This is a genomic window from Phytopseudomonas daroniae (genome assembly GCF_004327275.1).
GTDB lineage: Bacteria > Pseudomonadota > Gammaproteobacteria > Pseudomonadales > Pseudomonadaceae > Aquipseudomonas > Aquipseudomonas daroniae.
Map to the genome: position 1 here is coordinate 1 of NZ_QJUJ01000007.1, position 57,091 is coordinate 57,091.

At 62.6% G+C, this 57,091-nt stretch carries 50 protein-coding genes, 2 pseudogenes and 1 riboswitch (1 of these 53 cut by a window edge); of the genes and pseudogenes, 23 read left to right on the forward strand and 29 right to left on the reverse strand.

The genetic code is table 11. The features are described from left to right. Nucleotides 1–125: aldehyde dehydrogenase family protein (locus DNK10_RS16485; protein WP_131192306.1), on the forward strand; the 125-nt coding region annotated here is incomplete at its 5' end. Nucleotides 126–234: 109 nt separating this feature from the next. On the opposite strand, the gene DNK10_RS16490 is transcribed toward DNK10_RS16485, so the two are convergent. Next, nucleotides 235–1,200 (reverse strand): LysR family transcriptional regulator, encoded by a 966-nt coding sequence (locus DNK10_RS16490; RefSeq protein ID WP_131192307.1) that lies wholly within the window; start codon nt 1,198–1,200, stop codon nt 235–237. Between the two features lie 109 nt (nt 1,201–1,309). Between DNK10_RS16490 and DNK10_RS16495 the strand changes: the two genes are divergently transcribed. From DNK10_RS16495 to queF, 4 genes are all read left to right on the forward strand, one after another. Beyond that, entirely contained in the window at nt 1,310–2,065 is a 756-nt protein-coding gene (locus DNK10_RS16495; RefSeq protein WP_131181522.1) for a sulfite exporter TauE/SafE family protein, read from the forward strand. Nucleotides 2,066–2,315: 250 nt separating this feature from the next. Continuing rightward, a complete protein-coding gene (locus tag DNK10_RS16500; protein WP_131192308.1) occupies nt 2,316–3,527 on the forward strand; it encodes a winged helix-turn-helix domain-containing protein in 1,212 nt (403 codons plus the stop codon). Nucleotides 3,528–3,597: 70 nt separating this feature from the next. Beyond that, on the forward strand, nt 3,598–4,296 hold the full coding sequence (gene pyrF / locus DNK10_RS16505; RefSeq protein ID WP_131192309.1) for an orotidine-5'-phosphate decarboxylase: 699 nt from the start codon (nt 3,598–3,600) through the stop codon (nt 4,294–4,296). Between the two features lie 67 nt (nt 4,297–4,363). After that, entirely contained in the window at nt 4,364–5,191 is an 828-nt protein-coding gene (queF, locus tag DNK10_RS16510) for an NADPH-dependent 7-cyano-7-deazaguanine reductase QueF (RefSeq protein WP_131192310.1), read from the forward strand. 58 nt (nt 5,192–5,249) lie between these two features. On the opposite strand, the gene DNK10_RS16515 is transcribed toward queF, so the two are convergent. Together DNK10_RS16515 and pcrP are read right to left on the reverse strand one after the other, a co-directional pair. Then, entirely contained in the window at nt 5,250–5,516 is a 267-nt protein-coding gene (locus tag DNK10_RS16515; protein ID WP_131181518.1) for a DUF4404 family protein, read from the reverse strand. 163 nt (nt 5,517–5,679) lie between these two features. After that, nucleotides 5,680–6,363 (reverse strand): HAD superfamily inactivated hydrolase PcrP, encoded by a 684-nt coding sequence (gene pcrP / locus DNK10_RS16520; RefSeq protein ID WP_131192311.1) that lies wholly within the window; start codon nt 6,361–6,363, stop codon nt 5,680–5,682. Between the two features lie 252 nt (nt 6,364–6,615). Between pcrP and DNK10_RS16525 the strand changes: the two genes are divergently transcribed. After that, complete coding sequence (locus DNK10_RS16525; protein ID WP_423228070.1) at nt 6,616–7,275, forward strand: MlaA family lipoprotein; 660 nt, start codon at nt 6,616–6,618, stop codon at nt 7,273–7,275. A gap of 95 nt (nt 7,276–7,370) precedes the next feature. On the opposite strand, the gene DNK10_RS16530 is transcribed toward DNK10_RS16525, so the two are convergent. After that, entirely contained in the window at nt 7,371–7,670 is a 300-nt protein-coding gene (locus DNK10_RS16530; protein ID WP_131181515.1) for a PilZ domain-containing protein, read from the reverse strand. A gap of 208 nt (nt 7,671–7,878) precedes the next feature. Between DNK10_RS16530 and rssB the strand changes: the two genes are divergently transcribed. Together rssB and rssC are read left to right on the forward strand one after the other, a co-directional pair. After that, entirely contained in the window at nt 7,879–9,063 is a 1,185-nt protein-coding gene (gene rssB, locus DNK10_RS16535; protein WP_131181514.1) for a two-component system response regulator RssB, read from the forward strand. 8 nt (nt 9,064–9,071) lie between these two features. Next, entirely contained in the window at nt 9,072–9,557 is a 486-nt protein-coding gene (gene rssC / locus DNK10_RS16540; RefSeq protein ID WP_131181587.1) for an anti-sigma factor antagonist RssC, read from the forward strand. Between the two features lie 60 nt (nt 9,558–9,617). Here the strand turns inward: rssC and tal are convergent, their stop codons facing one another. The 3 genes from tal to DNK10_RS16555 all read right to left on the reverse strand — a co-directional run bounded on the left by tal (nt 9,618) and on the right by DNK10_RS16555 (nt 13,539). Further along, a complete protein-coding gene (gene tal / locus DNK10_RS16545) occupies nt 9,618–10,544 on the reverse strand; it encodes a transaldolase (RefSeq protein WP_131192312.1) in 927 nt (308 codons plus the stop codon). Nucleotides 10,545–10,610: 66 nt separating this feature from the next. Then, nucleotides 10,611–11,621, reverse strand: coding sequence for a tRNA dihydrouridine(20/20a) synthase DusA (gene dusA, locus DNK10_RS16550; RefSeq protein ID WP_131192313.1), 1,011 nt, complete (start codon nt 11,619–11,621; stop codon nt 10,611–10,613). A 151-nt stretch (nt 11,622–11,772) separates the two neighbouring features. After that, nucleotides 11,773–13,539 (reverse strand): helix-turn-helix domain-containing protein, encoded by a 1,767-nt coding sequence (locus DNK10_RS16555; RefSeq protein WP_131192314.1) that lies wholly within the window; start codon nt 13,537–13,539, stop codon nt 11,773–11,775. Between the two features lie 203 nt (nt 13,540–13,742). Here DNK10_RS16555 and DNK10_RS16560 point away from each other — a divergent pair, with 203 nt between their 5' ends. The 14 genes and pseudogenes from DNK10_RS16560 to mntP all read left to right on the forward strand — a co-directional run bounded on the left by DNK10_RS16560 (nt 13,743) and on the right by mntP (nt 26,972). Then, on the forward strand, nt 13,743–14,324 hold the full coding sequence (locus DNK10_RS16560; RefSeq protein WP_131192315.1) for an amino acid synthesis family protein: 582 nt from the start codon (nt 13,743–13,745) through the stop codon (nt 14,322–14,324). A 31-nt stretch (nt 14,325–14,355) separates the two neighbouring features. Further along, on the forward strand, nt 14,356–15,558 hold the full coding sequence (locus DNK10_RS16565) for a flavin reductase family protein (RefSeq protein WP_244216274.1): 1,203 nt from the start codon (nt 14,356–14,358) through the stop codon (nt 15,556–15,558). Between the two features lie 14 nt (nt 15,559–15,572). Further along, complete coding sequence (locus tag DNK10_RS16570) at nt 15,573–17,084, forward strand: aldehyde dehydrogenase (protein ID WP_131192316.1); 1,512 nt, start codon at nt 15,573–15,575, stop codon at nt 17,082–17,084. Between the two features lie 33 nt (nt 17,085–17,117). Next, complete coding sequence (locus DNK10_RS16575; protein ID WP_131192317.1) at nt 17,118–18,194, forward strand: LLM class flavin-dependent oxidoreductase; 1,077 nt, start codon at nt 17,118–17,120, stop codon at nt 18,192–18,194. Next, nucleotides 18,191–19,021 carry an alpha/beta fold hydrolase gene (locus tag DNK10_RS16580; RefSeq protein WP_131181507.1) on the forward strand — a complete coding sequence of 277 codons (831 nt, stop codon included), beginning with the start codon at nt 18,191–18,193 and terminating at the stop codon, nt 19,019–19,021. The genes DNK10_RS16575 and DNK10_RS16580 overlap by 4 nt, the downstream gene beginning before the upstream one ends. Then, complete coding sequence (locus tag DNK10_RS16585) at nt 19,018–19,332, forward strand: NIPSNAP family protein (RefSeq protein ID WP_131181506.1); 315 nt, start codon at nt 19,018–19,020, stop codon at nt 19,330–19,332. Before DNK10_RS16580 ends, DNK10_RS16585 begins: the two co-directional genes overlap by 4 nt. Before the next feature lie 184 nt (nt 19,333–19,516). Continuing rightward, complete coding sequence (locus DNK10_RS16590) at nt 19,517–20,722, forward strand: quaternary amine ABC transporter ATP-binding protein (protein ID WP_242674720.1); 1,206 nt, start codon at nt 19,517–19,519, stop codon at nt 20,720–20,722. Continuing rightward, nucleotides 20,631–21,614 carry an ABC transporter permease gene (locus DNK10_RS16595; protein ID WP_244216275.1) on the forward strand — a complete coding sequence of 328 codons (984 nt, stop codon included), beginning with the start codon at nt 20,631–20,633 and terminating at the stop codon, nt 21,612–21,614. The genes DNK10_RS16590 and DNK10_RS16595 overlap by 92 nt, the downstream gene beginning before the upstream one ends. A 109-nt stretch (nt 21,615–21,723) precedes the next feature. Further along, nucleotides 21,724–22,758, forward strand: coding sequence for a glycine betaine/L-proline ABC transporter substrate-binding protein ProX (proX, locus tag DNK10_RS16600; protein WP_131192318.1), 1,035 nt, complete (start codon nt 21,724–21,726; stop codon nt 22,756–22,758). 521 nt (nt 22,759–23,279) lie between these two features. After that, nucleotides 23,280–24,647 carry a Na+/H+ antiporter NhaA gene (nhaA, locus tag DNK10_RS16605; RefSeq protein WP_131181503.1) on the forward strand — a complete coding sequence of 456 codons (1,368 nt, stop codon included), beginning with the start codon at nt 23,280–23,282 and terminating at the stop codon, nt 24,645–24,647. Between the two features lie 15 nt (nt 24,648–24,662). Then, a pseudogene (locus tag DNK10_RS16610) lies at nt 24,663–24,746 on the forward strand (fumarylacetoacetate hydrolase family protein); the annotation flags it as partial. A 409-nt stretch (nt 24,747–25,155) separates the two neighbouring features. Continuing rightward, nucleotides 25,156–25,920, forward strand: a complete 765-nt coding sequence (locus DNK10_RS16615; RefSeq protein ID WP_131181502.1) for an SDR family oxidoreductase — start codon at nt 25,156–25,158, stop codon at nt 25,918–25,920. Nucleotides 25,921–25,937: 17 nt separating this feature from the next. After that, a pseudogene (locus DNK10_RS16620) lies at nt 25,938–26,042 on the forward strand (NAD(P)-dependent oxidoreductase); the annotation flags it as partial. A gap of 192 nt (nt 26,043–26,234) precedes the next feature. Further along, nucleotides 26,235–26,407: riboswitch (yybP-ykoY riboswitch) on the forward strand. Next, the gene (mntP, locus tag DNK10_RS16625) at nt 26,406–26,972 is read left to right on the forward strand and encodes a manganese efflux pump MntP (RefSeq protein WP_131192319.1); all 567 of its coding nucleotides are present in this window, start codon (nt 26,406–26,408) and stop codon (nt 26,970–26,972) included. (Overlaps the previous riboswitch by 2 nt.) A 388-nt stretch (nt 26,973–27,360) precedes the next feature. On the opposite strand, the gene DNK10_RS16630 is transcribed toward mntP, so the two are convergent. From DNK10_RS16630 to DNK10_RS16725, 20 genes are all read right to left on the reverse strand, one after another. After that, a complete protein-coding gene (locus tag DNK10_RS16630) occupies nt 27,361–28,398 on the reverse strand; it encodes an NADP(H)-dependent aldo-keto reductase (protein ID WP_131192320.1) in 1,038 nt (345 codons plus the stop codon). Between the two features lie 21 nt (nt 28,399–28,419). Continuing rightward, nucleotides 28,420–29,421, reverse strand: a complete 1,002-nt coding sequence (locus DNK10_RS16635) for an aldo/keto reductase (protein WP_131192321.1) — start codon at nt 29,419–29,421, stop codon at nt 28,420–28,422. Nucleotides 29,422–29,448: 27 nt separating this feature from the next. Further along, complete coding sequence (locus DNK10_RS16640) at nt 29,449–30,801, reverse strand: LLM class flavin-dependent oxidoreductase (RefSeq protein ID WP_131192322.1); 1,353 nt, start codon at nt 30,799–30,801, stop codon at nt 29,449–29,451. Between the two features lie 185 nt (nt 30,802–30,986). Next, complete coding sequence (locus tag DNK10_RS16645; protein WP_131192459.1) at nt 30,987–32,345, reverse strand: MFS transporter; 1,359 nt, start codon at nt 32,343–32,345, stop codon at nt 30,987–30,989. Between the two features lie 104 nt (nt 32,346–32,449). After that, nucleotides 32,450–32,959 carry a flavin reductase family protein gene (locus DNK10_RS16650; protein ID WP_131181497.1) on the reverse strand — a complete coding sequence of 170 codons (510 nt, stop codon included), beginning with the start codon at nt 32,957–32,959 and terminating at the stop codon, nt 32,450–32,452. Nucleotides 32,960–33,166: 207 nt separating this feature from the next. Continuing rightward, the gene (locus tag DNK10_RS16655) at nt 33,167–33,997 is read right to left on the reverse strand and encodes an NADPH-dependent oxidoreductase (RefSeq protein WP_131181496.1); all 831 of its coding nucleotides are present in this window, start codon (nt 33,995–33,997) and stop codon (nt 33,167–33,169) included. Beyond that, complete coding sequence (locus DNK10_RS16660) at nt 33,994–35,340, reverse strand: LLM class flavin-dependent oxidoreductase (RefSeq protein WP_131181495.1); 1,347 nt, start codon at nt 35,338–35,340, stop codon at nt 33,994–33,996. Before DNK10_RS16660 ends, DNK10_RS16655 begins: the two co-directional genes overlap by 4 nt. Before the next feature lie 266 nt (nt 35,341–35,606). Then, nucleotides 35,607–36,713, reverse strand: a complete 1,107-nt coding sequence (locus DNK10_RS16665; protein ID WP_131192323.1) for an LLM class flavin-dependent oxidoreductase — start codon at nt 36,711–36,713, stop codon at nt 35,607–35,609. A 257-nt stretch (nt 36,714–36,970) separates the two neighbouring features. Continuing rightward, nucleotides 36,971–38,083 carry an ABC transporter substrate-binding protein gene (locus DNK10_RS16670; protein ID WP_131192324.1) on the reverse strand — a complete coding sequence of 371 codons (1,113 nt, stop codon included), beginning with the start codon at nt 38,081–38,083 and terminating at the stop codon, nt 36,971–36,973. A gap of 5 nt (nt 38,084–38,088) precedes the next feature. After that, nucleotides 38,089–39,438: an LLM class flavin-dependent oxidoreductase gene (locus tag DNK10_RS16675; protein ID WP_208738831.1), complete on the reverse strand. Its 1,350-nt coding sequence runs from the start codon at nt 39,436–39,438 to the stop codon at nt 38,089–38,091. A gap of 11 nt (nt 39,439–39,449) precedes the next feature. Beyond that, nucleotides 39,450–41,594 carry a TonB-dependent receptor family protein gene (locus DNK10_RS16680; RefSeq protein WP_242674719.1) on the reverse strand — a complete coding sequence of 715 codons (2,145 nt, stop codon included), beginning with the start codon at nt 41,592–41,594 and terminating at the stop codon, nt 39,450–39,452. A gap of 45 nt (nt 41,595–41,639) precedes the next feature. Next, a complete protein-coding gene (locus tag DNK10_RS16685) occupies nt 41,640–43,010 on the reverse strand; it encodes an NtaA/DmoA family FMN-dependent monooxygenase (protein WP_131192326.1) in 1,371 nt (456 codons plus the stop codon). Continuing rightward, a complete protein-coding gene (locus DNK10_RS16690) occupies nt 43,007–44,368 on the reverse strand; it encodes an LLM class flavin-dependent oxidoreductase (RefSeq protein WP_208738832.1) in 1,362 nt (453 codons plus the stop codon). Before DNK10_RS16690 ends, DNK10_RS16685 begins: the two co-directional genes overlap by 4 nt. Next, nucleotides 44,368–45,228: a TauD/TfdA dioxygenase family protein gene (locus DNK10_RS16695; protein ID WP_131192327.1), complete on the reverse strand. Its 861-nt coding sequence runs from the start codon at nt 45,226–45,228 to the stop codon at nt 44,368–44,370. Before DNK10_RS16695 ends, DNK10_RS16690 begins: the two co-directional genes overlap by 1 nt. Before the next feature lie 18 nt (nt 45,229–45,246). After that, nucleotides 45,247–47,799, reverse strand: a complete 2,553-nt coding sequence (locus DNK10_RS16700) for a TonB-dependent receptor plug domain-containing protein (RefSeq protein ID WP_131192328.1) — start codon at nt 47,797–47,799, stop codon at nt 45,247–45,249. A gap of 133 nt (nt 47,800–47,932) precedes the next feature. Next, nucleotides 47,933–48,619, reverse strand: a complete 687-nt coding sequence (locus DNK10_RS16705; RefSeq protein WP_131192329.1) for a peroxiredoxin-like family protein — start codon at nt 48,617–48,619, stop codon at nt 47,933–47,935. Beyond that, entirely contained in the window at nt 48,616–49,950 is a 1,335-nt protein-coding gene (locus DNK10_RS16710) for an LLM class flavin-dependent oxidoreductase (protein ID WP_131192330.1), read from the reverse strand. Before DNK10_RS16710 ends, DNK10_RS16705 begins: the two co-directional genes overlap by 4 nt. A gap of 19 nt (nt 49,951–49,969) precedes the next feature. Further along, entirely contained in the window at nt 49,970–50,953 is a 984-nt protein-coding gene (locus DNK10_RS16715; protein WP_131192331.1) for an ABC transporter substrate-binding protein, read from the reverse strand. Nucleotides 50,954–50,965: 12 nt separating this feature from the next. Further along, complete coding sequence (locus DNK10_RS16720) at nt 50,966–51,328, reverse strand: 4Fe-4S dicluster domain-containing protein (RefSeq protein WP_131181485.1); 363 nt, start codon at nt 51,326–51,328, stop codon at nt 50,966–50,968. Then, nucleotides 51,325–52,917: an FAD-dependent oxidoreductase gene (locus tag DNK10_RS16725; protein ID WP_131192332.1), complete on the reverse strand. Its 1,593-nt coding sequence runs from the start codon at nt 52,915–52,917 to the stop codon at nt 51,325–51,327. The genes DNK10_RS16720 and DNK10_RS16725 overlap by 4 nt, the downstream gene beginning before the upstream one ends. A gap of 207 nt (nt 52,918–53,124) precedes the next feature. Between DNK10_RS16725 and DNK10_RS16730 the strand changes: the two genes are divergently transcribed. Beyond that, nucleotides 53,125–54,447: an LLM class flavin-dependent oxidoreductase gene (locus DNK10_RS16730; RefSeq protein ID WP_131192333.1), complete on the forward strand. Its 1,323-nt coding sequence runs from the start codon at nt 53,125–53,127 to the stop codon at nt 54,445–54,447. A gap of 186 nt (nt 54,448–54,633) precedes the next feature. On the opposite strand, the gene DNK10_RS16735 is transcribed toward DNK10_RS16730, so the two are convergent. Both DNK10_RS16735 and DNK10_RS16740 read right to left on the reverse strand, forming a co-directional pair. After that, a complete protein-coding gene (locus DNK10_RS16735) occupies nt 54,634–56,265 on the reverse strand; it encodes a dipeptide ABC transporter ATP-binding protein (protein WP_131192334.1) in 1,632 nt (543 codons plus the stop codon). Further along, nucleotides 56,262–57,091 carry the 3' portion of an ABC transporter permease gene (locus DNK10_RS16740; RefSeq protein WP_131192335.1) on the reverse strand. It continues 85 nt past the right edge of the window, so 830 of the gene's 915 nt are visible here — the last part of the coding sequence; its start codon lies off the right edge, out of view; its stop codon occupies nt 56,262–56,264. The genes DNK10_RS16735 and DNK10_RS16740 overlap by 4 nt, the downstream gene beginning before the upstream one ends.

Here is a 57,091-nt window from a genome sequence, read left to right on the forward strand (position 1 = left end):
CGGCCTTTGGCGGCTACAAGAAGTCCGGGGTCGGGCGCGAAACCCACAAGATGATGCTCGACCACTATCAGCAGACCAAGAACCTGCTGATCAGCTACGACATCAACCCTTTGGGCTTCTTCTGATCGAGGCGTCGATCAGCCGGCACATGCACCGGTGTGCCGGCTGCCGAGGTGTTGCCAGGCAGAAGCAGAATAATCACGACGCGGCTTCGGCCGCGTTTTTATTGGTGTCTCAGTTGCCGGCACCACGCTGCAAGCCGCTTTGCAGGGGGATATCCCAGGGCGGAATCGGCCCGAAACGGTTCTTCAGAAACTCCAGGAGCAGGCGGCTGCGTGAATCGGCATCGCGCTCCAGGCGCAAGGCATAGATGCCGCTGGGCTCCGGAGCCGGCAAGCCGTTCTCGCAAAACAGCGCGACCAGTTCGCCACGGGCCAGGTATTCGCTGACCAGCCAGGTTGGCAGGTGGGCCACACCGAGTCCGGCAAGCAGGCTGAATACCAGCGTTTCGGCATTGTTGGCCGTCATGCGCAGGCGGCGGGGGCGATACATGGCAAGCTTTCCTTCGCTTTCGAAGCGCCAGGCATAGGCGGGCGCCAGGCCATCCCAGTCCAGGCCGTCATGTTCCAGCAGTTCTGCAGGCGTTCGCGGTACACCGTGGCGTTCCAGGTAGGCTGGGCTGGCACAGACCACGCGGATCAGCGGCGACAGCGGAGTGGCGACCAGACGCGTGTCAGCCAGCGGGCCGATACGCAGTACCAGATCCACCTCGCCTAAATGGGCGCCATGCAGGTCGATAAAGCTGTCGATCAGCCGCAACTGCACATCCAGCCCCGGATAGGCAGTCAGGAAATCGGCGATGGCGGGCGCCAGGTGGCGGCGACCGAAGGGGGCTGGAGCGTCAATACGGATCAGGCCCTCCGGGGCGCTGCTCAGCGACACCGCCTCGGCGCGCGCCAGATGCAGCTCGGCAAGAATCCGCCTGGCCCGTTCGGCAAAGGCCAGTCCGGCGGGTGTTGCACGCACCGCGTGGGTGCTGCGACTGAACAGGCTGCAATCGAGGGAGCGCTCCAGCGCGTCGATACGCCGCGATACCGCTGAGGGCGTGAGCGGGTGCAGTCTGGCCGCTGCGGAAAAGCTGCCGCTTTCCAGTACGTCGAGGAACAGGCTGAGTTGGTCGGTCAGGGCATCTGGATTCATGATGTGTCTATCTTTGCGTGATTCGCACAACCATTATGCCGGGCTGTGCGTTACCCCGCCAATCGGCAGCGGGTAGGATGCGCACACTTCGCTTTCCTCGGACTGCCTCATGGATCTGCTCGCATTCGCTCTCAATATCGTACTTGGCCTGCTGCTGGGTACCATCGGTGGTCTGTTCGGTATCGGTGGTGGTCTGATTGCGATTCCGGTACTCGGTGTGATGTTCGGGCTGGATCAGCAACTGGCTCAGGGTACGGCGCTGGTGATGGTGGTACCTAACGTGCTGCTGGCGCTGTGGCGCTACCATCAGCGCAACCGCATCGATCTGCGTCACGCCCTGGCGCTGGCCCTGAGCAGCTTCGTGTGTGCGCTGTTTGGCGCCGGCTGGGCGGTGAATCTCGATCCGGAATCCATGCGCCTGGCGTTCGTCGGTTTTCTGGTCGCGCTGGCTTTCTACAATCTGCTGCGCATGTGCCTGCGGCCGCCGGCAGCCTCGGGCGAACTGCGTCATCCCTGGCCTTGGCTGGCGGTGTTGGGCAGTGGTTCGGGGCTGCTTGGTGGGCTGTTCGGGGTTGGCGGCGCCGTCATCGCCACGCCGATTCTCACCAGTGTGTTCGGCACTTCTCAGGTGGTAGCGCAAGGTTTGTCGCTGGCATTGGCGGCGCCGAGTACCGGCGTGACCCTGGTGACCTATGCGCTGCATGGTCATGTCAATTGGGCGCTGGCCATTCCCCTGGCGATTGGCGGGCTACTGAGCATCAGTTGGGGCGTGCGTCTGGCCCATGCCTTGCCGGAGCGCTTGTTGCGGGTACTGTTCACCGTGTTTCTGCTGATCTGCGCGCTGATGCTCGGGATCAAAGTCTGAAGCCTTCGACGATTTGGTCGATCAGTGTTTCGCTGGCCTGCGAGCGGGTTCGTTGCGCAGTCGCATGAGGCTGGCATCGTTGAACGACGCGCCCTGAAGGATCCGCGGCTTAACCGCGCCAAGGCGTTTCAGGAAACCGAGAGCCCATTGCGGGACGACCGCTGTGCATATGAAAGACTGGGCTGCCGGCTTGGTCTGTGCGCGGTGATGATCTACTGTGTGGGAGCGTCGTCATATTCCAGGTAGCCCCATGCCCCTGATCGACTCCCTGTCATTGCCCCAGGCCCGTCGTGTTGCGCTCGCGGCTCAGGGCTTTGCCGGGCGCTCACGCACCGCGGCACCGGGTGCCCGGCAGGTGAACGCCCTGATCGAGCGCCTGGGTGTGCTGCAGATTGACTCGGTCAATGCCGTGGTGCGCTCGCACTACCTGCCCCTGTATTCGCGCCTCGGTCAGTACGATCCGCTATTGCTGCAACAGGCGGCCTGGAGCCAGGGACGTAGGCGTACGCTGTTCGAATACTGGGGCCACGAGGCTTCGCTGCTGCCATTGGAGTCCTTCCCGCTGATGCGCTGGCGTATGCAGCGTGCTCGGCAAGGGCGCGGTATCTACAAGGGGCTGGCATTGTTCGGCCGTGAGCAGCAGCCACTGATTCGTCAAGTATTGCAGGCCGTGCGTGAGCGCGGTGCATTGGGTGCGGGCAGTCTGGTGCAGGAGCGGCCACGCAACAGCCCCTGGTGGGGATGGAGTGCCGAGAAGCTGGCACTGGAATGGCTATTCGCCGCCGGTGACGTGACGGTGGCGGGGCGCCGTGGCTTCGAGCGCCTGTACGATCTACCGGAGCGCGTGCTGCCGGCTGCCTTGTTGCAGCGCCCGGAAGTGGATGTGGCAGACGCGCAGCGCCAGTTGGTTTTGCAGGCGGCGCGCGCACTGGGTATCGCCACGGAACGGGATCTGCGCGACTACTTCCGCCTGGAGCCCGCGGACAGTCGGGCGCGCATCCATGAACTGCTCGAGGAGGGCACCTTGAGCCGCGTCGAGGTGCGCGGTTGGACGCAGCCTGCATACTGTCAGCAATCCTTCAAGCTTCCTCGTAAGGTGATGGCCTGTGCGTTGCTGTCGCCGTTCGACTCGCTGATCTGGGAGCGGGCGCGTACCGAGCGTCTTTTCGATTTTCGCTATCGCCTGGAAATCTACACGCCGCAGCACAAACGGGTGTATGGCTATTATGTGTTGCCGTTCCTGTACGGCGAGCATATCGCCGCGCGCCTGGATATTCGTGCGGAGCGTAAGCTGGGGCGCCTGGCCGTGCATGCCGTGCACCTCGAACCGAAGGGGCTGGATGAGGAGGGCTTGGCGGCGCTGGCCCGGGCGTTGCGTGACATGGCGGCCTGGTTGGGCCTGGGCGAGGTGCAGCTCAACTGTGTCAGTGACGCGGCTCGGCGGCTGTGCCGCCATCTGTAAAGGGCGACGGCAATCGACAGTGGCTTAGGCTACAATGCGCGCCGAATTTGGCTCCTTCGAGAATTGTCCCATGTCCGTTTGTCAGACCCCGATCATCGTTGCCCTGGATTTCCCGACCCGGGAGGCTGCGCTTGCCCTGGCTGACCAGCTCGACCCCAGGCTGTGCCGGGTCAAGGTGGGCAAGGAGCTGTTCACCAGTTGTGCGTCGGATATCGTCGCCACGTTGCGTGAGCGCGGTTTCGAGGTGTTCCTCGACCTGAAATTCCACGATATCCCCAACACCACTGCCATGGCTGTCAAGGCCGCGGCCGAGATGGGGGTGTGGATGGTCAACGTACATTGCTCCGGCGGCCTGCGCATGATGAGTGCCTGCCGTGAGACGCTGGACAAGTTCAATGGCCCGGTGCCGCTGCTGATCGGTGTGACCGTGCTGACCAGCATGGAGCGTGAAGACCTGGCCGGTATCGGCCTGGATATCGAGCCTCAGGAGCAGGTGTTGCGCCTGGCTGCACTGGCCCAGAAAGCTGGTATGGACGGTCTGGTCTGTTCGGCTCTGGAGGCGCCAGCGCTGAAAGCCGCTCAACCTGCGCTGCAATTGGTCACGCCGGGCATCCGCCCGGCTGGCAGCGCGCAGGACGATCAACGGCGCATTCTCACGCCGCGTCAGGCGCTGGAAGCCGGTTCCGATTACCTGGTGATCGGCCGTCCGGTCAGCCAGGCCGCTGACCCAGCCGCCGCGCTGGCCAAACTGGTTGCCGAGCTGGACTGATCCGTCCATCCATTCTTGTACGGCGGCGATTCAGTCGCCGCATTCATTGCGTTGCAGGTAAACCGTCATGCATTCCGTGGAACATTCGCCGCTAGGCAAGAGCAGCGAGTACATCGCCACCTATTCGCCCGAACTGCTGTTTCCCATCCCGCGAGCGGCCAAGTGGGCCGAGCTGGGGTTGAGCGCGGAAAACCTGCCGTATCGGGGTGTGGATTTCTGGAACTGTTTCGAACTGTCCTGGTTGCTGCCGTCCGGCAAGCCGGTGGTGGCGATCGGTGAATTCACGATTGCCGCCGACTCGCCGAACATCATCGAGTCCAAGTCCTTCAAGCTTTATCTCAACTCGCTGAATCAGTCTGTATTCGCCACTGAGGCAGAGTTGGTGGCGGTGCTGGAGAAGGATCTCTCCGCGACTGCCGGCAAGCCCGTTGGTGTGCGTGTGCGCCGTTTGGACGAGGTAGAGCAGGAGGGCCTGGCCACACTGCCAGGTACCTGTATCGACGATCTGGACGTCAGCATCAGCAACTACACGGCTCCTCGGCCTGAGCTGCTGCATTGCGATACTTCACGCGTCGTCGAGGAAAGCCTGCACAGCCATCTGCTCAAATCCAATTGCCCGGTGACCGGCCAGCCGGACTGGGGCAGTGTGGTGGTCGAGTATCGTGGTGCGGCGCTTGAACCCGCGAGCCTGCTGGCGTACCTGGTCAGTTTCCGTCAGCACGCCGACTTCCATGAGCAATGCGTGGAGCGCATTTTCCTGGATCTGCAGCGGCTGCTGCATCCGGAGTACCTCACCGTCTACGCACGTTACGTACGGCGTGGTGGGCTGGATATCAATCCCTATCGGACGACACTGACTCAACTGCCGGAGAACCGGCGCCTGGTCAGGCAGTAAGCGTCTCACAAATAAAAAACCAGCCATTTCAGGCTGGTTTTTTATTGCGACGCTGTAATCAGATACCCATGTTTGCCAGGCTTTGCATGATATTGCGCAGGCTCCCGGCCAGGGTCGGATGGCTCACTTCGAAGCGCTCCACGGCCAGATTGACCCCGTCGATCAACGAGGCATCGGGCGTGGTGACTGGTTGAGCAGCCAGTTGCAGCTCGATGTCACGGGCCAACAGGATAAGTGACTCGCGATCTTCCTCGCTTATTGGCGGATTCTGCGCCAGTTGCTTGTGCAGCTCTTCCAGTTGCTGCTGCAGATGGTTCGCAGGCATGGGACTCTCCCTTTCTTGATAGGCAAAACAATTGACCGTGCAGGACGACGAAAGGTCATTACTTCATCTTCAAGATAATCCAGCCCAAAGCATTGCGCTTGACCTGAAGCAACGCAGTTATTGCACCGCATTGCAGCAGCTTGCGCTGAAACGCCAACAGGCCCTAGGGTTTTTCGCCCTTGCTGCGACGAATCTGCAGATCGTCCAGGCAGGCGGGCAGGTCGGTCAATTGATCGATTACCGAATGGGCGCCCAGCCGGTAGAGCGTCAGCGTTGCCTCGGCGCGCAGGCGGTCGCGTTGGATACTGTTCAGCATTTCCCAGTCGGCGAGAGCGTGACCGCCCAGGGAGCCGCAGGCGGCCAGGCCTACTGTCCACAATCCCGCATTCAGGCCCGCCTGCAGGAGGCGCGGTTCACCGCTGACCAGCACGCAGCCATCCAGGCGGTCGATCTGCAGGGTGCTCAACGCTTGCCAGCAGGCATCCGGCGCCGGCCAGTTGCGCTGTGAGCAGAGCGGGGAGGCCGCCAGCCATTCGGGCAGCTGGCTTGTCAGTTTCGTGGCGAGTGCTTCCGGCAACTCATCCAACCAGGCGCAGGGTACGCGCTGCTCGTGCAGGCTGCGCAGGGTCGCCAGCGCCCCTGGGGTCGGCTCGGCACAGATTTCTATATCATGCGGGCCGCTGGCATCGGGCTTGCGTGCCGGGCCGCCATCTTCGCGGATCAGGGTGAGATGGCGAGCGCCGGCCAGCGATGCACTGCGGGCCCCGAAATCCACCAGGCAACCGGAGAGGCCGAACAGGATGGCGGTGAAGGAGGGGGTGATTGCGGAGAGTGCTGGCTGGGGCATGCAATGTCGTTCCCTGGCGATGATCGCGTCTACCATGACAAGCCAATATGACGATGCCGTGACGCTGGTGATTGCTGATGCCGGTAATGTGAAGTGGCTCAGGCTCGCGTAGGGTGTCGGGCATCAGTGCTCTGCCTATTGCCCGCGTGCGGCTTTATACTACGCCGCTGCTGCCGGAGAGACCGTGCTCATTAGCCTAGGAGAACAGCAATGCGTTTGATTGGATCGGATTGGATCGGGAACTTCGGCCGGATGCTGGCCTGTGCCGGCTTGATGGTGCTGCCGTTGGCAGGCCAGGCGGCTACGGAAGATCCATGGGAGTCGGTCAACCGGCCCATCTTCCGCTTCAACGATACGGTGGATACCTACGCTCTCAAGCCATTGGCCCAGGGCTACCAGGCGGTGACGCCGCAGTTCCTCGAAACCGGTGTGCACAACGTGTTCCGCAACGTCGGTGATGTCGGCAACCTGGCCAACAACCTGCTGCAGGGCAAGGCGTATGACGCCGGTGTGGATACCAGCCGTCTGCTGTTGAACACCACCCTGGGCGTTCTTGGCTTCTTCGACGTGGCAAGCCGCATGGGCCTGCAGCGCAGCGATGAAGACTTCGGCCAGACCCTTGGCGTCTGGGGCGTGGGCAGTGGCCCTTATCTGGTGCTGCCGTTGCTCGGCCCGAGCTCGCTGCGCGATGCGCCGAGCAGGATTCCGGACAACTTCCTCACGCCTTATCCCTATATGGATCACGTGCCGAGTCGCAACGTCACCCGCGGCATCAACGTGGTGGACACGCGCGCCAGCCTGCTGGATGCCGAACGCATGATCAGTGGGGACAAGTACATCTTCATCCGTAACGCCTACCTGCAGAACCGTGAGTTCCGGGTGCGTGATGGTGAGGTCGAAGACGATTTCTGATGCCAAGGCATTACCGCTACGGTAATGCTCGAAGGCAAGGATAGATGCTGGGATGGCGACGCGATGGAGGGGCTACCATCGCGTTACAGCTCATTTCAGTTCATCGAGGTCACGGCCAGGCCGAGAATCTGTCGGCCACCTTCCAGATCCGTCACCCGCACCACTTCCGCTTCGGTTTCCAGCCCCTTCAACTCCTCGTGCCCGGAAGGGATCAGTACGCGCACCTTGTCTCCAACCTGCACCTGGCACTGTGCCTCGAGTTGCATACCGGTGCTCGACAGGTCGCGACACAGCGCCGGGATTGCCTGGCCGCCATGATGGAGCGTCGCCTGTGTTTCCAGGCGCATGCGAATGTAATCGCGCTTTTCCTCGTAATCACGATCACTTTGGCTCATCAAGCTATCCTCATTGTGGTGGGGCTTTGCTGCGGTTCTTATAACCCTCACTGATTTAAGGTGTAAAGTCGCCCGGCAGCGAGCGGCGCCTGTTGAATCGTGTTGAGGATGGGAGTACCGTCTGCGCCTTGACGCGAACCGTGTACCCGCGCAGGTTGTTGGCTGCGTTTACGCTAACCATCCCCGGCGCAGTTTGCCTGGACACCCCATGCACAAAACCAGTGCCACGTTGCTGCTGATCGATGACGATGAAGTCGTCCGCGCCAGCATTGCAGCCTACTTGGAAGACAGCGGCTTCAATATCCTGCTCGCCGGCAATGGCACGCAAGGTCTTGAAGTCTTCGAGCGCGAACGACCGGATCTGGTCATTTGCGACCTGCGCATGCCTCAGGTCGATGGTCTCGAGCTGATCCGCCGGATCAATGCCCTGGACATCGCCGCGCCGATCATCGTGGTCTCCGGTGCCGGGGTGATGGCCGACGTGGTCGAAGCCTTGCGCCTCGGTGCTGCCGATTACCTGATCAAGCCTCTGGAAGACCTCGCGGTGCTCGAGCATTCGGTACGTCGAGCCCTGGATCGCGTGCATCTGCGTCAGGAGAACGAGCGTTACCGGGAAAAGCTGGAAACCGCCAACCGCGAGTTGCAGGCCAGCCTGCACCTGCTGCAGGAAGACCAGAACGCCGGGCGCCAGGTGCAGATGAACATGCTGCCCGTCACGCCCTGGGAAAACGAAGGGTTGTCCTTCGCTCATCAGATCATTCCCTCGCTCTACCTTTCTGGTGATTTCGTCGACTATTTCCGTGTCGATGAGCGGCGAGTCGCCTTTTATCTGGCAGACGTTTCCGGTCACGGCGCTTCTTCGGCGTTCGTCACCGTGTTGCTCAAGTTCATGACCACGCGCCTGCTCTACGAGTCTCGACGCAATGGCATGCTTCCGGAGTTCAAACCGTCGGACGTGCTCGGCCATATCAACCGGGGGCTGATCAACTGCAAGCTGGGCAAGCACGTGACCATGCTTGGCGGAGTGATCGACGAAGAGAACAATCGCCTGACCTACAGCATTGGCGGCCATCTGCCGCTGCCGGTGATGTACAGCGGTGGCGAAGCGCATTATCTGGAAGGCCGCGGCTTGCCCGTCGGTCTGTTCAACGAAGCGGATTACACCGATCTGGAAATCGATCTTCCGGAGTCGTTCAGCCTGACCCTGTTGTCGGACGGCATTCTTGACCTGCTGCCCGGCGACACTCTGCAGGAAAAAGAAGCCTTGCTGCCGAAACTGGTGAGCGAAGCAGGTGGAACCCTGGACGGGTTGCGCAGCGTGTTTGGACTGGCCAATCTGGCGGAGATGCCGGATGATATCGCCTTGCTGGTGTTAAGCAGGAACCTTGCATGAATCCTGGGATAAGCCCCGGTAGAATCCAGTTCGCCGAGCAGGACGGTACCTTCGTCCTGAAGTTCGTCGGCGAAGTGCGCCTGACCTTGTGTTCGGCTCTGGATTCCACGATCGAAAAGATTTTCACCGCGCTGAATTTTTCCGCCATCGTCATCGACCTGACGGAAACGCGCAGCATCGACAGCACCACCCTGGGGCTGTTGGCCAAACTATCGATTCTGTCGCGGCAGAAGGTTGGCCTGCTGCCGACCGTGGTGACCACCCACGCCGATATCACCCGTCTGCTGCAATCGATGGGCTTCGATCAGGTTTTCAATATCATCGACCAGCCCTATGAGTGCCCGAACTGCCTGGCCGATCTGCCGTCGCAGGATCAGTCGGAAGAGGTGGTGCGGGCTCACGTGCTCGAAGCGCACCGCATTCTGATGGGGTTGAACGAGTCGAACCGCGCGGCCTTTCATGACCTGGTCAGCGCCCTCGAACAGCATCCCTGATGATCGACTGCTGCCGATAGCGGGGCGCCGATAGAGTCGGCGCCCCGCTTCCATTTCGGCTCAGGTGTTGGCTGCCAGCAGCTTTTCCAGTTTTTCCTGATCGCGGGCGAACTGACGGATGCCTTCCGCGAGTTTCTCGGTAGCCATGGCGTCTTCGTTCATCTCCCAGCGGAACTGGCTTTCGCCGATCTGCGTTTCGCCCTTGCCGGAAATCTCGGCACTCAGCTTGCGCTCCAGCGTTCCATTGTCGTCGGCCAACTGCTGCAGCAGTTCAGGGCTGATGGTCAGGCGGTCGCAGCCGGCCAGTTGTTCGATCTGGCTGACGTTGCGGAAGCTGGCGCCCATCACGACGGTCTTGTGACCATGAGCCTTGTAGTACTCGTAGATGCGGGCGACCGACTGCACGCCCGGGTCTTCGGCACCGACATAATCGCGGCCTTCGGCTTTCTTGTACCAGTCGTAGATGCGCCCCACGAATGGCGAGATCAGGAAGGCACCGGCATCGGCGCAGGCGCGGGCCTGGGCGAAGGAGAAGAGCAGGGTGAGGTTGGTCTGTACGCCAGCCTTTTCCAATTGCTCGGCGGCGCGGATGCCTTCCCAGGTGGAGGCGATCTTGATCAGGATGCGCTCGCGGGTGACGCCTGCCTGCTCGTACAGCTCGACCAGGCGCTGAGCGCGGCTCAGGGTCGCCTGAGTGTCGAAGGACAGACGGGCATCCACCTCGGTGGAGATACGCCCCGGAATCACCTGCAGAATTTCCCGCCCAACGGTCACGCCAAAACGGTCGCTGGCCAGGTCGACATCGCCCTTGCTGGCGCTGACCGCCTGCTTGAGCAGCTCGGCATAGCGCGGCAGTGCTGCAGCTTTGAGCAGCAGGGAAGGATTGGTGGTGGCGTCCACTGGCTTGAGGCGGGCGATAGCGTCGATGTCACCGGTGTCGGCGACCACGGTGGTGAACTGTTTGAGTTGATCCAGTTTGGAGGTCATGGCGCGGCCTTGTCGATTCGGGTGCCATGACCTTACCTGAGCCTCAGGTAGCGCTCAACTAATGGCTTAGCGCCCCAGCAGAAGTTCGGCAGCCTGATCGAAAATGGCCAGCGGCTGATCGCTCTTGTGGATGTCCGCCGAAAGCAGCTGGCGGAAGCGTCGAGCGCCGGGGAAACCCTGGGCCAGCCCGAGCATATGGCGGGTGACATGGTGCATCAAACCGCCTGCGGCCATGTGCCGTTCGATATAGGGGCGCATGGTGAGCATGGCGTCGTAACGGCTGATTGGCGGGCGTTCGCTGCCGAACAGCTGACGGTCGACTTCGGCCAGCAGGTAAGGGTTGTGATAGGCCTCGCGACCCAGCATCACGCCATCGAAGATTTCGAGGTGCTGCTGGCAGGCTTCCAGGGTCTTGATGCCGCCGTTGAGCACCAGTTCGAGCTCGGTGAAGTCCCGCTTCAACTGTGCGGCGATGTCGTAGCGCAGCGGCGGGATCTCGCGGTTTTCCTTGGGCGACAGGCCGGAAAGAATGGCGATGCGCGCGTGCACGGTGAAACTGCGGCAACCGGCGTCGCGCACCTGGCCGACGAAATCACGGAGCTGCTCATAGCTGTCGCGCCCATCGATGCCGATCCGGTGCTTGACCGTAACGGGAATGCTCACCGCATCGCGCATCGCCTTGACGCTCTCGGCGACCAGCGCCGGATGGGCCATCAGGCAGGCACCGATCATGTTGTTCTGCACCCGGTCGCTGGGGCAGCCGACGTTGAGGTTCACCTCGTCGTAACCTGCCTGTTCGGCAAGCCGCGCACACGCGGCCAGATCAGCCGGGTTGCTGCCACCCAGCTGCAGCGCAAGCGGGTGCTCCGTTTCGTGGTAATGCAGAAACCGCTGGGTATCGCCATGCAGCAACGCGCCGGTGGTGACCATTTCGGTATACAGCAGGGCATGCCGCGAGAGCTGGCGCAGAAAGTAGCGGCAATGGTGATCCGTCCAATCCATCATCGGCGCCACGGAGAAGCGGCGGGATGGTTCGGGATGCTGGGTTGCTAGTGTTGAGGTTGGGTTTGGCTGCATTTCGGTACGTCGGATATTCTCAGGCGGCTTCCGCATTTGGCGCTGCATTCTAGCACTCGACAAACTCGCTGTAGTATTGGGTGGTATATGGTGATGCGGCGTCGTGCAGCTCCGGCCTCATCCGGTTGAGCGAATACTGAACGTGGTTCTATCAGTTTTCCATGACCCTCTGCAGGCGAATTGCCAGTTCGATAGCAAATCTTCGTTCCGGCGTATCTACCTTGATGTCGAACAGTTCCTGAATACGGGCCAAGCGGTAGCGCAGAGTCGTGACATGCACGCCCATGGCGTCGGCACAGGCCTGGTTACGGCAGCATTGTTGCAAATAGGTCGACAAGGTTTCCAGGTAGGGCGTGCCGTGCTGGCGGTCGTGGGCGATCATCGCACCCACGCTGTCGACCACGTAAGCACGGATGTCCTCTCCGCCGGCAGCTGCGATGAGCAAGGGCATTGGGCCGAAGTCCTGGCCCGACTGAGGTCCGGTTCGTCCGAAGGAGCGGGCGATGTCGATCATTCGGCGGCAGCGTGTCCAGGCGGTGGGATAGTCGTTCAGCGTTGTGCAGCATGTGCTGATCACCATGATCGGTTCGACATCCAGATAGTGCATCAGGTCATCACTCATGCGCCGCATGACTTTGTTGATCCTGTCTGCGCCGCCCTCGAACGGCAGCAGGCAGACCAGGCCCTTGTCGATGGCGATCACGGTGGACGCAATTCCGGCCCGCTGCAGAATACGGGTGGCATTGTGGTGCAGGTTGTTGGACTGATTACCTGGCTTTTTGGCGCCATCGGAGAAGTCGACGACGATCATTTGCTGCGGCGCATTGAAGGTCATGTAGAGGCGCTGAGCCCGCTGCTGGACATCGTCGGCGTCACGCCAGCGGCGCTCGATGACCTCGAAGAACAGTTCGGTTTGCGTGCGCGTTTCGAAGCGGAAACGAATGAAACTGCGCATCATCTGCACGCTCAGCGCGAACTTCGCGCTGTCCAGCAGCGCCTGATCCAGCTCGCTCAATGACGGGGCCACCGAGAACAGTATCAGTGCACCGACCAGTTCGTGATCGACAGTCAATGGCTCGATCTGCACTTTGGACGTGAAGGTGCGCGTGCCGTCGTCGAGGAACAGATTCACCGAGCTGCGCAGTGAGCTGTTCAGGGCTTCGCGGCAGGCTTTCGATATCTGCGAATTGAGTACCCCGGCGGCGGCGTTCTGCCAGCCCGGATCATCGAACAGCAAGGCATCCGGCGAGCGCCCGGCGATGACCTGATTGGTGGTGAAGTCAACCGCGATCAACGGACTTGGCAGCAGGTCGCAGACCATCAACGACAGCGAAGAAACCGAGTCCTTCGCCAACACATGCTCCAGCAGGGTAGTGTGCACGCGCAGTGCCTGTTGCAGCTGTTCGGCAGCCAGGCGTTGAGCTTCGAATTGCCGTTCGCGCTCCACGGCGATGGCACCCAGATGGATGATCATCCCCAAAAATGCTTGGTCGTCATCATTGATATCCTTGATCTCGCGCGACACCACGCTCAGCACCATTGGCCGCCCTTCGAAATCCCGGCAGCTCATCGGCATGACCAGCACGGTGCGGTAATCCCGTTCGTAGGATTCCATGCGATATCCCGCGTACTCGCTTTCGCGGACGTCGCGGATATAGACCGGTTCGTTGCGTTGCAACGCGATGACGGAGGGGCTCGAAGTCAGTTCCCAGCGATCGCTGAGTGGACGATGCAGCAAGGTCGGATCGTGACGGGCGACCACGTAGGCGTAGCCCTGGCTCATATCGATCGACATGATGGAGCCCAGCGTCCAGTCGGTGTGCTGGCAACTGACTCGCACCAGCTGGCGCAGTGTGGCGCCCAGATCGCCCCCTGAGTTGATCTGACTGGCAACATCGCGCAGGGACTGCAATTGCATGGTTCTATTCAAGCGGGTTACCTCACCGGGCTGGCAGGAAATAAAGCTAGCGTGGCCGATAAGGTTAATGCTTGCATCTTTTCGTAGCAGCGTTAGTGCTATTTATGCGCCGAAACGCAGGAAGACGTCTCGTTTTGCGCTCCCTAACCTGATGGTCATTGCCAACGGCAAACCGACTCATCGACCAGAGAGCGACGATCATCATGAATCACCGCGTAAGAAAGTATTCCACCTTCATCGAACAGACGTTCATCGAAGGTGGTAAGGAGGCCGAGCAACCGATCACCATGATCGTCGTGGCTGCGGTGTTGAAAAACCCGTGGGCCGGCCAGGGCTTCGTCGAAGACCTGCGACCGGAAATCCTGCGTCTGGCACCGACGCTGGGTGAAGAGCTGACCAAACGTCTGGTGGCATTGATGCCGGCCGACAAGGTTGAAGCCTATGGCAAGGCTGCCTGTGTTGGCGTCAACGGCGAAATCGAACATGCATCCGCGCTGATCCATACCCTGCGCTTTGGCAACATGTTCCGCGAGGCGGTCGACGGTACGGCGTTTCTGAGCTTTACCAACGTGCGAAATGCACCGGGCGCGCTGATCTCGCTACCCATGGTGCACAAGAGCGCTACCGGCAAGCGCTCGCACTTTCTTACCGCCAATTTCCAAATCGCCGATGCCCCGGGGCCTGACGAGGTGCTGATCGCCATTGGTGCGGCCGATGGTTCGCGCCCGCATCCGCGTATTGCCGACCGGTTCCAGGACATGGCCGAGATGGAAGCGCAAAGGTAGAACCATTGAGCCCGCTACGCCAGCGACCTGAATGACCCGGAAGCTGATCGCTGAGCTGGCTTCCGGTTCTTTCCTGGGGTTGTGGAAAACCGCGCTATCGACCATGTGCAGCGTGCTTCCAATGCTCGTGGCGCTAGTAAAGAACAGGGGGCGTTCCGCAGGACGCGCAGGCGCAGGCGCAGGCGCAGGCGCAGGCAGGGGATTAGGCTTTTTTCATACCCGAGTACAAAGGACAGATTCGATGTCGAGTACGACCACCCACGCTAACGACGCAACAATCGATCCTGGTGCGCTTCGCCAGGCGTTTGGCACCTTTGCCACCGGAGTGACTGTCATCACCACTCACGATGTCGACGGCCAGCCACGTGGCATGACTGCCAATTCCTTTACCTCCGTTTCGCTGAACCCGCCTTTGCTGCTGGTGTGCGTCGGCAAGACGGCGCTGAGCTACGGAGCCTTTACCAGCAGCGACTGCTTTGCAGTGAATCTGCTGCACGAAGGACAGACGGATACCTCGGCGATATTCGCTTCCAAATCGCCTGATAAATTCCAGAACGTCAAGCACGACACCGTGCACACGGGAGCGCCGATTCTGGTCGACAGCCTGACCTGGTTCGACTGCACGGTGGATCAGCGCATGGAAGCCGGGGATCACATTGTGCTGATCGGTCAGGTTCGTGCGTTCGGCACCAGTCCGAAACGGCCGCTGTGCTTCTGCCGCGGCAGCTACGCCAGCATCAAGGAGCCGTTGCCTGCCAAGTGGCTGGATTCCCACGGCATGATCCGCGGATACCTGATCGAAAGCGACGATTCGATCCTATTCCGCACCGATGGCAAGGGTGGCTGGGAGTTGCCGGTCTCGGGGCGCAGCCGCGGCAATACCGAGCTGCCGGTGGAACAGGGATCGTTGATGCTGCTGCCGGAGTCCACCTTTCTTTATTCGGTATTCGATGTCGACGATATCGACCCGGGCTATCTGGTCTACCGCGCGCAGCTGGATACCAGCAGCTCGTTGCAAGACTTGCCGGATTCACTGCGTTTCTTCTCTATCGACGAGCTTCCCTACGAGCTCATGCCGAGCAATGAGTTGCGTTCGGTGGTGCGCCGCTACGTGCGTGAACGCAAAGACCAGCGTTTCAGCATTTACATGGGCTCAAGCGATGGCGGAAGAGTGGCGGTGATCGACGGGACGGCCCGAACCTGGGCGGATTTCGCCCGCGACCAACAACTGTGACAGCAGGAAGGCTCATGAAAACGACGGTTCACTCACTCGAAGGTAAGCGCCTCGACCTGTTCATCGATGGGCTATACACAGCCCCCGGCAGCGGCCGCTATGTCGACAGCTTCGACCCCACCACCGGGCAGGCCTGGTATCAGTTTGCCGAGGCCGATGCCAGTGATGTGGATCGTGCCGTGCGCTCCGCCCGCCAGGCATTCCTCAGCCCCGCCTGGCGGCGCATGACCCAGACCGAGCGCGGCAAACTGGTTCGCCGTCTGGCTGAGCTGGTGCTGGAGAACGCCGAGCAACTGGCCCTGCTGGAAACTCGGGACAACGGCAAGCTGCTACGTGAGATGCGTGCTCAGATGCGGGCCTTGCCGGACTCGTACACCTACTTCGCAGGAATGGCGGACAAGCTGCAAGGCGACACGATTCCGGTGAACAAGCTCGACCAGTTGAACTTCAATATTCGCGAGCCGCTGGGTGTGATCGGCATGATCACCCCGTGGAATTCACCGCTGATGCTGCTGACCGGCACCCTCGCGCCATGCCTGGCCATCGGCAACACCGTGGTCATCAAGCCCTCCGAACATGCCACTGCGTCGACCCTGGCGCTGGCCGAGCTGATCATGCAGGCCGGCTTCCCGGCGGGCGTGGTCAACGTGGTCAGCGGCGGTGGCGCCGTCACCGGTGAAGCCCTGACCCGGCACCCGGATGTCGACAAGTACGTCTTCACCGGCAGCACTGACACCGGGCGGCGCATCGCCGGCAATGCGGCGAACAACCTGGCACCTTGTCAGATGGAGCTGGGTGGTAAATCGCCCCATGTGGTGTTCGCCGACGTCGATATCGAAAAAGCGGTCAACGGTGTGGTCTCCGGCGTATTCGCCGCTGCCGGGCAGACTTGCGTGGCGGGATCACGTTGCTTCGTCGAGGCCAGCATCTACGAGCGCTTCGTCGAGGCGCTGGTAGCCCGTACGCAACGTATCACCGTCGGTCATCCGATGGAGGAGGGTACTGACATCGGCCCGCTGGCGTTGCAGGCACAACTGCAAAAGCTCCAGCATTACGTGGCCTCGGGCGCGAGCCAGGGCGCGCGCGTAGCCGTCGGGGGCAAGCGGCCAGCCAGTTCCGAGTTGGCCCAGGGGTGGTATTTCGAGCCCACGGTGATGGCCAATGCCAGCAACGGCATGACTTTCATGCGCGACGAGTTGTTCGGCCCGGTGGTGGGTGTGGCGCCGTTCTCCTCGGAAGAGGAAATGATCGCCCTGGCCAACGACACACCCTACGGTCTGGCCTCGGGCGTGTGGACCCAGAACATCGATCGTGCTATGCGCTTCGCCAGCCGCATCGATGCCGGCACGGTATGGATCAACACCTATCGCTCGGCCGCCTACATGTCCGCCAATGGCGGTTTCAAGGACAGCGGCTACGGGCGCCGCGGCGGCTTCGACGTGATGCGCGAATTCTCGCGCGCGAAGAACATCGTCATTGATTATTCCGGCGCTATGCAGGATCCGTTCGTGATCCGTCTGCGCTGATTCTCCACCAAGCGTCTGCCCAGGGGGATACGCATGAAATTCGCAGTTGCCATCAGCATGGAACGCTCGTCGCCGAATGTGTCCATGAAAACCGTCATCGCCAACGTGCTGGAGCTTGCGCGGATGGCCGATGAGGGTGGTTTCGAAACGCTATGGACATCCGAGCACCACACGCTCGAGTGCACCATTGCGCCCAACCCGTTCCAGACCCTGGTCTGGCTCGGCCAGCACACCCAGCGGATTCGTCTCGGCACCGGCACGCTCGCGGCGGCGTACTGGAATCCGATCCGCTTGGCTGCCGAAGCCGCGCTGTGCGATCACTTGATCGATGGCCGTCTGGAGTTCGGTATCGCTCGCGGCTCTTACCAGTATGAATTCGACCGCATGAACCCCGGTGTGCAGCAGCGTGAAGGCGTCGGCTACATGAAGGAACTGCTGCCGGCGGTGCAGAAACTCTGGCAGGGAGATTACGCCCATGCGGGACATTACTGGAATTTCCCGCTGACCGCGGCCGTGCCCAAGCCCTTGCAGAAGACCCCGCCGATCTGGGTGGCGGCCCGTGATCCGGGCACCTTCGACTGGGCCTTGAGTATCGGTGCGAACATCATGTCCACGCCGCTTTCTCTGCCTGCCGCTGAAATCCGGGTGCTCAGCGAGAAGTTCGAAAAGGCCGTGGCCGATCATCCCGAAATGCCGCGTCCGCGTTTCATGATGCAGCGGCGTACGTGTGTGTACGCCAAACCCGATGACTGGGAGGTGCCGGTGCGCCACAGCATGGATTTCGGGCGCACCTTCGAGAACCTCATGCAGAACATCGGCACGGTGAGGGATGGTTTTCCTGAAGCCGTATCCTTCGAGAGCGTGAAGGGCAAGGAGAACTACAACCCGGAAAGCATTCGTCGCAACCTGATGTTCGGTACGCCCGAGGAGGTCATCGAGAAATTGCTGGACTACGAGGCGGCCGGGGTCGACCAGTACTGCCTGGGACTGAGTTTCAACCTGCCGTTCGAGCAACAGAGGCAGACGTTGCGCCTGTTCATCGATGAAGTCATGCCGTTCTTCGCCGAGCGTGGGCATCAGCGCGACCGGCAACGGGCGCTGAGCCTATGAGCGGCCTCGCACGGGATCGCCGACTGAATGTCGGCAAGGTCACCTTGAATTATCGTGTCGACGGTGCCGGCACCGAGCCGCTGCTGTGCATTCATGGCGTCGGATCCAGCCTGCTGGCCTGGGAGGGCGTGGTTCAGCGGCTCAAGGAACATTTCACGGTATTGACCTTTGACCTGCGCGGTCACGGCGATTCGACGCGGCTCAAGGGCCGTTATGAGATCGACGAGATGGTCGATGAAGCACTGGCGCTGGCCGATGCCGTTGGCTTTCTCAGGTTTCATCTGGCCGGGTTCTCTTTGGGTGGCCTGATCGCGCAACGGCTTGCCTTGAGTCATCCGCAGCGGGTTCGTCGGCTGGTGTTGCTGTCCACCGTCGCTGGGCGCAACGAGGATGAACAAGCGCGCGTGCTGGCGCGACTGGACGCCTTGCAGACGGGGGATCCCGGCTCGCATTACGACGCTTCGCTGTCGCGCTGGCTGAGCGAAGACTTTCAGATGAAGAACCCTGAGCTGGTCGCGCAGTTACGCCAGCGCAACGCGCAGAATGACCCCGAGTGTTATGCGGCGGCCTACAGGGTACTGGCGCAGAACGACTTCGGCGATGTGATCGAGCAGATCCGTTGCCCGACCCTGATCGCCACCGGGGCTGACGATGCCGGCTCCAATCCTCGTATGGCATCGTTCATGCATGAGCGCATAAGAGGATCGCGCCTGTGCATTCTGCCCGGCTTGCGCCATTCGATCCTGACCGAGGCACCGGAACTGGTGGCGTCGATGATGCAGGGCTTCCTACTGCAAGCGACGACGGCAAGCAGGGATCGGGCATGATCCTCGAAGAACGCATCTATCGCATCCGTTCGGGGCAGATGGGCCGGTACCTTGCGCTGGTACGCGAAGAAGGTCTGGCGATTCAGCAGCCGATACTCGGGCGCCTGATCGGCTACTTCGTCACTGAAATCGGCCCATTGAGCCATATCGTCCACCTGTGGGCCTACGACAGCTTCGAGGATCGGCAGCACCGCCGCCAGCTATTGGCTCTGGATCCTCGCTGGCAGGCGTTCATTCCCAGGCTCACGGCCCTTATCGAGAATTCGGAGAATCGCATCCTGTTACCGACCGACTTTTCCCCGTTGCAATGAATATAAAAGAGCATGGCCAAGAGGCCACGCCATTGAGCCCGTTTGCTGATGCGTGCTTGCTCACCGATAGAAAAGCGCAGTGCCTAGTAGATCCCTGAAGGGGCGGGCGCCGTCGCCAGTAACTGCCATAGCCAACAGATCGCGGTCTGGAAAATTCTGCATCTCATAATAAATGGAGGCACAGGTGAGTGAACGTTTGAAGATTGAGAACCTGTACAAGGTCTTTTCCTCGATTCCGCAGAGGGCCATGGAGCTCTTGGCGCAAGGCGCGAGCAAGGATCGGATACTGGCCGAGACCAGCATGGTGGTTGGCCTCAACGACGTCTCGCTGTCGGTTCCCAGCGGTGCGATCTACATGATCATGGGGCTCTCCGGTTCGGGGAAATCCACGCTCGCACGCTGTATCAACCGCTTGAACGAGCCGACGGCGGGTAAGATTCTGCTCGATGGTCAGGACATCGTCACTCTGAACGACAAAGACCTGCGTGAGATTCGCCGTACGCGCATTTCCATGGTCTTTCAGCATTTCGCGCTGTTGCCGAACAAATCCATTATCGAGAACACCGAGTTCGGGCTGAAGCTGCGTGGCATCCCGCTTGCCCAGCGTCGTCAGCGCGCCGAAGAAGTGCTGTCGGTGGTCGGTCTGTCGAAGTGGGCCTATCACTATCCCCACGAGCTTTCCGGGGGCATGCGCCAACGGGTCGGCCTGGCTCGGGCGCTGACCACCGATGCCGATGTGCTGATCATGGATGAAGCCTTCAGTGCGCTGGATCCGCTGATCCGCAGCGAGATGCAGGACGAGTTGCTGCGCCTGCAACGCACCCTGAAGAAAACCATTTTGTTCATCACCCACGATTTCCAGGAAGCGCTCAAGCTCGGTACACGCATCGCGATCATGGCCGACGGGCAGGTCGTGCGTGAAGGCACGCCGCAGTCCATCGTGCTTGAACCGGGCAGCGAGTACGTATGTGGTTTCACCCGCGAAGTCGATCGTTCCCGGCTGTTCGACGCCCGTTCGGTCATGCAGTCAGCGGCGACCGTCATGGACAGCGATGCCGGCCGGATCGTTGCCGACCAGAAGGCGCTGCGTCAGGGCGGGTTTGTGCTCACTGCCAGCAACCGCGTGATAGGGGTGCTCGATGCTCAGTCGCTGCGCCAGGTTCGCGCTGGCGAGCCAGCGACCAATCTGCTCTCGACCAACTTCGTCAGCGTCGCGGCCGACGCCAAGCTGATCGATGTTGCGCGCTTGCTGAAAAATGATCAGCCGGTGGCCGTGATTGACGAGGGTGGAGCATTCCTTGGAACCCTGGAGCCGGAAAACATTCTCGAATGCATCGGCACCGTCTCCTCGCCGCGCAATCTCTTACAAGAAGGGGCACGACATGCTTGAGGCACAAAACCTTGCCGTTTTTCCGGTGGATAGCTGGATTTCTGACAGCGTTCAGTGGCTGGGCATCTATTTCCGACCGGTTTTCATGGCGATCCGCTGGCCGGTTGAAAACCTGCTGGCGTTCAACGATTACGTGCTGCATGCCATCCCGTTCCCGGTGATGGTGGTGCTGATGTTCCTGATCGCCTATCGCGCCGCCAGTATCGGGATCGCGCTGTTCAGCGCCGTGGCTCTGGTCGTTATCGCGATGCTGGGCGTTTGGGATGAAGCGATGACTACACTTTCGCTGATCACCACAGCGATTATTTTCTGCCTGATCATCGGCATTCCCATGGGCATTCTCTGCGCTCGCAGCGAGAAGGTCTGGGGTGTGGTGCGACCGATCCTCGACATCATGCAGACCACGCCGACCTTCGTTTACCTGGTGCCGGTGGTGATGCTCTTCGGTGTCGGTACCGTGTCCGGCGAAGTCGCCGTGGTGATCGCCGCCGTGCCGCCGCTGATTCGCTTCACCTACCTGGGCATCCGCATGGTCGATCAGGAGATCGTCGAGGCCGGGCTGGCATTCGGCGCCGACAAACGTCAATTGCTCTGGGAAATCCAGCTACCGATGGCCATCCCGACCATACTCGGCGGCCTCAATCAGACCGTGCTCACGGCGATGGTGATGTCGGTGGTGGTGGCGATGATCGGTGCCGAAGGATTGGGACTGGTCGTGCTGCAGGGATTGGGCCGGCTGGATGTCGGACGCGCGGCAGTGGGTGGCATCGCCATCGTGCTGCTGGCCATGATGCTCGACCGCATCACGCAAAAGCTCGCCCATCCGGTGAAGCGAGGCAAGCGTAAGTCGCTGTTCAAAAGGCTCATCAGGCCCCACCAGGTCAACGCCTGAGGAGACGAGGCCGCTGAGCCATGGAATAACAATGAGCGACGGTGTTCATGGCCGCGATCTGGCTACGAGAAGCAACTGCCATCACTAATGGATAGGTCAAGGGGGCATCATGAAATACAGGTTCAAGAGCGTGCTTGAAACGGTCGCCGCGAGCTTCTTCATCGTCGCGACACTGGGCAGCGCAGCGGCGGCCGATCTGCCCGGAGAGGGCAAAACGATCCGCCTGGCACAGTCTGACAGCATGGGCGCCAACTACGTGCTGACCCAAATCACCCGACAGGCGTTCGAGCAGCTGGGCTATGGTGTCAGAGTGAGTACGATCAATTCGAACCTGTTTTTCCAGGCCGCTGCCCAAGGTGATCTGGACATCGCCATGGATCTGAATTTCCCACAGCGTAAGCCAGGTTTCGACAAGGTCGAGAAGTACGCGCAAACGCTCGGCGAGGGATTGATTCAGGGCGGCGGTTACAATGGCTACCTGATCGATAAGAAGACCGCTGACGCCTACGGCATCACCTCCCTCGAGCAACTGAAAGATCCGAAGATAGCCGGCCTCTTCGGCAAGAACGGCAAGGCTGAACTGATCAACTGTGATCCGGGCTGGAGTTGCGGCGATGTCGTGGAGTACCAGTTGGACGAGTTCGGGCTCAAGGACACCATCTCTTCGGTACGCGGCAAATACGAGGCCTTGATGTTCGAAGTGATCGCCCGCGAGAAACGCGGCGAGCCGGTGTTTTTCTACGCGTGGATTCCTTCGTGGATGACCAACTCGCTGGTGCCGGGCAAGGACGTGGTCTGGCTGCCGACGCCGTTCGATGCGCTGCCGTCCAGCGTGCCGAATGCTGGCTCGGCATTGACTCCGGGGGTTCCGGGATGCGCCGGCGGTGCTGATCCGTGCCGCATGGCGATGGCCGCCTGGAACTGGATGCCGGTGGCCAACAAGGACTTCATCGCCGCCAACCCGGCGGTCAAGACCTTTACCGAGCAGGCTTCGTTCTCTCGCGACACCTGGTCCTACTGGGAGAAGTCCATCAGTGAAGAGGGCGCCAGCGAGCGCAATATTCGTAAACTGGCCGATGCCTGGATCAGCGAAAACCAGGCGACCTTCGACGCCTGGATGAACCAGGCCAAGACTGGCGGTTGAGGCATTCGACCGAGCCAGGCTGAACAGGGCATGCCGGCAGTCTCTGCTGCGTGCTCCCTCGCATTTGATCGCCAGCAGGCAGACTTCGCGAGCGACATCGACGAGCGTCCGAGCATGCGTCGCATCGCGGCTTTGCGCGCCATCCATGGTCGGTACGACGCCGAGCCCGCGCACTTCACCAGTGCGCGGATGCTTCGACCTGCAGCGTAGCCGCTGCCCACGCCGCATCGAGATCCTGCTACTGATCGCTGCGCTGACGGCAGAGCCGATCTTCGGTGTCTTCGGCGCAGAGAGATCAGCTCAATGTGGTCATAGCGTCCAACTGGCAGTAGAGCTCCGTAGAGCAAGCCACTCACCATTGGGCCCACCGTCGCGTGGGCCCAATGCTTTCTGCTCCATAAAAGCCGACAGTCGACCATCTTCCATTCACTGTGTAGGATGACCACCGGGTGTTAGCCGCATGTTGCGGTGTGACAGGTTCTGTTACGTTGGTCGGGCCGCCACGCGGAGTCCGTTCGTCCATGAAATCGCGCCCGTTTCGTCAGGATATTCCCCGTGCCCAGCGTTTGGCTGAGCACGCTTTCGCTTTTATCCGCCGTCTTTTCAACCGTGAAGCCTTCAGTGGCGTCGTGTTGCTGCTCGCCACGGCGGCAGCGCTGATCTGGGCCAATTCTCCCTACGCTGATAGCTATCACGCGCTCTGGCATGCCCCTGTTTCGTTTGGCTTCGGGAGCATGAGAGTTTCCCAGTCCCTGCATTTCTGGATCAACGACGGTCTGATGACCCTGTTCTTTCTGGTCGTCGGCATGGAGATCCGCCGCGAAATACATGACGGCGCGCTGGCCGATCTGCGTCAGGCGTCGCTGCCGATCGCTGCTGCCTGTGGCGGGGTGATAGTGCCGGCGCTGATCTATGCCAGTCTCAATCATCAGGGCGCCGGGCTGCATGGCTGGGCGATTCCGGCCGCTACGGATATCGCTTTCGCCGTCGGGCTACTGGCCTTGCTGGGCAAGGGGATTCCCTCCGGTGTGCGCATCTTCCTGCTGACCTTGGCAGTCATCGACGATGTCATCGCGGTGATTCTGATCGCGCTGTTCTATTCCGACGGGCTGGACTACAGCGGCTTCGCCGTCGCCGGTGTTGGTGCGCTGGCGGTGTTGGGACTGCAACGCATCGGCATCGGTTCGGCCTATGCCTATGTGCTGCCAGGGGCGCTGATGTGGGGCGGTCTGCTGATGACGGGTGCCCACCCGACCCTGGCCGGGGTGATTCTCGGCCTGATGACGCCGGTCATCTGCCTGCCTGCCCGCGAATTGCCGCGTGATGCGGTCAGCCGTATCGCCCGTGAGCTGGAGGATGATCGTGGCACCGCAGTGGCGTCCAATGAAGCGGCGCAGTCGTTGCGCGAGCTGCGTATTGCCCAGCGGGAACTGCTACCGCCTGTGGTGCGTGTGCAACTGGCGCTGCACCCGTGGGTCACGTTCGGTTTGATGCCGCTGTTCGCCCTGGCCAACGCCGGTGTAAGCCTGGGCGGTGTCGACTTGTCCCAGAGCACGTCGCACTGGGTGATGCTGGGTGTGGCCATCGCGCTGTTGGCGGGTAAACCCATTGGCGTGATCAGCGTTAGCTGGCTGATGGTGAGGTTTGGTGTGTGCCGCTTGCCAGACGATGTCTCCTGGCGTGGTGTCACCCTGATCGGCCTACTGGCCGGGATAGGTTTCACCATGTCGATCTTTATTGCCAACCTGGCTTTCAGCGATGCCAACCTGTTGGATGCCGCCAAGCTAGGCGTGCTGTTGGGCTCGCTGGCCTCGGCAACTCTGGGGCTTGTCTGGGGCGTACTCTATGTACGTCGTTTGCGTGGTGCTCAGCTGGCAAGTGGCACATAAGTACCGTTGGCCGAGTTCTGCGTGGGCCGCAACTATCCGTGGCCGGGCGCCAGCGGTGAGAGACCGGACGCACCGGTATTTTTCATGAAGCCGGCCAGTGCCGCCCTGAGCCCTGGCGATGTGATCAATGCCGGGATCAAGGGTGTCGCCGAGTTGGAAATGCGCGTTGGCAATCGGCCATAGAGCCTGTTCACGATCTGCTGTGCGTCACCTGCAGACATTTCATGTACGAGCGCAAAAAGGCGGAAGCGGACGCTCAAAAAACTGTGTTGGATGTGCCGGCCAAATGTCGGATTACGCCTGCGGCTAGGCTACGCGCCCCGATCCAACCTACAGGTCGTGGCCCGAACGTAGCCTGGATTAGCCGCAGGCGTAATCCGGGGCCGAAGGCCTGATTCATCGTTCAACGCGGATCATCGAACGACTGCTATCGCCTTATAACGTCTTATCGGTCAATTTCGGGCTCTGCTTCGCGAGATCGTGAACAGGCTCTCTGGAGGAAAAACACATGTCCCATGAAACCCTGAAGAAAGTCGCCCTGGTAACCGGTGCCGGCAGCGGCATTGGCAAGGCCGTTGCCGAGGTTCTGTTGGTCGATGGCTTTTCTCTGGTGCTGGCAGGGCGTCGGCCCGAGCCGCTGCAGGCTTTGGTCGAGGCCGCACGCAGCCGTGGGCAGGACGCCATTGCGGTGCCTACCGATGTACGCGATCCAGCCAGTGTCGATGCCTTGTTCGCCACCGTGGAGGAGGTCTACGGGCGGCTCGACGTGATTTTCAACAACGCTGGCGTCAATACGCCCGCCGTGACCCTCGACGAGCTGGATGTCGAGCAGTGGCGCAACGTCATCGACACCAACCTCAATGGTGTCTTTCTCTGCGCCCGTGGCGCGTTCCGCCTGATGCGCCGGCAAACGCCACAAGGCGGCCGAATAATCAACAATGGCTCGATCTCGGCACATACGCCGAGGCCCCACAGCAGTGCCTACACCACCAGCAAGCACGCGGTACTGGGGCTGACCAAATCCCTGGCACTGGATGGCCGTGAATTCAGCATCGCCTGCAGCCAGATCGATATCGGCAATGCCCTGACCGAGCTGTCGGTGCGCATGACCAAGGGCGTACGCCAGGCCAATGGCGAGATCGCCGTCGAACCCATGGTCGACGTCAGGCACGTTGCCGATGCCGTGCGTTACATCGCCGCGCTGCCGCTTTCGGCCAACGTGCTGAACATGACCGTGATGGCCACCAATATGCCCTTCGTTGGCCGTGGCTGATCCACGACGAATAGTCTGGTTACCTGATCAATATCGCCCGCGGCAAGCTGGTCAACGAGGCCGATCTGGTCGCTGCCTTGCAGAGCGGCCAGATTGCCGGTGCGGCGCTGGCTGAGTTCATTCCGGGAATTTTTTGCGGATGGCGGCTCTCGCTGAGCCGCTCTTTGGGGCCGCGGATCCGTTGTTCGGCCCCGTTTTACTACTGGCAGATATTCGTTGACCCTTCCGGTGGGCTCCCGAAACTGGTAGGGGCGGCTATTTTCCCCGGCAGAAAAAGTGGTTTTTTTGGCGCACGCTTTTGGGTAAAGTGCGGGCCTCTTTGGGGAGTAGCCTGCTTCTGAGTCCGCTCAGGAGCGTTCGTATCAACATTCTCGGCAGCAGCCGTGGTACGAACACCGTTCGGTTGGTGAGACCAATGACAGATACGTGCCTAAGGTCGGGCGCGTGTATCCGTCATTGACTCATAGCCCGACCGAGACGTAACCGTGAATCCCATTTCCCTCATCCTCCTGGCTTTCGCCATGTCCACCGATGCCTTTGCCGCTGCTATCGGCAAGGGCGCCAGTCTGCACAAAATCAGATTCATCGATGCCCTGCGCACCGGTCTGATCTTCGGTGTCATCGAAGGCATCACCCCCGTGGTCGGTTGGTTCATTGGCCAGGCTGCGGCCAGTTTCGTCGAGGAGTGGGATCACTGGATCGCTTTCGTGTTACTCCTGCTGCTGGGGCTGCACATGATTTACGCTGGCCTGCGCCCCGAGGCGGATGAAGCTCCGCAAAAACCTGACTCGCATTCGTTCTGGGTACTGGCGGTGACCGCGTTCGCCACCAGTATCGATGCGCTGGCCGTGGGTGTCGGCCTGGCGTTCGTCGAGGTCAATATCTGGGTCGCCGCGCTGGCGATCGGTCTGGCGACCATGATCATGGTAACGATCGGCGTGATGCTCGGTCGTGTGATCGGCACCGCCATTGGCCACAAGGCCGAGATCATCGGCGGCCTGGTGTTGATCGGTGTGGGCACGGCGATCCTCTATGACCATACGCTGCTTTGACGGAAAAACTCCCCAGTACGGCGTGCAGTGATGCAGCAACGGATAGCGCTTTTCTTTGCCAGCGCCAAGGTCAGGCTCATCTACGACCGAAAAAAGGCGCAAGCGGCCGTAGGGGTGGATGACGCTCTTTTCATCCGCCAGCCCGTAGGATGGGTGAAACCCATCGGCAAATTGATGGGTTTCACCCATCCTACGGGATCCATGGCACGAATGTAGCCTGGATTAGCCGCAGGCGTAATCCGGGGCCGAAGGCCGTGATCCATGGTTCAACGCGGGTCACCGACCGGCTACTTTCGCCTTCTGGCGTCACATCGCTCAAGCAGGGTTCCAGCTTGCGAGATGTGAACAGGTTGTAAGAGGCGTGAGCCAGAAAACCCACGCCCGAGGCTCAGGGCGCGGGGTTGGGCTGGTTGCGGTGGATGGCTTCCAGGGCAGTGAGCAAGTCGTCATCGAGTTGCAGCTCCACGCTGGCCAGGTTGCTGCGCAACTGCTCCAGGGTGGTGGCACCGATGATGTTGCTGGTCACGAAAGGTCGTGAGGTGACGAAGGCCAGGGCCAGTTGCGCCGGATCCAGGCCGCGTTCGCGAGCCAACTCAACGTAGCCTTTTGCCGCATGCTCGACCTGCGGGTTGTTGTAGCGCTGGAAGCGATCGAATAGCGCCAATCTGCTGCCCGCCGGGCGCGCACCATCCAGGTACTTGCCGGAAAGCACACCAAAGGCCAGCGGCGAATAGGCGAGCAGGCCGATCTGCTCGCGCAGGGCGATTTCCGCCAGGCCGATCTCGAAGGTACGGTTGAGCAGGCTGTAAGGGTTCTGGATCGACACCGCGCGGGGCCAGCCGCGGGTTTCTGCCAGATGCAGGAAGCGTGCTGTGCCCCAGGGCGTTTCGTTGGACAGGCCGATATGGCGGATCTTGCCGGCCTTGACCAGCTCGTCGAGTACCTCGAGGGTGTCTTCGATGGCGACGGACTGGTCGTCCGGGTCGTGGCTGAAACCGAGCTGGCCGAAGAAGTTGGTCTTGCGATCCGGCCAGTGCAGTTGGTAGAGGTCGAGGTAATCGGTCTGCAGGCGGTCGAGGCTGGCATCCAGTGCGGCGATGATGTTCTGGCGATCGAGGCGCGGATTGCCATCGCGGATGTGCTCCATGCGACCTGGGCCGGCGACCTTGCTGGCCAGCACCCAGTCGCTGCGGTCAGCGAAGCGGCGGAAGTAGTTGCCGATGATGGTTTCGGTGCTGCCGTAAGTCTTGCCGTTGGGCGGTACCGGATACATTTCCGCGGTATCGAGGAAGTTGACCCCGGCATCCTTGGCCAGACGAATCTGTTCGAAGGCCTGTGCCTCGGTGTTCTGTTCGCCCCAGGTCATGGTGCCAAGGGCGATGACGCTGACGTCGAGGTCGGTACGGCCGAGTGTGCGCTTGTGCATTAAGTACTCCTGTGCGGGCGATCAGTGCCGCCCGCTGACGAAATGGGCCGGGTCGTTGAAGCCGTGGGTCGAGGCGTGGCCGGGTGTGACCAGGCTGTCGATGAATGCCTCGTCCTCGCCATCCAGGCGCAGTTCGAGGGCGCCGACATAGCTCTGCCATTGCTGCAGCGTGCGCGGCCCGACGATGGCGGCGCTGACCTGCGGATTGGCCAGCACCCAGGCGATGGCGAAGCTGATCGGGTCGCTGCCGCGGCGTTGTGCATGGGCGGTGACCTGCTGGGCCAGGGCCAGTGATTCCTGGCGCCATTCGGTTTCCAGGATGCGTTTGTCCTGTCGCGCCGCACGCGATCCGGCATCCGGCTCGCTGCCGGGCTGGTACTTGCCGCTGAGCACGCCGCGGGCCAGCGGGCTGTAGGGAACCACGCCGAGGCCGTAGTAGCGCGCCGCCGTGAATTGCTCGGTTTCCGCCTGACGGTTGACGATGTTGTACAGCGGTTGGCTGGCCACGGGATCGTCGACGCCGAGGCGGCGGGCGATGTTCAGCGCTTCGGCCAGCCGCCAGCCGCGGAAGTTGGAAACGCCCCAATAGCGAATCCTGCCCTGGCGGATCAGGTCGCCGATGGCGGAAATGGTTTCCTCCAGTGGTGTGTCGTGATCCTCGCGGTGCAGGTAGTAGAGATCCAGATAATCGGTACCGAGGCGACGCAGGCTGCCTTCCAGCGCATCGAAAATGGATTTGCGGCTCAGCCCCTGGTTGGCTGCATGCGACCATGAGCGTGGGCTGCCGACCTTGCTGGCCAGCACCCAGTTGGAGCGGTCGGCGGCAATCGCACGACCGGTGATTTCCTCGGAAATACCAGCGTTGTAGACGTCCGCGGTATCGATGAAGTTGACGCCCAAGTCCCGCGCCTGATCGATAATGCGGCGCGATTCGGTTTCGTCGGTGGCGCCGCCGAACATCATGGTGCCCAGCGACAGCGGCGAAACCTTGAGGCCGGATTTACCCAGTGAACGGTAATGCACGTGCATTGCTCCTCTGTGGCGGGCGGTTCAGGCCACCGGTGTGCGTTCGCCCACGGTGGATTGCTGACGTGCCAGGGTATGCCGGTTGCCCGGTACCGGCAGACCGAGGTGGCCTCTCAGGGTATCGTGCTGGTAGTCATCGCGAAACAGCCCGCGTTCGCGCAGCAAAGGCAATACCTGGTCGGTGAACTTGGCGAACTCGCTATGGGCCGTGACGCGGATGTTGAAGCCGTCCACGGCTTCCTCGCGAAACCAGCGCTCGATTTCGTCGGCCACGCGCTGGGCGGTGCCGACGAAGGGCGAAGCGCGCTCCGAGAAATACAGTGCCGCCTGACGCAGGGTCAGGCCCTTGTCACGGGCAATACGCTGGATGCGCTCGGCATGGCCGCGGTAGCCATTACTGCCGAGATCGCCCAGCTCGGGGAAGGGCGCATCGAGATCGTACCGGGAGAAGTCGTGGTAGTTGAACGGACGCCCCAGTTGCACCAGCGCCTTGTCCAGATCCAGCTCGCCATTGAGGCTTCTTTCGATGCGCCGTGCCTCTTCATCGGTGTCGGCGATGATCGGCACGATACCGGGGAACAGCAACACATGGTCGGGATTACGCCCGGCGGCCTTGGCCCGTTGCTTGATGTCGCGGTAGTAGGCCTGTGCTTCCTCGAAATTATCCACGCCGGCATAAATACCTTCGGCGATTTCGCCGGCCAGGTGGCGCCCGGTTTCGGAAATACCGGCCTGGAAGATCACCGGCTGGCCCTGCCTGGAGCGGGCGATATTGAGCGGCCCGGCGACCGAATAGAACTCGCCTTCGTGGTCGAGCGCATGCAGGCGGCTCTTGTCGAGGAAGCGATCATTGGCTTTGTCGCGGGGAAAGGCGTCGTCCTCGTAGGAATCCCACAGCCCCTTGACCACGGCGACATGCTCGTGGGCACGGCGGTAGCGTTCGCCATGGTCGAAATGCTGTTCGCGGCCATAGTTGCCGGCGGCGCCTTCCAGGCCGGTGGTGACCACGTTCCAGCCGGCGCGGCCATTGCTGATCAGATCCAGCGAGGCGAAGCGGCGAGCGACGTTGAACGGGTGGTTGTAGGAGGTGGTCAGGGTGCCGACCAGGCCGATCTTCTCGGTCGCGCCGGCGACTGCCGAGAGCAGCGTCAGGGGCTCCAGGCGATTGAGAAAGTGCGGTGTGGTGTCTGGGGTGATGTAGACGCTGTCGACGATGAACACGTAGTCGAACTTGGCGGCCTCGGCCTGTTGCGCAAGACGCCGGTACCAGTTGATATCGACGCTTTCGTCGCCTTTGAGATCCGGGTGCTTCCAGTCGTTCTGCGTGCTGCCGACGCCGGTGAGGATGGCGCCGAATCTGAGTTGACGTGCCGGCATGAGAGGCTCCTGATGGCCAGTGGATGAGTCCGGCGGGGAGCTGCTTGGCAGACCTGCCGGCAGGGCGGATCTGAATACTAGGGGGAATGCGGCGAGTATCTAAATATTTTTATGTTGTATGCATATAAGATGCGTAATATTAATTATGTTTTGTCTTCTTCAGCGACTTCCCGATCCGTCCTGGATCAACCTTTGGCTACTGCCATGCCCGAGTCCCGATCCAGGCGCCGGAACAGCAAGGCCGAGGACAGGCACAGCAGGCTGACCAGCGCCATGGTCAGGCCGATATCCTCGATGCTGGGCATTTCATGGCCACGTACGCGCTGAATCAGCCCGAGCAGCAGGGCGGCGATGCACACCGCCAGGCTCATGCCCAGCTGTACCGCCATGGCGGACAGGGTGCTGGCTTTGCTGGCGCGACAGCTGCTGATGTCGGCGTAGGTCAGCGCGCCCATGGTGCTCATCTGCAGGGAGCGGGACAGGCCGCCGACGAACAGCATGAGGATCACCAGCAGTGCCGGAGTATCGGCCTGCAGGAGCGTACAGATCGCAACCGAGAGGCCGCCGATGACGGCATTGCAGAGCAGGATGCGTCGAAAGCCGAAGCGTCGCACCAGGCGTACGGAGATGAACTTGATCAGCAACGCACCGGCACCCCCGGCGAAAGTCAGCAGGCCGGCTTCCAGGGCGCTGAGGCCGAAACCGACCTGGAACAGCAGCACCAGCAGAAACGGTAGCGAAGCACTGCCCAGGCGAAACAGCGTGCCGCCCCACATCACGATGCCGAAGGTGGGAATACGCAGCAGCGAAAAGTCCAATAGCGGTGCCGACGAGCGCCGGGCATGACGGGTGTAGAGCAGGCCGAACAACAGACCATTGCCCAGCAGCGCGCATGACCAGAACCACTCCAGCGAGCGGCCATGGCCGAGGGATTCGAAGGCCAGTACCAGGCTGGCGAGTGCCAGGCTGCTGAGCAGAAAACCGGCAAGATCCAGCGGCTGGCGTTTCTGTCCGGGGTAGTCCGGGATGTGCCGAAGGATCAGCACGATCCCCAGCAGGCCGATGGGCAGGTTGATCAGAAAGATCCAGTGCCACGACAGGGTCGTCACCAGCAAGCCGCCCAGTGGCGGCCCGACCATCGGCCCCAGCAACGCCGGCATGGTGAGAAAGGCCATGGCGCGCATCAGGTTGGCCTTGCTGATCCAGCGCAGCAGAATGATCTGTCCGACCGGCACCATCATTGCCCCCGCGGTGCCCTGGCAGAAGCGCGCCAGGGAAAGCTGCAGCAGCGAGGTGGACAGCGCACAAGCCAGCGAGCTGATGATGAACAACGCGATGGCGACAATGAACAGACGCCGTGGGCCGTAACGCTCTGCCAGCCAGCCGCTGATGGGAATGAACATCGCCACGGCCAGCAGGTACAGGGAGACGATCAGGTTCATGTGCACGCTGGACTCGCCGAAATCCTCGGCGATCTCCGCCAGCGCGGTGAGCACGGCGGTGGAGTCGAGCAGTTCCATGAACAAGGCGCAGCCGATGATCATCGGCACTTTGCGGTCGAACGTCGCGTCGTTCTCCACGGTGCTGGGCGCGCCGCTGTTTACCGGGCGCGGCGCCTCGACATCGGGGTGTTTGTCCCCCGCGCCGCTCAGGAGAAGCGGCCGTAGCGGCCCGAAGAATAGAGCAACGGCTCCTGATCGCTGTGCCAGCAGTCCAGCACCTCGGCAATCGCCACCAGGTGGGTGCCAACATGGTGGAAATCGCTGATTCGACAATCGAAGCCAGCAGTGCTGGCCAGCAGCGCCGGGTTGCCACTGTCCAGTCGGCGCCAGGCGTGCTTGCTGAAACGCTGTTCTGGTGGCAGGCGGCCGGCGAAATCATTGGCGGCATCCACGGCGTCGGCACTCAGCACGTTGACACAAAAGCGCTTCTGCCGGATCAGATGCGGGTAGATGCTGGCGCCGCTGTTCACGGCGATCAATACGGTGGGCGGGTCGGCCGTCACCGAACTGAAGGCGGTGGCAGTCAGCCCGTAATCGGCATCGCCGCCAGCGCAGGTGATGATGTTCACCGAGGCGGCGGTGCTGCGCATGGCCAGCTTGAAATCGACGGCGTCGACGGTGTCGCTGAGGGGTTTTTCCAGAACGAGTACGGTCATGGGGACTCACGATTTTTGTGGTTTGGCTGTCAGGACTCAAGTTTCGAACAGGGCAAAGGGCGTTATAAAGCGTAAGCGGACGTAGGGTGGATGACGCTCTTTTCATCCACCATTGCGGTTGCAGAGCGGTGGACGGATCGGGCCGCGTAGGCAAGTGTCGTCCACCCTACGAAGGGCTGCTTGCGCCTTCATAGAGGGCGGTCTCGACTAACGAAGCGCCAGGCCCTGTTCGTTCAATGTATGGCTGATACGCTCGCGGCCGTGCAGGGACTCCACGCCCTTGAGGCGATTGATCACCTGCTCGCTCCAGCCCGGCGTGTTCTGGCCCTGAGCGCGGCTGAAGGCTGCGGCGGTTCCTTCATAGGCGGCGATCTGCTCTGGCTCGCCCTCGGTGCGGTAGGTCTCGCGGTGCAGTGTCACGGCCTGGGGCAGGCGTGGCTTGATCGCCGCTGGCTGCTGCGGATCGGTGTAACCCACGCACAGGCCGAACACCGGAAATACCAGGGGCGGCAGTTGCAGCTCGTCGATCACCGCCTGCAGGTTGTTGCGCAAGGCGCCGATGTAGACGGTGCCCAGGCCCAGCGACTCGGCGGCGACCACGGCATTCTGCGCGGCCAGCGCGGCATCGATGCTGCCGACCAGCAGGCTGTCCAGATAGGCCGGCGCCTGCAAGTGCACATCGCGCTGCTCGGCGATGCGCTGTGCTCGCGAGAAGTCGGCCAGCCAGATCAGCAACAGCGGCGCCTTGCGGATATGCGCCTGATCGTTGGCCAGGGTGGCCAAACGTTCCTTGCGCACAGGGTCTTCGATTGCCAGCAGGCTCCAGGCCTGCAGGTTGGATGACGTAGCTGCCGATTGCGCTGCGGCCAGCAGCGTTTCCAGGGTGCCAGCTGGCAATGGCCGCTCAAGGTAACTACGTACGCTACGGTGGGCGAGCAGGTGCTCGATCACCGGGTTGGCCAATAGCGCGGCAGGCTCGCTTGCGCCGCCGTAGCGTTGCTGCCAAAGATCCTGAAAAGAGGAAGTGGATGCAGTCATGCTGGCTCCTCGATGCGTTCGGGCACCCTGGGGGATCGTGTGTATCGATTCGTGGGTATCGGCAGCTCCAGATGACCGCGTAGCGTGCGGTGTGCGTAGTCATCGCGGAACAGGCCGCGCTCGCGCAGGATCGGCAGCACTTCGTTGGTGAAACGGGCGAATTCGCTCGGTGCGCCGACGTGGATGTTGAAGCCGTCCACGGCACCTTCGCGGAACCAGCGTTCGATTTCGTTGGCCACCGTAAGCGGCGAGCCGACGAAGCTGGAGTAGGGCTGGCCGAAGCGCAGTGCGGCCTGGCGCAGCGTCAGGTTCTGTTCCTGGGCCACGCGCTTGATGCGTTCGGCATGGCCGCGATAGCCGTTGCTACCCAGGTCACCGAGCTCCGGGAAGGGCGCATCGAGGTCGTACTGGCTGAAGTCGTGGTAGTTGAACGGGCGGCCCAGTTGCACCAGCGCCTTGTGCAGATCCAGCTCGCCCTTGCGTTCTCGCTGGATGGCCTGAGCCTGCTCATCGGTGTCGGCGATGATCGGTTCGATGCCCGGGAACAGCAGCACATGATCGGGGTTGCGGCCGGCTTCGGCGGTGCGACGCTTGATGTCGGCGTAGTACTCGCGGGCATCCTCGAAATTGTCCACGCCAGCGAAGATGCCTTCGGCAATGGTGGCGGCCAGGCCACGACCGGACTCGGACACGCCAGCCTGGAAGATCACTGGCTGGCCCTGGGGCGAGCGGGAGATGTTCAGTGGCCCGGTGACAGAAAAGAACTCGCCCTGGTGATCCAGGCGGTGCTGCTTGGCAGGATCGAGAAAGTGCTTGCTGACCTTGTCGCGTGGAAAGGCATCGTCCTCGTAGGAGTCCCACAAGCCCTGTACCACCGCGACGTGCTCATGGGCGCGACGGTAGCGTTCAGCATGGTCGATATGTCGCTCGCGGCCAAAGTTGCCGGCGGCGCCCTCCAGGCCCGTGGTGACCACGTTCCAGCCGGCACGGCCATGGCTGATCTGATCCAGCGAGGCGAACTGGCGAGCGACGTTGAAGGGCTCGGTGTAGGAGGTGGTCAGGGTCGCCACCAGACCGATCCTGTCGGTCGCGCCAGCCAGGGCGGAGAGCAGAGTCAGCGGTTCCAGGCGGTTGAGAAAGTGCGGGGCGGATTGCGGGGTGATGTACGGACTGTCGACGATGAACACGAAGTCGAACCTGGCCGCCTCGGCTGCGCGTGCCTGCTGCTTGTACCAGTCGATGTCGATGCTGGCGTCGCCGGGAATTTCCGGGTTCAGCCATTCCTGCTGGCTAGTACCCACACCGGTGAGAATGGCACCGAAATGCAGTTGTCGTTGCGTCATGGGTCGATCCTTTGCCCGCAACCGAGCAGTAAGGCCCATGGGCACCGGATGCCCATGGTTGGTGGAGGAGAGGCACAACAGTTGTCTATGTGGCTGTACGGCTGCAATGTGGCGGAAGCGGCCGCTCACTCCGTAGGGTGGATGACGCTCTTTTCATCCACCATTGCGATCGCAGAGCGGTGGACGGGTCGGGCCGCGTAGGTGAAGCGTCGTCCACCCTACGAAAGGCGGCTATCGCCTTGTAGCGTCTTTTCCGCCACTGGCTCCTAGGCGTTCTGAACCTTCTTGGCGCTGCCTTGCTGCTCGACCAGCGCACGGATGCGCGGTAGCAGATCCTGACCATACTCGACCGCGTCGCGCAGTTGATCGAAGCCGCGGAACAGGAAGGTGGTGATGCCGGCGTTGTAATAGTCCAGCGCGGCATCGGCAACCTGATCCGGTGTACCGACCAGAGACGTGGAGTTGCCGGCACCGCCGCTCAGTGCGGCGATTTCCGTCCATAGCCGCTTGTCGTGCACCTTGCGCTGGCCGGCCAGCTCGACCAGGCGCGAGGAGCCCGAGTTGCTGGTGCCGAAATTCTTGTCGCGTCGCTTGTTCTGGCGCAGATGGATCAACTCGCGAGCGTCCTGCAGAATGCGCTCGGCACGTGCCCAGGCTTCGTCCTCGGTAGCGCCGAGGATCGGGCGCAACGACAGGCTGAAGCGGATGTGTTTCTCGCGGCCATACCTGGCCGCAGCTTTACGCACTTTGGCGATGCGTTCACGAACCTGCTCCAGCGGCTCGCCCCACATCATGTACACGTCGGCGTGCTTGGCGGCGACTTCGACGGCAGCATCCGAAGCGCCGGAGAAGTAGATCGGCACATGGGGTTTCTGCACCGGCTTGACCAGTGTCAGGTTGTCTTCGACACGGTAGTGCTCGCCCTGGTGATCGAACGGCTCGGTGCTCGTCCAGACCTTGCGGAAGATATCCAGGTATTCCTCGGTGCGCGCGTAGCGGGCGTCCTTGTCGAGGAAGTCGCCATCGCGCTGCAGGTCGCCGCTGTCGCCGCCGGTGATCACGTTGATCGAGGCGCGGCCACGGCTCAGGTGGTCGAGGGTGGCGAACTGGCGCGCAGCGAAGGTCGGTGCCTGGAAGCCGGGGCGGTGAGCGACCAGCAGGCCCAGCTTGTCGGTCACTGCCGCGACGTAGCTGGCCAGGATCATCGAATCCGCTGCGCTGGTGTTGACTGCCAGTAGCGCCTTGTCGAAGCCACCATACTCCTGAGCCTGGGCGAAAGCCTTGATGAACTCCACGTCGACGACGGGGCCACGGGGCGCTTGCGACTCACTGCCTTCCTGCGGGCCGATCAGGCCGATAAATTCGAGACTCATTGCGGGGAACTCCTGTTCATTCGGTGGGGTGCCGCTTTGATGAGCGCGGCATCTGGATGCACGTCAGGGCAATGACCGGATACTAGAAAAGCCCTTATAAACATGCAAAGAACGTATAAAAATATACTTATAATATTTATATGACTTTTATTTTTGCGTTTGCAGCAATGACCTCGTCACGTGAGCTCACACGTGGGGTCGTCACTCCGCAAGCAGCGCAGGACACTGCTGCTTTCTACGCTGCTTGCTATGACGCTTTACTGATTGTCGCTATGTGCCACTGGCCGTATGCCTAGCGTATCTGCCCTGGCTCCCGTCAATTGCCGCTTTGCAGCCTCTGTTGCGGCGATCATGCTCGGGTTGAAGCCAGTGTCGAACAGACTGTCTATATCGGGCGTTCTGTCGGTGACGCCGAGCGCATGCCAGAACTCGGCTTCACGTTGGAAAGAGGCTTGCAGCACATCCTGCCGAGCGGTATCGAGGCCATATTCGGTCTGCGTCTTGCGCGCGATCTGCAGCATCACCTTTTCGTCCACGCGTGCCAGTTGGCTGCTCAGCTTCGCCCAGTCCTGCGGGTGTGCGGCAACCCAGACCGTGGAACGCGCCAGACGCTGGAGAAAATCATCGATAGCAGCGCGCTTGCTCGGATCGTCCAGAGCTTGCGCCGAAGCATACTGAATGGTGTAGGTATCCTCGCGGCTGCCCAGCCAACCCATCAGATGTAGATCTGGATGCGATTGCAGCACGCTGGCTTGTGGATCCCAGGTACCCCAGGCATCGATATGGCCAGCCAGAAGCGCAGCAAGCGCTGCATCGTTGGTCAGATGCAGTAGCTCGATGTCGCTGGCGTTGAGACCGTTCTTTTCGAGAGCCTGGCCGAGCAGGTACTGGGTGCCGGTACCTTTCATTATCGATACTCGCGCGCCCTTCAGGTCGCTGACGGAGCGGTAGGGCGCGCCCTTGCGCACCAGGATGGCGCCACCGGTTTCATCGGCACCCGCGGCCACGGGACGGCCGGCAGCGACCACCTTGACCCCGCTGGCGTTGTTGTTGGCCGCCTCGAACAGGATGCCCGTGGCGCCGCCGTTACCGCCGATATCGATGTTGCCGCCGCGCAGGGCTTCGAGCAGTGCTGGGGTTGCAGAGAACTCCGACCATTCGATGCGGTAGGGCACGTCCTCGAGTTGCCCGGCCACCTCCAGATAGGGACGGTTGCCGATCTTGTTCGGCGCGCCGACACGCAGCACGACCTTGGACAGATCGCTCTGCGGGTTTGCCGACTGGCTGCTGGTGGGAGGCTCGGTCTGCTCGCAGGCGCCGAGCGAGAATGTGAGCAATGCTGCAATGGAAGTTCGTATGAGTGTCTGCATGACGATCACCGTAATGCTTCGGGCGCGCGATGTTGCGCGGGGTGAACAGGACGTGGAATACCGAGGTTCTCACGCAGCGTTGTGCCCTCGTATTCCTGGCGGTAAATACCACGCCGCTGTAGTTCGGGAACCACCAGTTCGACGAAGTCTTCCAGCGGTGTGGGGAAGAACGGGAACTGGATGATGAAGCCATCGGCACCCTCGTTTTCCAGCCATTCCTGCATCTGGTCGACGATGGTTACCGGCGTGCCGTAGACCACCCGGTGCCCACCGGCGCAGGCGAAGTGCTGGGCCAGTTGGCGGATGGTCAGATTCTCCCGGCGCGCCAGGTCGACCAGCAGCTTCTGCCGTCCGATGGCAGAATTATTCGCCGGCAGGTCGGGCAGTGGGCCGTCCAGTGGGTACTGCGACAGATCCAGGTCGCCGGCCAGGCGGGCGATGGGTTTGATGCCCAGATCCGCTGGCAGCAGGTCGATGAGTTGCTGGTACTTGGCCTTGGCTTCCTCCTCGGTACGGCCAACGATGGGCAGCAGACCTGGCATGATCTTGATGTGCTCGGGGTTGCGGCCATGCCTGCGTGTACGGGCTTTCACGTCGCGGTAGAAGGCTTGGGCTTCTTCCAGGGTGAGGGCGGCGGTGAATACCAGGTCGGCGGTGCGTGCAGCTAGTTCGCGGCCGGCTTCCGAGGCGCCGGCCTGGGACACGATGGGGTGGCCCTGGGGAGTGCGCGCCACGTTCAGTGGGCCGCGTACACGGAAGTGTTCGCCCTGGTGGTCGAGGCGATGCACCTTCTGCGGATCGAAATAACGATCTGCCTTGTTACGTTCCAGGGCGTCGTCCTCCCAGCTGTCCCACAGGCCGCGTACCACGTCGTGGAATTCCTCGGCGCGGGCGTAGCGCTTGGCGTGCAGCAGGTGGTGGTCGCGGCCGAAGTTACCGGCCTCGTCCTCGATCTGCGAGGTCACCAGGTTCCAGCCGGCGCGCCCGCCACTGATATGGTCGATGGAGGCGAACTTGCGAGCGATGTGATACGGCTCGTTGTAGGTGGTGGTCGCCGTGGAGATCAGGCCGATATTGCGGGTCACGCTGGCCAGCGCGGCGATCAGTGACACCGGTTCGAGGTACACCGCCCGGGCGAAGCCGGTACGACCACCGTCGGCCAGAGTGTCACCTGGTACCGCACTGGTGTCCTGGAAGAATACGGTGTCGAACTTGCCGCGCTCGGCGACTTGGGTCAGATGCAGGTAGGCGGCGAAATCCATGTCGGTTTGCGGCTGCGCGTCGGGATGGCGCCAGCCGCCGGCGTGGTTGCCGGGAGCGAAGAGGAAAGCGCCGAGTTTCAATTGTCGGGTCATGGTCATTACGCTCAAAAGGTGTAGTTCACGCCAGCCACGGCCGCACGGCCATCGCCGGGGTAGAACACCGCCACGTCGTTGCCCTGGGCGTTGTAGACGGTGGCGGTGCCGGAGGCGTAGGTCTTGTCGGTGAGGTTGGTCAAGTCGAGGAGCAACGACCATTGCTTGCTCGGCGCATAGCCCAGGCGCGCACCGAGCAGGGCGTAGCCGCTGGCCTTGAAGGTATTGGCGAAGTCCACGTAGTAGCTCGAGGCGGCGGTCAGGTTGAGCCCGGCGGAGAAACCACTGGCCTGCTCGTAACGCAACTCGGCCTGGTAATAGTGGCGCGGCACGCCGGGCAACTGATTGCTGCCGAACACGCTGTCGTCACGGAAGTGGAAGTCGTTGAACGTGTAGGCCTGGCGCAGCAGAATCTGGTCGCCGGCGTTGGCCCAAAGGGTGTTGGTCAGCCCTGCCTCGATGCCCTGGTGGATGGTCGGGCTACCGTTGAAAGCGCTGGTCAGGGCGGCGCTGGTGCCGGTCGCCGGGGCCAGTTCGACGGTCAGCAGTTCGTCCTTCACCCAGGCGCGGTAGATAGCCAGGCTGGCATCGTAGCCTTCGCCGGTGGCGCGCAGGCCGAACTCCACGGTATTGGCCTTCTGATCCACCAGCGGTTTGACGTAGTTGAGGTTGGTGGCGTAGGTCGAAGGAGAGTATTGCCAGGTAGCGGCCGGGTTCAGCGAGCGACTGACGTTGGCAAACAACTGAAGTTCGGGGGTGGCCTGCCAGGTCACGCCCAGGCGCGGCGCCAGGCTCCATTTGTCGTAATCCACATCGCCGGACTGGCCGGTGTTGATCGGCGCCGCGCTCTGTTCGATGGACACGTCGCGTTTGACCTGGATCGCCGACAGGCCGCTGAGCAGCTTCACATCGGGGGTCAGGCTAAGGGTATTGCCCAGGGCGAAGACGTTGTCCAGCGAGCCCTTGTAGCGGTTGTACTTGGTGCGCGTCAGCGTTCCGTCGGTGTTGCGGCGGTAGGTGTCGGTACGGCCAGTGGTCTGCCGGGTCTGGAACCAGCCGAGGGTGGTTTCGCTGTCCAGGCCGAACAGTTCGTCGTTGCGCTGGTAGCGCACGGTGGCGCTCAGGTCACGGTAGTCCGAAGAACTGGGTGCGGCGCTATAGGTATTCAGACGCTGCGGCATCTTGTAGTAACCGACGCCGAATTCCAGGCTGGAGGTATCGTCGATCTGCCAGGTGGTGCGGCTGCCGACTTGGAGCGAGCCGTACTTGTCGACCAGGTTGCGGCCGATGCGAAAGGCGGCGCTGGTCTGCTTGCGGTCGTCGCGTAATTGCGTGCGGGTCAGTGCGCCGGAGGCTTCGTGGTATTCCTCGCGATAGCGCAGGAACACGCGGCTCTCCAGGTTAGGATTGAAGCGGTAGCCGAAGTTGGAGCTGAAGCCTTCGGATTTCTTGAAGGTCTGTTCCTGGAAGCCGTCGCGCCGCGATTCGGTGATGTTGATGTAGTAGTCGGCATCGCCGATCACGCCGCCGGTGGCGATCTGCGACTTGTGATAGCCGAAACTGCCGCCTTCCAGGTGCAGGCGGGTGCCGGGCGCGGTGTAGCCGCTGCGGCTGACGAAGTTCACCGCACCGCCGAGAGAAAGTGCACCGTATTCGAAGGCGTTGGCGCCTCGCAGTACTTCGGTGTGATCCAGGCCCAGCGGCTCGAACAGTTCGTAAGAGGCGCCACCTGGGCCGGTCAACGGCAGGCCGTCGACCAGGTACTTGATGCCCAGCGGCATGTTGCCGACGTTGGAGAGAATGCCCGAACCACGGATGGAGACGTGGATGCCGTCGTTGCCACCGACATTCTGTACGAATACGCCCGGTTGATAGGCGAAGATGTCCTGGGGCGCGGCGCGACCTTTCTCCAGCTCCTCGCCACTGACCACACTGGCGCCGCCGGGAATGTTGCGCAGCCGAGTCTCGGCCTCTGCAGTGGGGGTGAGTTTTTTCTGCTCGATCACCACGGTTTCAAGGGTGGTGTTTTCATCTTCTGTCGATGTGGTGCTGGCGGCATTGGCCGAACCGTGGGAGATCAGACTCATGAGAGCGGCGCTGATCGACACGGCCAGGTGCTTGCGGGCAAGGCTCGCAGACTGCGTATAGGTGTGCATGCAAGGGCTCTTTCTGGTTATGGGGCGTATTGGTAGGGCGATGAGTCACTGGGCGCTTTGCGCGGGAACACCAGCTTTCTGATCAGCGAGCTCGGTATCGCGGTTGTAGCGGCTGCGAGGAATGGGCAGACCCAGATGGCCGCGCAGGGTGTCGGTCTGGTACTCGTTGCGAAACAGGCCACGGCGCTGAAGGATCGGCACCACCTGTTCGGCGAAAATCAGAGCGCCCTCCAGACCCTGGCCGGGCATGACGATGAAACCGTCGGCCGCGCCCTGGAGGAACCAGCGTTCGATGTGATCGGCGACTCGCTCGGGGCTGCCGACGATGCGTCCATGGCCAGCCGAGCCGGCCTGCAGTTCCAGTAGTTGGCGCAGCGTCCAGCGTTGTTCCACGGCGTGCTGGCGGAACACCTCGTAGCGGCTCTGCCGGCCCTCGACCGACAGCACTGCGGGCAGGCGCTCGGCTGGAATGGTGTGGTGCGGCTCCAGGTCGCTGAGGTCGATGCCGCCAAGCTGCTTGGCCAGGGCATCGAGGGCTTGCGGGCCGAGGTTGTCGAGGATCTGCTCGTTGAGGCGCCGGGCGGCTTCGTCCGAATCGGCGATCACCGTGCTCAGGCCGGGCAGGATATTGATGTGCGCCGGATCGCGGCCCAAGTGGCGCACCTGGCTCTTGAGATCGTCGTAGAACCGCTTGCCCTCGGCAATGCTGTGCTGAGCGGTATAGATGGCCTCGGCGAAATGAGCGGCAAAGGCCTTGCCGTCGGCGGACGAGCCAGCCTGGAACAGCACCGGATGGCCCTGGGGCGAACGGGATAGATTCAGTGGCCCTTCGACTTGATAGAACTCGCCCTGGTGAGCGATGCGGTGAATGCGCCCGGCGTCCACGGCGATGTGCCGGCCGTGGTCGTTGACCAGCGCATCGTCCTGCCAAGAGTCCCAGAGTTTGCGCACCACCTCGACGTGCTCCAGGGCGCGACGGTAACGTTCGCTGTGCAGGGGCAGCGGCTGGTTGCCGAAGTTGCGCTCGCCGGCGCTGGAGGTCACTACGTTCCAGGCCGCCCGGCCGCCGCTGAGGTTGTCCAGCGATAGCATCTGCCGGGCCAGGTTGAACGGCGCGGTGAAGGTGGTCGATACCGTGGGCACCAGGCCGATGTGCCGGGTAACACCGGCCAGAGCCGCGAACAGGGTGATCGGCTCGGGGCGCGGTACCTGTGGGTGGGCGGTTTCCTGGAAGGCAACGTCGGCGACCATGACGAAGTCGAACCTGGCTCGCTCCATCGCCAGGGTGGTTTCGATGTAGTGCGCCAGACCGGTCTGCCGGGCCTGGTTCCGCTCATCGGCGCTGGTGCTGGCCGGGTCATTGCCAGGCGCATTGAACAGCAGGCCGAGTTTCAATTGGCCATGGGATTGGCTCACGGTGTGCTCCTGGTGTTGCTTATGGATGGAGAGTGGGACGAGCTCGGTGAGCGCAGGCCCAGGTGTTCACGCAGCGTGCTGCCCTGATACTCGCGGCGGAAGATTCCACGCCGTTGCAGCTCCGGTACTACCTGTTCGAGGAAGCGTTCGGCGCCACCGGGCATGTACGGCGGCATGATCACGAAGCCGTCGGCGGCGTCTTGTTCCAGCCATTGCTGCATCTGCTCGGCGACCGTCTGTGGCGAGCCGATGAACTTGGCGAAGGCCAGGCTGGAGGCGTACCAGCGGCCGAGCTGTTCCAGCGTCCAGCCGGCTTCGATGGCGTTGCCGATCACCCCATCGAAGCGACCCTTGCTGCCGCGGATGTGCGCACGGATATCCGGTACCGGTGCCTTGGGATCATGCTGGGCAAGGTCGTAGTTCATGCTCGCCGACATGAAGGCCAGGCCGGCGATCGGCAGGATCAGTTCGTCCAGCTCATTGGCCAGTGCCTGCGCCTGTTCGTCGGTGTCGGCGATGATCGGGTAGAGACCGGGCAGCACCTTGACGTCGTCGACCTGGCGCCCGGCGGCGACCACCTGCGCCTTGAATTCGCGGTAGAACGCCTTGGCCTTTTCCAGCGTCGATTGCACCGGGAAGACCACCTCGGCATTGCGCGCGGCCAGGGATTGAAACGCCGACGACACGCCGGCCTGGATCAGCACCGGATGACCTTGCGGTGGGCGTGGCAGGTTGAGCGGGCCGCGCACCTTGAACCAGTCCCCCTGGTGATCGGCGTAATGCAACTTGCTGGCATCGGCATAGCGGCCGCTGGCCTTGTCGACCAGCAGGGCATCGTCTTCCCAGGTGTCCCAGAGGGTGCGCACCACATCGAGGAATTCGGCGGCCTTGGTGTAGCGTTCGGCATGGCCAAGGTGCTGCTCGAGGCCGAAGTTGCGCGCTTCGCCGTCGTTCACCGAAGTCACCGCGTTCCACGCCGCGCGGCCACCGCTGAAGTGATCCAGGGTGGCGAACTGGCGGGCGACATGGAACGGCTGGTGATAGCTGGTGGACACCGTGGCGCCCAGGCCGATGTGCGAGGTCAGCACACTGAGCGCCGACAGCAGTGCCAGCGGTTCCGGCGAACCGCTGGGGCGCCAGGTCACCGCAGCATCGAACGAGCCGCCGTGGATGTCGTCCAGGGCCAGTTTGTCGGCGACGAACAGCATGTCCAGTTTGGCCGCTTCGGCCTGTTCGGCGAGGCGTTGGTAATAACGGATATCCAGGGCATTGCCGACTTCGGCCTGGGGCAGACGCCAGCCCGCCAGGTGCGAGCCGGCATGGCTGACGAACAGCGCCAGGTGCAGTTGCCGTGCCATCAGACCGCCGCCTGCTTGCGCACACGGTGGGGGATATCGTCATCGGCGATCAGTACGCGTTCCATCACCCGGTCGAAGTCGCCGTAGTTGTAGACCGGGTAATGCAGCAGGGCACGGTTGTCCCAGAAGGCGATGGTGCCCGGTGTCCATTTGAAGCGCACCTGGTACTCCGGGTTGCTGAATTCCTTGAGCAGCTCGGCGACCAGGGCACGGCTTTCCTCGACCGACCAGCCGATCACCTGGGGCGACATGGAGAAGTTGATGAAGAGGGCGTCTTCGCCGGTTTCCGGATGGGTGCGTACCAGCGGGTGGGCGAGGATCGGGTAGTGATAGCCGACCCTGTCCAGCGAGGATTTGAAGTTGTGGGTAATGTAGAGGTTGTCGATACGTGCCTTGAGTTCGTCGGACAGGCCGCGGTAGACCAGGCCGGCGTCGGCCCACACGGTGTCGCCGCCCAGTTCTGGCAGCGATACGGCACGTAGCACCGCACCGTAGGTAGGCTTGAGCATCCAGCTGGTGTCGGTGTGCCAGCGACCCTTGCGCGCATCGCCGTAGGCTTCCTTGGCCTGGCTGGCGAGAATCAGGTGCGCCTGGGGCTTGTTGCTGTCCTGCTTCTGGGTGGTCGGGTGCTCATACAACTCGCCGAACTGAGCGGCGAAGGCGATCTGCTGTTCGCTGCTGATGTGCTGTTCGCGGAAGAAAATCACCTTGTGCCTGAGCAGCAGGGTGTGAATCTCGTCCCGCTGCAGCGGGGAGAGTGGCTTGCTCAGGTCTACACCGCTTATTTCGGCGCCGACGGTCGGCTCCAGCGGGGTGACCTTGAGGGTTTCGGTGAGTGCGACGACGTTTTCTGCGGGCATGGTGCTGTCCTCTTTTTGTTACCAGTCGTAGGAAAGGCGCGCGTAATAGAACGCGCCGTTGAGGCCGTACGGGCTGAATGCGCCGTATTCGTCCGGGTTGTTGATCTCGGTGGGGTTGGCTGTGCCCAGGCCGGTAACCGTTGGGGTTGGGGTCTGCCTGTCAGGGCGTACGCCGAACAGGTTGTTGGAACCGACCGAGAGCGACAGGTTGTCGCTGAGCAGATAGGTGACGTCGAGGTCGGTGACCCACTTGGCGCCGAACTGCTGGTCGGCCGAGGCGGCGATGCCGGCTTCGGTGTACTTGCCGTAGCGCGTCAGTTGCAGGTCGGTGATGAAGTCGCCGATGCGCCAGTTGCTGCCCAATACCAGTTTGTCGCGCGGGCTACCCTGGGTCAGGTCGGTTTGCGCCTGGTGGCCGAAGATCACATAGTCGCTGCCGAGCAGGTTGCTGACCGTATCGTTCTGCTTGATATCGCGGATGCTGGTGCGGTTGTAGCTGTACAGCGCCGACCAGCGCACCTGGCCGAAATGGCCGTGATCGCTGTGCAGTTCGCTGACCAGGTCGACGCCGTCGGTACGGGTGTCGACGCCGTTCATGTTGTACTGCGCCGAGTACAGGTCGTTGATGCCGAGGGAGGCGAGGGTGTCGCGGATCACCGTGGAGGTGCCGCTGTCGCGAATGATCTCGCTCTTGACGATGCGGTCCTTGATTTCGATGCGGTAGGCGTCGAGGGTGATGCGGGCATTGCGCGTCGGCTCCCAGGAAACCCCGATGCTGAAGTTGGTCGACTTCTCCGGCTGCAGATCCTTGGCGCCCAGTGCCTGGGCGGCAACGCTGCTGGGTGGCAGGTAGCGTGCGAGCAGGCTCTGGGTAGTGCCATCGGCCAGGCGCACGCTGGTGTTCTGGGTGACCGAGAAGGTCTGCTGGGCCAGCGACGGCGCGCGAAAACCGGTGTTGAAAGTGCCGCGCAAGGCCAGGCCCGGGGCCAGTTCGTAACGGGTGGACAGCTTGCCACTGGCGGTGTTGCCGGAGCTGTCGTCGTAATGCTCGAAGCGGAATGCGGCGCTGGTGTACAGGCGTTCGGTCAGGTGGGTGCCGGCATCGATGTAGAAGGCGTAGCTGTCGCGATCCAGCGAGCCGGCATCGGCCACCGAGGTGCCAGTGAAGGATTGTAGGCCGGCGAGGGGGCTCTGCCCCGCGCGCGGGTGACCAACCGGGTAGACATAGCCGCCATCGCGGTAGGAGTCCGGCTCGCCTGCGGTCTGCAGGTATTGCTCCCAGCGGTGCTCGATGCCTGCCGACAGCTGCAACGGCTTGGCCAGGCCGATCTCGAACGGGCGGGTGAAATCCAGGTTGCTCGTCCACTGTTCGAACTCCAGGGCACCGAGGTAGAACGAGGTCTTGCTCGCCGGGCCGAGGGAGGCGTTGAGGGTGTTCTGCGCACCGAGGCGCACGTCGTCCTTGCCGTAGGTGGTGCTCAGGTCGTAGCCCCAGCCGGCGACATCGCCCTTGCCGCCGAAGGCGAGCTGGAAGTCCTTCTCGTCGATCAGGCGCTGGGCGTGAAAGCCGTCCGGGTAGATCTCCGGGATCGACGACAGGCTGGTGGCGCGGAAGCTGCCGCGGGTATCGACGATGCTGCGGTCGCTGTAGGTGGAAAACGAATACAGCGTCAGGGCATCGTGGATGGGCAGTTCGGCGTTGTACGAGAGGTTGTAGACCTCGTCGCGGTTGGAGCGGCCATAGCCTTTCTCCAGCAGCCGATCCACCGAGCCCTCGCGGGGATCGGCTTGCGCACCGGGGGTGCCGAAGGGCACCGATTCACCGTCCAGTACCGGGTAGTACCACGGCCCCTGGGCATCGCCGGCGGCATAGGACGGGCCTTGCAGGCGGATATCCAGCGAGGCGTTGAAGAAGCCACCGTTGTCGCCCAGGGCGAAGCCGCTGTTGAGGCCGGTCTGGGTCAGGTCGCCGGGTTTGTCTTCCTGCTGGCCGAGGGTCAGGCTGGCGCTGCCGCCGCTGTCCTGACTCTTGAGGATGATATTCAGCACCCCGGCGATGGCGTCCGAGCCGTATTGCGCCGAGGCGCCGTCGCGCAGCAGTTCGATACGCTCGATGGCCGAGGTGGGGATCAGGTCGAGATCCACCGGTACGCTGCCGCTGGCGATACGGGCGAAGTTGTTGTAGACGGCGGTGTTGTGCCGGCGCTTGCCGTTGACCAGCACCAGCAGGTGGTCGCCGGACAGGCCGCGGATCGACACTGGCCGCACCGACGACGAGGTGCCGCCGCCGGCCTGGGCGGGGGCGCTGAACGACGGCACGATACGACCGAGGGCCTCGCGCAGGCTGGCCTTGCCGGTCTTGCGGATCTGCTCGCCGCTGATGATGTCGATGGGCGAGGGGCTGTCGGCCACGGTCAGGGTGTTGCTGCGGTTGCCGGTAGAGATCACCGACACCGTGCCGAGCACGGTGTCCGACTCGGCAGCCTGCAGTTGGCTGGCCATGCTGCAGATCAGCAGGCCGAGAAGCGTGGGCGAGTATCTGCCCGGTCGAGCGAGGGGGAACGCATTCATCTACAACTTCCTTCACTGAGTAAAAGAAGTCTCCCGCGAGCCTGTGGGCGCTTGGCGCAGGCTCGTGGTGGGTGACTGGAATCCTGTCTGTGGTGCGCCAGCGTTCCCGGCTGGTAGCTGCTGTCGTGCCTGTCTAGGCGCTTTTGGTCAGAAGGTTTTGTTGCTCGAGCAGGGTATCCACCGCATCGATGATCGGCTGCGCCTCGCTGCGTACCAGCCAGTCCGGGCTGACTTCGGCGAAGTGCACGCGGCGGTCGCTGCCGATCACCACCACGGTCGGTTGCGGCAGTTCCCAGGTACCGGTGCCGGTGACTTCGCCGATGCCCGGCCCCTTGGCCAGCGACGCCTGGCGCGAGGCCTGGTCGAATTCGTAGAGCACACCGAAGCGCCTGGCCAGGGCGTTGTCCCTGTCGCTGGCCACCTGCAGGCTGAGGTTGTGCCTGTCCTTGATCTCGACCAGGCGCTCCGGCACCTGCGGGCTCACCGCCAGCAGCGGCACGCCGCGTTCGCGCAGCGCCGGCTGCAGGTTGCGCTCGTAGTAGGGGATGGCGATGTTGCACGCCGGGCAGCCGGCGAAGCGGAAGAACACCAGCACCGCCGGGCCGTTGGCGACCAGTTGTTCGAGGCTCAGGGTGCCGCCTTCGACCTTGAGCAGCTCGAACGGCGCGACGCTGTCGCCGGCTTTGACGAAGGTTTCATGGCGCGCCTCGTCGACCAGTTTCTGGCGCTGGTCGATGTTCACTTTCAGCGCCTCGGGCGCCCAGGTGCGCACGCGCTCGGCATGCAGCTCGGCCAGCAGACCGTTCAGGGATTCGCTCATGCCACTGCTCCTTGTGTGCGACGCAGGGTATTGCGGTTGGCGGGCACCGCGAGACCGAAGTTGTCACGCAGGGTCTGGCCCTGGTATTCGCGGCGCAGCAGGCCCCGCGCTTGTAGCAGCGGCGCCACGTATTCGGTGAAGTACTCCAGGCCGTCGGGCAGCAGCGAGTTGACGATGAAGCCGTCGGCGGCGCCGTCCTCGAACCAGTCCCGCAGGGCGTTGGCCACCTCTTCCGGGGTGCCGACGAAATCGCGCCGTGGCCGCGAGAAGCGCAGGGCCACTTCGCGCAGGGTCAGGTGCTCTTCGCGGGCCTGTTGCTTGATGCGATCCGAGGCGCCCTTGTGGCTGTTGCTGCCCAGGTCGCCGAGGTCGGGGAAGGGCGCATCCAGCTCATGGCCGGAGAAGTCGTAGTCGTTGAACGGCCGGCCGAGGGCGACGATGGCGTCTTCGATGCTGACCAGGTCGACGGCCTGCTGGTAGCGGCTTTCCACTTCCTCGGCATCGCGGCCGATGATCGGGCGGATGCCGGGCAGGATGAACAGCTCGTCCGGGTTGCGTCCGGCCTTGGCGGCGCGCTGTTTGAGATCCTGGTAGTAGGCCCGCGCCTCGGCGAACGATTCGGGGCTGACGAAGATCGCATCGGCGTTTTGCGCGGCGAAGTTGCGGCCGTCGTCGGAGGTGCCGGCCTGGAAAATCAGCGGCTGGCCCTGGCGTGAGCGCTGGATGTTGAGCGGGCCCTTGACCTTGAAGAACTCGCCCTGGTGATCGAGGGTATGCAGCTTGTCCGGGTCGAAGAATTCGCCGCTTTCCTTGTCGCGGGTGAAGGCGTCGTCTTCCCAGGAATCCCAGAGGCCCTTGACCACGTTCACGTGCTCGCGGGCGATCCGATAACGCACGGCATGCGGCGGATGCTCGGCCTTGCCGAAGTTGTCGGCGGTGCCGGAGAGCCACGAGGTGACCACGTTCCAGCCGGCGCGGCCGCCGCTGATGTGGTCGAGGGAAGCGAACTGGCGCGCCACCTGGAACGGCTCGGTGTAGCTGACCGTGACGGTCGCCACCAGGCCGATGTTTTCCGTGACCGCAGCCAGCGCCGAGAGGATGGTCAGCGGCTCGAAGCGGTTGAGGTAGTGCGGGCTGGACTTGGCGTGGATATGCAGGCTGTCGGCGATGAAGGCGAAGTCGAACTTGGCGCCCTCGGCCAGCTTGGCCTGCTGCTTGTAGTAGCCGAAGTTCACGCTGGCATCGGCCAGGGCGTTAGGATGGCGCCACTCGCCCCAGCCGTGGCCAACGCCATGAATCATGGCACCGAGCTTGATCTGTCGTTTGCTCATGGAAGTTTCTCCTGTCGGTTTACTGAGGTTGCGCCTGGGCAACCGCTTTGCCCGGTTGTTCGGCGCGGGCGGCGTTGAAGCTCGGGTCGAAGCCCTGGGATACATCCACGGCGCGGGTCAGTACGCCTTCTTCCAGGTAGATGTCCGAGACCTGCTGCAGGTTGCTGATGACCTCATCGGTGATCTCGGCGCGCGAGTGGGTGGTTTCCTGGACGGACTCCAGATGCACCGCGACCGGCAGGCCCGTTACCCGAGCCTGGGCTTCGGCATAGGCCTGGTGATTGTCGTTGGCCCAGAGAAAGGCACGCTCCACGCGCTTGACGAAGTCTTCCAGTTGCGGGCGTTTACCATCGACGGCTTTCTGTGTGGCGGCCAGGTAGAAATGGTTGGTGAGCAGGTCGTTGCTGTCGCGCAGAATGCGTGCGTCATTCTGGGTAATGGCGATGGTGGTGTAGGGATCCCAGGTCGACCAGGCATCCGCTGCGCCGCTTTCCAGAGCACTGCGTGCATCGGTGGGCAGCAGGTTGACGAAGGTCACGTCAGAGGTTTTCAGGCCCGCTTCGCGCAGCGCCCTGATCACCAGGAAGTGGCCGACGGAGCCACGGTTGGTGACGATGCGTTGTCCCTTGAGATCCGCCACGGTCTTCAGCGGCGAGTCCTTGGGCACGAGGATCGACGTGGTGTAGCGACCATCGCGCTTGATGATCTCCACCACCTTCAGCGGAGCCCCGGCACCAAGAGCGAACACATAGGGCGCATCGCCCAGACCGCCGATATCCACGGCTCCGGCGTTCAGCGCTTCGCCGAGCGGTGCGGCGGCGGGGAATTCGGAGAAGTCGATGGCATAGGGCACGTCATCCAGTTCGCCTGCTGCCTGCAGCAGCAACTTGATGCCGGACTTCTGGTTGGCGACGCGCAGCGGTTCGAGGTCGGCCGCGCTGGCGTAACCACCCAGTAGCAGGCTGCTACCGAGGACGCTGGCGATAAGGGTACGGATCAACATGTGGTGTCTCCTTCAAATTTCGTTGGCTGTGGCTTGGCTACGGGCAAGGGCGAAGATTTCTTCCATGCGCCAGTGTTGGTTGGCGTAACGCGGGTCATTTGCCCATTCGTTCCAGCCGGAGTCGCGGCGGTACTGGCCAAGCAGGCCGCTGGCGCGGATCTGCTCGGGGTCGAGGGTGACGGCGTGTTCGCTGTCGGGGTGCACGTAGATGGCGTCGCTGCTGCAATACAGCTCGCACATGAAGCAGGTCTGGCAATCCGCCTGGCGGGCGATGACGGGCGTGCCATCGGCGCCGACCGCGAGCACGTCGCTGGGGCAGGCGGCGACACATTGATTGCAGCCGTCGCAACGGTCGCTGAGGATCAGTTCGATCATGCCGGTATCTCCGCACGGGGAGTGGTGCTCGTCGGCAGCGGTACGCGGCGTACCCAGGGCGCATCCAGCCCGCCGCTGTGCAGGTGCAGATCGAAGCGGGTGGATTGTGCCGGGGCATCGCTGCGCTGGTGCATGCCGCGGCTTTCCTTGCGCGCCAGAGCGCTGCCGTAGCACCAGCGGGCGGTGGCGAGCATCGCCGCCGTTTCTCGCCAGCGCAGCAAGGCGCCGGTATCGCTGGCACGGCTCTGCTCGCGCAGCCGATCCCAGGCATTGTCCAGCGCGTTCAGCGAGCGCTGCAGCTGCTCGCCGCTGCGAAACAGGTTCTTGTCGTAGGGGTGCATTTCGTTCTGCACCGCGCGGATCAGCTCGGTGCTGTCGTCGCGGTCGATGCCGATGGGCAACAGCCCGACACGTGCGGTGCCGTGGGTGCTTGAGGTATGGCCGGGGTGCTGCCGTGCATGGTTCGCGGCGCCACGTCCAGCCCATTGTCCGGAGGACAGCGCCCAGGAGGAGTTCACTGCGCCACCGCCGGATATCGCTCCGGTCACCGCTTCGCGACTGGCAGCATCGCCGGCAGCGAACAGGCCGGGCAGGCGTGTCTGGCAATCGCTGTCGACCAGGCGCAAACCGCCGACGCCACGGATGGTGCCTTCGCCGTGCAGGGTGACGGGAAACTTGTCGCGGTAGGGGTCGATGCCGCTGCGGTCGAACGGCAGCATCAGGTTCGGCTGCACATACGGCAGGCGTGCCCGGATGTCCTCTGGAATACGGTCGAGCCGGCAGTACACCGGCCCTTCGAGCAGGGCACGAGCCAGTGACTGGTTGAAGTCCGGGCCCTGGGCGATCGCCAGTTCACGGCCGCTGGCATCGAAGTAGCGGCCGAAGGTGTAGACCATCGAGCGGGTCATGGTGCTGCTGGCCGGGGCGATGCAGTAGTAGCTGGAGAACTCCATGCCGGACAGTTCGGCGCCGGCTTCCACACCCATCAGGTAGCCGTCGCCGGTATTGTTCTGGCTGCCGAGCAGGCGTGAATGGAAGGCGCAGCCACCGGTGGCGAGTACTACGGCGGGCGCCTGCACCTGCCATTCACGCTGTTGCTGGCGTTGCAGGCCGCGAGCGCCAGCCAGTTCGCCCTGATCGTTCTTCAGCAGCTCCAGGGCAGGACTCTGGTCGAGCAGGGTGACGCCATGCTCCACTGCCAGTTGGCGCATGGCGCGCATGTATTCCGGACCACGCAGGGCGCGATACTGCTTTTCACCGTGCTCGTTGCGTGGAAAATCGTAGAGACGGTCGAGGCTCGGCAGGGTTTGCCAGGTGGTTTCCAGAATACCTGCCATCCAGCCCGCATCACCCAGCCTGGCGGCACTCGCGACACGTTTGTCGATGGCTGCCTGACGCTGCTCCGGCGGTACCCACCAGTGGCCGGGGCCAGCGGTGGCGGTCACACCGCTGGTGCCGCAATAGCCCTTTTCCGCAAGCACCACCCGAGCCCCTTCACGAGCGGCGGCAACGGCTGCCCAGGTGCCGGCCAGGCCGCCGCCGATGACCAGCACGTCGGCAGACAGCAGTAGTGGAAGGCGGGTGGTCATAGCAGAACAGGCTCCTGGTATTGGTCGTGGAAGACGGCCTCCACCAGGAAAGGGGTCGGTCTGGGGTTGACCTTATCCCTCTAAGGAATTGCTGTGAAAGTCTTTCTGGTTCTAAGCTAATTATGTAATTTACTTATCTAATATGTTTTTAAATATCAGTAATAAGTATTTAATGAGGGCTGTGAAAGGGCTTTTGGGATGGGCTATATGAGTAGCAAACGACAGATAAAGCTTGGTGCGGTGCCCATGGGCGTCGGTGGGCCGGGGCGACATAATCTCTGGCACGATCCGGCGATTCCCGCGGACGCCAGCGTGAACATCGACTGGTTCATCGACCTGGCCCGGCAGGCCGAGTCTGCGCTGTTCGACCTGATCTTCATCGTCGACAGCCAGTTCATCACCGCGGATTCGCCGCCCCATTACCTCAACCGGCTGGAACCGCTCACGCTGCTCTCGGCACTGGCGGTGAGCACTCGGCATATCGGTTTGGTCGGCACCCTGACCACCTCCTACAACGAGCCATTCAACGTCGCCCGCCGATTGGCCTCGCTGGACTTGATCAGCAAGGGTCGCGCCGGCTGGAACGTGGTCACCAGTGGCGATGCCGGTACCGCCGGCAATTATGGACGCGACGAGCATTACGATTACGACACCCGCTATGGTCGTGCCCTGGAGCATGTACAGGTGGTGCAGAAGCTGTGGCAGTCCTACGAGGACGATGCCCTGCCACGCAACCGCGAAACCGGTCAGTTCCTCGACCGCAGCAAACTGCATGCGCTGCACCACAAGGGCGAGCATTTCTCGGTGGTGGGCCCGCTGAACATCCAGCGTTCGCCCCAGGGCCAACCGGTGATCTTCCAGGCCGGCGATTCCCGACAAGGTCGCGACCTGGGCGCGAGCATCGCCGATGTGGTGTTCACCCACGCGCCGAGTGTGGAGAAGGGCCAGGCGTTCTATCGCGACATCAAGGAACGGGCGCAGCGCCAGGGGCGAAATCCCGACGAGATCATCATCCTGCCGGGCGCGCAGATCTACATCGGCGATACCGACGAGCAGGCCCGCGAGATCGAGCGGCATTACCACGACGTCGACCATAGTTTCGACCAGGCCCTGGCCGAGTTCGGTCGCTCCTTCGGCTGGCATGACTTCCGCCAGTACGACCTCGATGCACCGTTCCCGGTGCAGGCTCTGGAATACGCCCGCAGCAGCTTCTACACCGCCGCCAAGGCCGCTACCGACATGGCCGTCAGCAAGGGCTGGACGCTACGCCAGGCGGTCGCCAACGGCCTGACACTCAGGCCAAACGGCTTCGTCGGCTCTGCCGAAACCGTGGCCAACGAAATGATTCGCTGGTTCGAGGCCCAGGCGCTGGATGGCTTCAATATCTACATCGGCCACCCGGAGCAATTTCGCCGCTTCACCGAACAGGTCGTGCCGATTCTGCAGGAACGCGGGGTTTATCGCCGTGAGTACGAAGGCAGCACGTTGCGCGAGAGCCTGGGCCTGGAAATTCCCCGCAACCCACGTTAGCGCTCCAGCGCCACAAGCATTTCAAGGCGATAGCGGCCGTAGGGTGGATCGGGGAGCGTAGCTGACGCTCTTTTCATCCACCATTGCGATCGCAGAGCAGTGGACGGATCGGGCCGCGCAGGTGAAATCCATCGGCGATTGATGGGTTTCACCCATCCTACGGGTTGCCTCGCTTCTAGCTTGAACTTACGCCACGCGGGCGATTGGTTGACGGCCCGGAATGGCGGCGATCAGTTCCCGGGTGTAAGCGCTGGTGGGGTTTTCGAATACCTGCTCCACCGATCCCTGTTCGATGACCTGGCCGTGGCGCAGCACCAGCACCTGATCGGCGACGTTGGCCACCACGGACAGGTCGTGGGAGACCAGTACGTAGGCGATTCCCAGCTCGCGCTGCAGATCAAGGAGCAGGTCGAGGATCTGCGCCTGCACCGAGACGTCCAGTGCCGAGACCGGTTCGTCGAGCAGCAGCAGGTCGGGTTTCAGCGCCAGGGCGCGGGCGATGGCGACGCGCTGGCGTTGACCGCCGGAGAGCTCACGGGGCAGGCGATCCAGGTAACTGACCGGCAGGTGCACGCGGGCGATCAGCTCGCGCGCGGCCTGCTCCAGTGCTGGCCCCTTGAGCAGGCCGAAAGACACCAGCGGCTCGACGATGCTGTCGAAGAGGGTGAAGCGTGGGTCGAGGGCGGCGAAGGGGTTCTGCTGCACCAGTTGCATGCGCTGGCGCAATGGGCGGAAGGCGCGCCAGCTGAGGTCGGTGATGTCCTGCTGTTCGAACAGCACGCGGCCTTTGCTGGGCTTCTCCAGGCCAAGGGCGATGCGCAAGGCGGTGCTCTTGCCCGATCCGGATTCGCCGACGATGGCCAGGGTCTGGCCGGGGTAGACGGCGAGGCTCAGATCTTCAAGGGCGACGAAGCTGTTGTCTTCGCCCTTGACCCGCGGCAGGGCGAAGGTCTTGCCGACGTTTTGCAGGCGCAGTATCGGTTCGACAGCCGTGCTGTTCGCTGATGCCGGGCGCGCCTTGCGACGATTGGCGAATGCCGGTGCTGCGGCGATCAAGGCGCGGGTGTAGTCGTGCTGTGGCGTATCGAGTATCTGCTTTGGCGGGCCTTGCTCGACCAATTCGCCCTGTTTCATCACCAGGATGCGATCAGCGCGATCCGTGGCCACGCCCAGATCGTGGGTGATGATCAGCAGGGAAATACCGCGCTCGGCGACCAGGCGTTGCAAGTGGTCGAGGATCTTGCGTTGCACGGTGACGTCGAGGGCGCTGGTCGGCTCGTCGGCGATGATCAGTCGCGGGTTGCCGGCCAGGGCTATGGCGATCAGTACGCGCTGGCGCATGCCACCGGAGAGCTCGTGAGGGTACTGGCGGGCGCGCAGTACCGGCTTGTCGATGCCGACCTGTTCCAGCAGCTCGACCACGTCGGCGTCCACGCCCGGATAGCGACGGCCATGAGCGAGAATCAGCGCTTCGGCGATTTGTCTGCCAATGCGCAGGGTCGGGTTGAGGCTGACCATCGGATCCTGGGGCACCAGGCCGATGGTGCGGCCACGCAGGCCGCGCTTCTGCCGTTCGCTGGCGTGGCTCAGGTCGACGCCATCGACGTGCAGTTCGCCATGGGTGATCGCCGCGCTCTCGGGCAGTAGGCCGAGTATGGCGTTGGCCAGGGTCGATTTGCCCGAGCCGGACTCACCGACGATGGCCACCGTTTCACCCTGGGCCACGGAGAACGACAGGTTCTTCACCGCCTCGGTGGTCTGCCCGGCGGAGCGGTAGCTGACGCCCAGGTTACGGACGTCGATCAGAGGGTTGCTCATCGCTGATTCTCCTCGAAGGTGCGGGCGATATGGTTGAGGCTGAACACCACCGCGACGACAAAAAGCCCGGGCAGCAGCGACACCCAGGGTGCGGTGATCAGGAAGTGGCGGCCATTGGCGATCAGCGTGCCCCATTCCGCGGCAGGCGGCGCCGCGCCGAAACCGAGGAAGGACAGGCCGGCGGTGGCCAGGATGGCGGCGCCGAAATCCAGGGTGGCGAGCACCGCCACCGGCCCCCAGGCGTTGGGCAGGATATGCCGCAGCAGGGTGCGGCCCCAGCTGGCGCCGCCCAGGCGTGCGGCCTCGACATAGGGCAGGGTCTTGACCCGCAGCACTTCGGCGCGGGTGGTGCGGGCGAAGCCGGGAATGATGCCGACGCCTACGGCAATGGCCACCGGAATGGTGCCGAAACCGATGGCGGTGACGATGGCCAGCGCCAGCAGCAGGCCAGGAAGAGCTAGCAGCACGTCGATGAAACGCATGATCAGCGCATCGATACGTCCGCCTGCGAAGCCGGACAGCACGCCGAGGCCGAGTCCGCCGATCAGGGCGATGCCCACCGCCAGCAGAGCGGCCTGTACCGACAGGCTGGAGCCGTAGACCACGCGGGTATAGAGGTCGCGGCCGAGCTCGTCGGTGCCGAACCAGTGGATCAGGTTGGGCGCGGTGAGCTTGTCCGTCGGTGAGGTGGCATAGGGGTCGAAGCTGGTCAGCAATTGCGGTACCAGCGCTGACGCCAGAGCGAACAGCACGATCAACACTGCCAGGCTGAAGCCCGGGCGGCGCAGCAATGGGCGTAGCGCTGCGCTGGCCCGTTGCAGGCGGC

Bases quoted from the DNA above. Each gene is read 5' to 3' on its own strand.
- DNK10_RS16490 (WP_131192307.1), bottom strand. From the start codon at position 1,200: ATGAATCCAGATGCCCTGACCGACCAACTCAGCCTGTTCCTCGACGTA.
- DNK10_RS16495 (WP_131181522.1), top strand. From the start codon at position 1,310: ATGGATCTGCTCGCATTCGCTCTCAATATCGTACTTGGCCTGCTGCTG.
- DNK10_RS16500 (WP_131192308.1), top strand. From the start codon at position 2,316: ATGCCCCTGATCGACTCCCTGTCATTGCCCCAGGCCCGTCGTGTTGCG.
- pyrF (WP_131192309.1), top strand. From the start codon at position 3,598: ATGTCCGTTTGTCAGACCCCGATCATCGTTGCCCTGGATTTCCCGACC.
- queF (WP_131192310.1), top strand. From the start codon at position 4,364: ATGCATTCCGTGGAACATTCGCCGCTAGGCAAGAGCAGCGAGTACATC.
- DNK10_RS16515 (WP_131181518.1), bottom strand. From the start codon at position 5,516: ATGCCTGCGAACCATCTGCAGCAGCAACTGGAAGAGCTGCACAAGCAA.
- pcrP (WP_131192311.1), bottom strand. From the start codon at position 6,363: ATGCCCCAGCCAGCACTCTCCGCAATCACCCCCTCCTTCACCGCCATC.
- DNK10_RS16525 (WP_423228070.1), top strand. From the start codon at position 6,616: ATGCTGGCCTGTGCCGGCTTGATGGTGCTGCCGTTGGCAGGCCAGGCG.
- DNK10_RS16530 (WP_131181515.1), bottom strand. From the start codon at position 7,670: ATGAGCCAAAGTGATCGTGATTACGAGGAAAAGCGCGATTACATTCGC.
- rssB (WP_131181514.1), top strand. From the start codon at position 7,879: ATGCACAAAACCAGTGCCACGTTGCTGCTGATCGATGACGATGAAGTC.
- tal (WP_131192312.1), bottom strand. From the start codon at position 10,544: ATGACCTCCAAACTGGATCAACTCAAACAGTTCACCACCGTGGTCGCC.
- dusA (WP_131192313.1), bottom strand. From the start codon at position 11,621: ATGCAGCCAAACCCAACCTCAACACTAGCAACCCAGCATCCCGAACCA.
- DNK10_RS16555 (WP_131192314.1), bottom strand. From the start codon at position 13,539: ATGCAATTGCAGTCCCTGCGCGATGTTGCCAGTCAGATCAACTCAGGG.
- DNK10_RS16560 (WP_131192315.1), top strand. From the start codon at position 13,743: ATGAATCACCGCGTAAGAAAGTATTCCACCTTCATCGAACAGACGTTC.
- DNK10_RS16565 (WP_244216274.1), top strand. From the start codon at position 14,356: ATGACCCGGAAGCTGATCGCTGAGCTGGCTTCCGGTTCTTTCCTGGGG.
- DNK10_RS16570 (WP_131192316.1), top strand. From the start codon at position 15,573: ATGAAAACGACGGTTCACTCACTCGAAGGTAAGCGCCTCGACCTGTTC.
- DNK10_RS16575 (WP_131192317.1), top strand. From the start codon at position 17,118: ATGAAATTCGCAGTTGCCATCAGCATGGAACGCTCGTCGCCGAATGTG.
- DNK10_RS16580 (WP_131181507.1), top strand. From the start codon at position 18,191: ATGAGCGGCCTCGCACGGGATCGCCGACTGAATGTCGGCAAGGTCACC.
- DNK10_RS16585 (WP_131181506.1), top strand. From the start codon at position 19,018: ATGATCCTCGAAGAACGCATCTATCGCATCCGTTCGGGGCAGATGGGC.
- proX (WP_131192318.1), top strand. From the start codon at position 21,724: ATGAAATACAGGTTCAAGAGCGTGCTTGAAACGGTCGCCGCGAGCTTC.
- nhaA (WP_131181503.1), top strand. From the start codon at position 23,280: ATGAAATCGCGCCCGTTTCGTCAGGATATTCCCCGTGCCCAGCGTTTG.
- DNK10_RS16615 (WP_131181502.1), top strand. From the start codon at position 25,156: ATGTCCCATGAAACCCTGAAGAAAGTCGCCCTGGTAACCGGTGCCGGC.
- DNK10_RS16630 (WP_131192320.1), bottom strand. From the start codon at position 28,398: ATGCACAAGCGCACACTCGGCCGTACCGACCTCGACGTCAGCGTCATC.
- DNK10_RS16640 (WP_131192322.1), bottom strand. From the start codon at position 30,801: ATGCCGGCACGTCAACTCAGATTCGGCGCCATCCTCACCGGCGTCGGC.
- DNK10_RS16645 (WP_131192459.1), bottom strand. From the start codon at position 32,345: ATGATCATCGGCTGCGCCTTGTTCATGGAACTGCTCGACTCCACCGCC.
- DNK10_RS16650 (WP_131181497.1), bottom strand. From the start codon at position 32,959: ATGACCGTACTCGTTCTGGAAAAACCCCTCAGCGACACCGTCGACGCC.
- DNK10_RS16655 (WP_131181496.1), bottom strand. From the start codon at position 33,997: ATGACTGCATCCACTTCCTCTTTTCAGGATCTTTGGCAGCAACGCTAC.
- DNK10_RS16660 (WP_131181495.1), bottom strand. From the start codon at position 35,340: ATGACGCAACGACAACTGCATTTCGGTGCCATTCTCACCGGTGTGGGT.
- DNK10_RS16665 (WP_131192323.1), bottom strand. From the start codon at position 36,713: ATGAGTCTCGAATTTATCGGCCTGATCGGCCCGCAGGAAGGCAGTGAG.
- DNK10_RS16670 (WP_131192324.1), bottom strand. From the start codon at position 38,083: ATGCAGACACTCATACGAACTTCCATTGCAGCATTGCTCACATTCTCG.
- DNK10_RS16675 (WP_208738831.1), bottom strand. From the start codon at position 39,438: ATGACCCGACAATTGAAACTCGGCGCTTTCCTCTTCGCTCCCGGCAAC.
- DNK10_RS16680 (WP_242674719.1), bottom strand. From the start codon at position 41,594: ATGCACACCTATACGCAGTCTGCGAGCCTTGCCCGCAAGCACCTGGCC.
- DNK10_RS16690 (WP_208738832.1), bottom strand. From the start codon at position 44,368: ATGGCACGGCAACTGCACCTGGCGCTGTTCGTCAGCCATGCCGGCTCG.
- DNK10_RS16695 (WP_131192327.1), bottom strand. From the start codon at position 45,228: ATGCCCGCAGAAAACGTCGTCGCACTCACCGAAACCCTCAAGGTCACC.
- DNK10_RS16700 (WP_131192328.1), bottom strand. From the start codon at position 47,799: ATGAATGCGTTCCCCCTCGCTCGACCGGGCAGATACTCGCCCACGCTT.
- DNK10_RS16705 (WP_131192329.1), bottom strand. From the start codon at position 48,619: ATGAGCGAATCCCTGAACGGTCTGCTGGCCGAGCTGCATGCCGAGCGC.
- DNK10_RS16710 (WP_131192330.1), bottom strand. From the start codon at position 49,950: ATGAGCAAACGACAGATCAAGCTCGGTGCCATGATTCATGGCGTTGGC.
- DNK10_RS16715 (WP_131192331.1), bottom strand. From the start codon at position 50,953: ATGTTGATCCGTACCCTTATCGCCAGCGTCCTCGGTAGCAGCCTGCTA.
- DNK10_RS16720 (WP_131181485.1), bottom strand. From the start codon at position 51,328: ATGATCGAACTGATCCTCAGCGACCGTTGCGACGGCTGCAATCAATGT.
- DNK10_RS16725 (WP_131192332.1), bottom strand. From the start codon at position 52,917: ATGACCACCCGCCTTCCACTACTGCTGTCTGCCGACGTGCTGGTCATC.
- DNK10_RS16730 (WP_131192333.1), top strand. From the start codon at position 53,125: ATGAGTAGCAAACGACAGATAAAGCTTGGTGCGGTGCCCATGGGCGTC.
- DNK10_RS16735 (WP_131192334.1), bottom strand. From the start codon at position 56,265: ATGAGCAACCCTCTGATCGACGTCCGTAACCTGGGCGTCAGCTACCGC.